We start from the raw sequence: 53,597 nt of genomic DNA, 5'->3' as shown, positions 1-53,597 counted from the left end.
ATCTTGACCTATGACTATGGTTGGTTACAGGAAGAGTTTGCCGGCGCAGAAGTGATTATCGGTGGCGATCCGCGCCACGAAGGAAGAACCGAAGTTGGAAAGCAATATTTGCTGATCTATTGACGCGCAGCCACAATCGGCTGGCTAGGAGGCGGGATGGAGAAGAGAACGGCACCATGGCCCGATTATGAAGGCACTCCAACCCGCGAGGGCGACAGGATTTGCCATCCCTGTGGGGATCAGGGAGACGTTTTTCGGTTGGATAACGTCGAAGATCCGAACGACGCATGGCGTGTTAAATACAATGACGGGACGGTGCTGAGACTATGCCTGCAAATCGGATGGAAAGGGATGGCAGTAGTTGTGCCCGATTGATGCACTACTTGCATAGGCTGGATAGATAATCCCCTCATTAGGGATGATAGTGCTTGGAAGAGGGATTATGGAGAAAATATATGTGCAAAAAAGAAACAAGAATTTTTACTTTAGATGAAATAAAAATTGCTTTTTGGGGATATTTTCACGGGCGAGGAGATGTATTTTTTAAACCAAATTGTTATGGAGATGAGGAAGTAGAAAGTCAACAAAGTACTCAATCTCATTGGGAAAATTTTATTGATGATCTTAATGGCGCGCAGCACAAGGCTGACTAGGAGATGGGAATGTTTGACTGGCCCAGAAAAAGCATGCATGCGGCTTCTGTGAAAGCATTATATGCGGCGCGTCAAGAATGGCTAAACGAATTTGATCCTAATTGTGACATGTGCGCGGCCAAAAATAATCTTGAGCCGAGTAATCCAGTCCATCGCTGTCCATGGCATATGACTTGCATGGCCGGGCTGATTGGAGATCCATTATTCGGATTTGATTTTGAGAAATATAGAGATGCGCAGCAGAACGCTGGCGAGAGAGGGGTGTGATACAACTCGCTGCCCGTATCAATATGACACAAACGACAAGCTGTAATCAGGGAGAAGCTTTTGGTCAACTACGTGCGCCTGCTAGAACAACTTCTAGGCCCACAAAACGAAAAATGGCCATGGCCACGCACGCTGACCGAGGATGAAATCGAATATTTCCGTGTACAAGCTCGTGCACCTGAGATAACAGGAGGCGTGATTATTCGCGGAAACGTGATTCTGGTCAGCAATGGCGTGGCCACGGCTTTTACGATTAACTGGCGTGTGATTTAGGCAAGAGCTGCAATTACTCGGCTGATTGCATGATCCTTAACGTTCGGAATCGGCATTGAAGGCTTGCCGATGTGCGTCAGCAAACCGGCGTGCTATTATATTCAACGAGATATTGACTACTGTATTTATAAACAGTATATTGATGGCGGAGCATCAAAGCGTTGGCGCGCTGAGATGCCCCTGACCACGCAAGACCGATCCTCAGGAGATCCGGCATCCGGCATGGCTTTCGCCATCATACCTTATACGACGCCCGTTCGCGAGATTCCCTCCTGAGTCCCCAACCTTCATTCGGGACTAAACAATTGAAGAAGATTGAACCAGTTGGATTTTCCACAGGAAACGATAAGTACTGCGAAGGTGTTCCGATTTACGAATGCCATCATTGCCGCACACCAAAACCTATCACCGATTTCTATGTTCGTAAAGATAAGATTATGCGGCCGTGCAAAGCTTGTTGCTGCTTAAAGGCCAAGTCTTGGCGAGAATCAAACGCAGCGACTTTACGCGAAACCGGTAAAATGAAGAGACGGGTTAAGGCGTCAAAAGTGCTGCTGCATGGTCGGGAGGCTCTTCTCACCATAGATCGTCTAAAGGCCGTCCTTCATTACGATCCCGAGACGGGAAAGTTTACCCGCCTGATATCGTCTGGCGGGGCTCAGCCAGGAAGCGAGCCGGGCCATTACAACCATAATGGATACCGCATCATTTCGGTTGATTCGGTGAAGTACCGTGCACATAGATTGGCATGGTTCTACATGACGGGCGAGTGGCCAAAAGAGGACATCGATCATGAAAATCTTATCCCAAGCGACAATCGCTGGAAGAATCTCCGCGAAGCCACAGACGCACAGAATCTGCAAAACATCGGCACGCCCAAGCACAACACCTCCGGCCTGAAAGGTGCAAGCTGGCGAGAGGATAAGCAGAAGTGGCGTGCCACCATATGTAGTCGAGGGAAATGGCGACATCTTGGCTACTTCTCCTCCAAGGAGGAGGCACACGCCGCATACTGTGCTGCGGCGCTTGAATTGAATGGCGAGTTCGCCAACTTCGGTTAAACGTCCACAAACGCGCTCAGAATCAGGAGCAAGCTATCCGGGTCGATCTTATTGGGCGGCTCGGATAGCTCCTTGAGCCAGCCGCATTGTTGCAGTGCCGCCGTGTTCAGTTCGGAACAGAACCAAGCGTTACGGTCATTCCAGTTCGTGCCAGCAGCGAATGCGACAATGGCCCTATTGTCGTAGGGCTTCCCGACCTGACTCAGCACGAATGCATAGTAGGCATCCTGCTGCGCTTGGGTGCATGGGATTACAACTTTCTTGGTCGTATAACCCTTCTGATAGTCTGCGCCTCGGATTTGCACGCCAGCCGGATATCCTGCCATGACGTCATTGCGTGCGCCCAGCAATGTGCCGTCAGGCATGATTGTATCGACATGCGCGAATTGGCCATGCCCAAACCATTGGATAATTCGCGAGGTCAACGATTGCGACCCCGCAAATTGCATGACAATGGCACTCATTGCGACACTGCCGCAGGAACGCTCGCAGCGGGGGCCGGGGCGGCCGTCGTCAGGATTTGATCGATGAGCGCTTGAACCATCGGCCCGAACGTCTGGAGGCCCAGAAGAACCGCCTGTTGGTCAGGCAATGCGGGCACCGCTTGAACAATCGTGATTGCGGCCGGCAGCAGCGTATCGTGAAACGCCTTCAGGTCGGTGACGTTCAGCTGCGCACCTGCTTTACAGATAGCTTGATTTGCCGGCAGGATCGTTTTCGAGATCGTGGCTTGCTGATCTGCATTCAGCAGCGGCGACGTGGCGAGAATGGTCAGATCGCCGTTGACGATCGTGCAGCCGGTCTGGAATTGTTGCTGGGCAGTCGGCAAAGAATTGCAGCCAACGATTGCGACAGACGCAAGAACGCCAGCCGCGAGAAGCAGCTTTTTCATTTGATACTCCGGGAATTTGCCGCGCGCGCGGTCGGGATTACTGCGCTGTAGTAGAAGGTGCTACGTTCGTAGCTGATTTGACTGCATTGCGAGACATCACGTAGTTATATGCCGCGTGACCCCCCGTGATCAGAAATGCAGAAATCTGAAGTTGTGCTTCCATTGGGATGGTGATATGAAGGGATTGCGCAATCCAATCGATAATCGGCACAAGTGATGCGGCAGTGAGGGTGATCGCACCCGTTTGGATGCTGGAGGTTTGATTCATATCGATTCCTATGTTGCGTGATGGATAACTTCGACCGCCGAAAACTTGTAACCTTCTTTGGCGTACTTCTGAGCGATCCAGAGCGGAAATGGCATTGTGTGAATGCCTTCGTCCTTGGCAATATGATGGGTTTTACAAAGCAACATTCCGTTCACCGTCATATCGTCGACAAACTGAACCCAATCGGTAAAGTTGGCCCAATCAAATTCCTGGATGTGTTTGCCCCAATAGCCAGCCTGAGCGTCAAACTTGAACCGCTCCCAATCGATCATTTCTGCGAGCGAGCGCTCGATGGGGTGATGGTGCGCTTCGAGTGGATGTCCCGACTCTTCAGCGGTCGCATTACAGATGAAACACCGCCCATCGCGCGCAATCAATTCCTTGCGTGTTCGCGTGAACAGAGCAGTCGTCTTGCGTTCTTCATGCGATGGAATGTTGACGTCAACGGTAAGTGTCTCGTGTTCGATGTGTGCTTGAGTAGTTTCGGTCATGCGATGCCAAGCGCCTTGCGCGCTGCCGTGTAGAGAACTTGGCGATCAGCCAAGCCATTGAGGCCGCCATTGATACGCTCTGTAAGCGTAGTGAACTGTCCCGCGATCGCCAGCCCGCTGAGCTTATTATTCCACCAGTACCAGCCTGCCGACATCGCTGCATGCTCAGGTTGCTCAAGCAGTTCAGGATGGTTTAGGAGATCCAAGTCGAGCCCGAGCGCCGCGAGCGTATAGTTCCGACGCCCCGTAATCTGAATCAAGCCACGGCCCTTATATCGCTCGCCATCTCCGGACTGCGTATTTCCAAGAGATCTAGCTTTTTGCGACGGCGGCTCATAAAGCTTCTGAGTGGCTGTTGGCCCCCAGATTTCTGCAAGCCACACAAGACCGCCGGATTCGTGACCTGTCTGCGCCAAGAAGGCAGCAATATCCCGAGCGTCAAGAATGTGGAACGTGTCGCATGCAGACTGGATGAATGGAGTAAAGAGTGTGGCTCGATCCAGTGTTGCGCCAGTCCCGGCGGCGACGATTTGAGGCGTGAGAGCCATTTCATTTCCCGAAAAAATGGTGCCCCAGTGCACCAAGCACCGCACCCACCGCAGCGCCGATACTCGTTAGCGTGAACAAGGCCCCTTTGCCGCGGTTGGCAAGGGCAAGCAGCGCTTGGATCTCTGCCCGCATGGAGGCGATCTCAGATCGCATTTCCGTGCTTTGTTGGTCTTGTTGGTCGAGGCGCGCAAGAACGCGACCAAATTCGATGGGATCGATGGACATGGAAAAATCTTGAAATGAAAAGAACGCCTCGCGGGCAACTTGATTTGTGTTGGTTGAAGATCCCGCGCTCTTAGCGGCATGGAGTAGAATTCACGACTTATCTTCTGAACGAACCCATACGTCCCATGAGACACATAAAAGGGCTTGATGGCCTGAGAGGAATTGCAGCGCTGATGGTCGTCCTGTTTCATATGGACGTGTTCTTTGGCGTCCTTTTCTCGCCCGATGGACGCTATACGCATGCGCCGATTGCATGGCAGATCTATCGTCGCCTCATTGATGGAAACTTCTCGGTCGCCGTCTTCTTTGTGCTAAGCGGCTACGTATTAATGGTGGGATATGAGCGTTCTTGCAATGCAACATATCTCACGGCTGGAGCCATCAAGCGCTATTTCAGGCTGACCCCGATAGTGCTTGCTTCATGCGTCTCGGCATATCTTCTGCAAGCCACGCTCGGATTCCATAACGTTGAGGCGGCGACTGCCATTGGCGGCCACGCTTGGATGGAGTCCGCTTATCGCATCCCCCTTACCTTTTTTGGCGCGATACAAAATGGTTTGATTGGCGCGTACGAGGGAAATATCACCTATAACGGACCATTGTGGACTATCCGCCTTGAACTGTTGGGCTCCTTCATGCTTTTCGGGTTTGCGGCATTGTTCTATAACACGCGACTTTTCCCCGCGTATGTGGCAGTAGCTGCTTGCTTCGCGTCCATGCTCTGGGGCGATGATGGCCTCTACCTTTCCCTGTTCCTTCTGGGGGCAGTTCTGGTTAAATATCAGCACATCCGGCTTTCATTGGTTTGGATGCTCCCAGCACTCTTTCTCGCTACGGAAAATCAATGGACACCTGAAGTCATGCTCATATCGTCTGTGCTCAAGTTTCCAGTGAGCATCAATGCCATATGCCATGCAGCGTCTGCTTTTCTCACGCTAGCCGTAGTTTTAAAGTCAGACTGGCTGCAAAGGGTGCTATCCATCGCGCCTATTGCACTCCTTGGGCGTATATCGTTCGCACTCTATGCGTTCCATGTTCCAATCATGATGAGCATCGGCACGTGGGTGTTTATGCATAGCGGAACCGGAATACTTGGTGCAGCTCTGGCAGTCGCCGCGACCTTGATCACATCATTGATTGTTGCCCTCTATGCCAGCATAACAATCGACCAATGGTCGCAACGGATCTCTGGATATATCGCAAAGAAGCTTCTAAAGGATGATGGCCGCATATCGATAAAACATTCCGCAGCGGCTAATCATTGACCATCGCAACTGTAGTCGATGAACGTTCCGTTCAAATTCGTACCGGTGAAGGTCAGCGCCGTCAAGGTATATGAGTACGCTGCCGCCGCTAACGAGTCTCCCGACCAGAAGCTAACCCTGCAAAAATTGTAGGTGGAAAACGCATGCGCAAATGTCAAGGTGCATGACGTTACTGTCCCACTCCCGGCGGTTACGCGCCCGCTATTGTCGGTAGAATGTGAGGCTATCGACGGAGAGGTTCCGCATGACGAGATCGTCGGTGCCGTCCCCGAATGAGATACACGCCCGTACTGATCCACGCGCATCGTCTCAGAACCGGCCGTGATTACGCTCAGCGCATTTGAAGATGGATTGCCAATGCCCGTGCCACCGTCTCCCCAGAATCCATAGATCGGTGTCGTCGAGGTGAAGCCATTGGTAACCTGGATTTGCGCACCGCCACCACTTGATCCCGTGTACCAGGCACCAATATACGTACCTGCAGTGCTGTTCGAAATGGAAAGGGGATAGACCGGCGCGCGACCCGACGTATACCATGCTGATGGCGGGGTATAACCAAAGCCCGACCCAATACCAAGATAGCCATTTTGCAAGTACGCGTTCGAATGGCTATCGAGTAGCAACGCAAGCGACTGATTCGCACTCGGAACAGGCCCAATCATACCGCCGCCGGTCCCGTTAGCAACCCATACCTGAAAGTTGGTCGGGATATTGCTTGTTGCAATCGTACCGTCTACGGAATAGTTGAGAGTGCCAACGTCTACGAAATTCGTACCGTCACTGGCGTTTGCGCTCAGTTCGAAAAGACCGTCTCCGGGCTGTACCGCCCCTTGGCAACCCTTTGACGAAGTGCATCGACTTTTCATGAACGCCAAATAGGCGCTTGAGTTGTCGTTGGAGTTTTCAATCAATGCCCCGTTGCCGCCTAACAGCCCCGTTGCAGACGTTCCGTAATTTTGGAAATCGGCATACAGCAAATTCCCGTTAGTTCCGCATGCGCCGCCAATCGCAACGCATCCTGCCGTTGTACCGCTTACGCCTACCGACAAGCCGGAGAATGCCGCGCTATTCGGCGTTGTCCCACCAATAGCAGGAGGCGACGCAAAATAATTCGAGAAGCCAGTCCCAGAGACGGTAGACGAAGCCGATAGGGCCGTGAATGCGCCTGTTGAAGCCGTCGTCGCGCCGACGCTTGCGTTATTGATCGTCCCGCCCGTAATCGTTGGACTCGCGATCGTCGGAGACGTTGCTAGGACTGGCGAGCCGGAACCAGTCACGGCATTTGAAAGAGCTGTTGCTACACCGGTGCCAAGGCCAGACACACCAGTTGAGATAGGCAATCCAACGCCATTTGTCAGTGCGACGGCAGAAGGTGTTCCAAGATTCGGCGTATTAAGTGAAGGTGAATTCGACAACACAACCGATCCAGTACCAGTTGATGTCGTTGTCCCCGTTCCCCCATTGGGTGCCGTAAGTGGATTTTGAAGAGTAAGACCGCTGAATGTAGGCGCGGGAAATGTTTGCGCAAATGCAAACGTCGGCACCAAAAGCGCAGCAACTAGAAGTTTTTCATTTGTCATGCGATAGTTACATCAGATGATGGCAACGCCGAACTTTGTCCCAACATACACATCGTCACACTTGCTACATAGGCAGAAAATACTGAAGCAAATTCTTTGAATTGCGCGATCGTGAATGTATGCTCAGTTCCCGATGCATCTTGCCATACGGCAGTATCAGATCCATTAGCAAAAGTCCCATTCAACAGAATGGAAGTGACTTCAGCCATAACGCGTTGCTGCGCAATATTATTTACGCTGAATGTACCGCTGAGAGATGGCGTGCTAGAACTTGTTACCGTCAATCCGGCAGAAAAAGCATTCTGTGCCTGTTGCTGAATCGTAAGTGGAGCAACCGGGGCGGTATATGCTTCAAGCATTCCATTTACATAAGCTACATTCGGGCCACATTGTTTGAAAACCGAATCAGAAACCTCAATTGAACCAAGTGGTGGGGGACGAATTTCATCGTCATACATGCCCGTAATTGCGCCAGTCGAGCTAATGGTGATGTATTTCGCCATGTCAAAGCACCGCGATCAGGTTGATGTTCGTGTTATACGAATTTGGATTGAAGATTGTCGCTGATGTTATGCCGACTCCGGTTAGCCACATTGCCTCTGTAATTGGATTAGATGGCCCCAGCGTGGTATAAAATACTTGCGGAGCTGAAACGAACGAAAGCGGAAATGTCCAGGTCGCCGATCCGTTTGCTGGCGCAATGAGCTGGAATCGGCAAAGCTGAGCACCTCCCGGCAACACCCAATATGCCCCGTTTCCATTTGAACCGTAAATGAATTGACCCAATGCAACTGCATCAGGCGCAGAAACTGCATTGGCAACACTAACTGGTTGCGTAAAAGCATTGGCACCAGTCCAGGAATTGTTTGTGCTTAATTGGCCAAAACTTCCTTGCTGTCCGGCAGTTGGTCCACTAAAAGCATAGTCGCCAATCAACCATGAAAGCGCGGAAGTACCTTCCTGCGCTCGCATAACCGTGAGCGTTGCGCCAGAAATTGAAGTCGCATACAGAACTTCATAGTTGTTCTGAGTGGCCGCATCATTCAACGTGATGACGAGTACGTATCCAGCCGGAATGGACGACGGCAAATTCGCCGTACTAGCAAGTGTGATCGTAGTGGAAGTATTGGAGATCGCACTCGCCAACGTCGTATCGATGTTGTTGGCAAAGATGAAATTAGTCATATTATGCCGAGATGCAAATCACCCCGTCGTTATTCCACAATTGATTCAGATTGTTTGGATTTGATGTTGGCAATCCGCCTCCACCCAATGACAGAAGACCTGCCGCAGTGATTGAACCAAAATAAACCGGCGCGCCGCTTCCTGAACCACCTGGCACGACCGAAACAGTGCCTCCGTTATACCAAACATCTCCAATCGTCAGTCCACTTGGACTAGTCGGATAAAACAAAGGAGAGGTCATCCACAGGACGCCACCGTCATTGAAAAAACTGACGGCGTTATAAGCGAATTGGTATTGAAATGGCGTGGCCAGCGCACCATTTTGGATGCACTCTTGCAGTGCGGTAAAAATAGAATCTGCGAAAGATGTGATCGTGAATGTCGTACCGGACACCGTAATAGATGGCGGGGTATTCAATACCGGCCAATCAGATCCATTTGATCCGTTAAGAAATCTATTGATGCGATTCTTTAGCCAACCGATAGTGAATACCTGTCCGTCGCCACGGTACAAATTCCATGTCAACACCCGCTTGTAGATATCATCAGATGCAAGAACGGCAGACCCCGAAGAAATTTTTTTTAATGTATTGTATGGGTTCTCGTTGTATGCAAATCTGTTATACCCAGCTTTTATTGTAGTTTGCTGTGTTGATAAAACAGGGCGAGCGATTCCATAAATACCATTGCCAATCCAATCAAGAAGAGATCCAGTGATAGATGGCGATGTGTAAAGCCCAAGCGGAGTATTGTTGAACCAATCTAAATATCCTTGAGTGATTGAGTTGTATGCAGAAACGAATGATTGCAGATCTTCATCGTCTGAATACTGCAAATACAAATAACTCGGTATTGTCTGTTGCAGTGGTTCTATCGAAAATGACTCAATCTGCATTATTATCCCTGTGTTACAGTAATTCCCGTAGCGCTGGCATAGAAATATGATTCAGGATCAGATGCAATGATGCTTGTTCCAGCGCTTGGACTGACCGATTGTCCATTGATCGTGACAGCAAATTGAAGAGTTGTGATATTTGGTGCTGCAATCACTGTAGAAACAGCATTCTGGAATACCGCCGTCATTTCCAACTCATTGATAGGCTGACCTACATAGACACTGTTGATATAATTTTGAATCGCGGGAGCTACTAGTTGATTTACAGACAATCCACCGGTAAAACTTGGAAGGGTGGTGTTCCATGTCACGGCCACGGTCACAATTTGCTGAGGTGGGTTGACAAATGTGATTGAATAAGTATCGGGATTTTGAAACAGAGAAACGGAAACATTCCGCGGATTGGTTGAAAACTTGGCGCCGCCCACATAGCTACCAAATCCACTGCCATTCACGTTCGTTGTGATCGTATCTCCCGTGATAGACCTTGTGATTGACGCAACCATATAGGTCGTATTGAACCCACTCGGCGTCGCTCCGGAGACCGTGAACGTTCCGCCCACTTGAAATCCTGTAGTAAGATTCGTCGTCACTACTACGGGATTGGCATTCGTCATCCCCGTAATGCCAAGTTGTGAGCCCTGAAGTACGGCAATGTCAGGGACGCTTTGCAGGATGGCAGTAGCCACCGAGTAGGCATCGCCGCCCCCACATACAATTTGCCAACCGCCTGACAATTGGTTGATCGACACAAGCTGTTGCTGAACACCTGTAACCTTTTCCAGCAACGTTTTCACGTAGGCCGGCGTTCCAATAGATGCAACCTGCCCAGCTTGGAGCACCCTGATGCGATAATCTTGAACGCTTTCCGCAATAGTCGCTGGGGTGCCAGCCTCCGGATTTGTGACGGTGACAGTATATGCACCAGGAATCGAGGTAACGATCTGGGTAACGGTATTGGCCGGAATCGGAAATGTTCCACTGTTTGTGGCGACGGCATACAAAAGCGGGCTTGTGCCGCCTGTTTGGATTACTCCGCCATCTTGCAGGGCATATTGATTCGTCCCGTCGCCTACCAAGAAACCTGGTTGGAATACATATCCAGAAGGCCCAGAGAATTGCACATAGATGCGTGCATTCGCACTTGTTCCTTGAGCCACACCAAACTGAGCGCCCAACTGAGCCAAAATATAAGCATTGGCCCCGTATGGCGTGACGGAATTTATAGCATCAACGCGCGCTTGGTCGATCGCCACCATCGCGCCAACGTCGGTTCCAGCAATGTCATCAATTAACGATCCCGGCAAATTCGCCGTATAGCCGGGATTTTGGCTGGCTACATAATTTATGAGAGTGCTGTACAACGTTGATACAGGTGTTGCCATCGGCCCCGCACTTGTCATGATGAGCGGGACATTTGTTGGACTGATTGTATTGCTCATTGATTAGACAGTAGAAGGCCACATTGCATTAACCATGGCAATGATGGAAAAGTCCGTAGATCTTTGGGGAAAGCCGCGCGAGGTAGATCGTAATCAATAGATATTGCTAGTGAGTTACCCAAGAAGAACCAGTGCAAAATACAGGAGTAACAACTGAGCCACCGCCAGTAAGAGTAGCCCCATATGTAGGGCTAGTGGCATCTGTCACGGTCATCGTGTAACCCTTGGTCGCGGAGTTACATGTCGGCAATGTCGACGTGATACGAAGTCCGCTTGAGTAACCGGTACGCGGCAGGGAAATGACCTGATTGTAACCGTCCGAGTTATTGGTGAATGTATTCTGCTGATCTCCAAGAATGGTCAATTGCTGCCATCCATTTGTGCCATTGTTGATGGTGAGCGTATTGTTTTGGAAATTACCCATCATCGTCAATTTATCGCTGCGAATCGTTCCGCCAGGAGTAATTGTCGTATTTGGCATATAGTTGCCAAAAAACGTAACGTTATTCAGTCCCGTGGTTCCAGTTCCAGTAGGGGCTAGCGTTGCAGCACCGGTCGCAAAATAATTGTGGATGAAGTTCCAATTGGCGAGCTGAGTCGCGGCATTGAGGCCAGAAAATAAGTCAGATGGGCCGGTGTCCTGTGAGATATAGCTGTTCTCCATCCGAAGACCTTGAATAAGCGAAACTGTACCGTCTGAACAGAACACTGATGATCCGGATGGAAGCGGCTCTTTGTAGACATTCACAAAGTTGTACGCGATTTCCGCACCCGGCGCGTACGTGTATTGCCCCCACCGGAAAGCGCAAGTCGTGTTGTCATTCTCAAACTTGTAGTTCACGAAGTCGATGCTGTTGGGGCCTGTACCGCCACCGCCGGGAGAGATAGTCGACGTAAAATAAACGTTGTCTGTCGCAGTGTTGTAGTTCCCCGATCCGTTCGCTCCCGAGCGCCCCCCAACCTGACTAAATTCCGGCCATGTATTAAAAACCCAATAGTGAGTGGCGCATGACTGGAGGTAGTTGTTGACGCCTTGGCCGCTAATACCGCGTTGGAATTCAACGCACGTGTCGAAGTTTGCAATCGCCACGTTTTCCATGCGAACGTTATAGCCACCAGCCCATACAAGTCCTTTCTGTCCACTCGTCGGCGTGCCGGCCGCACGCGCGATGGTGATGTTCTTAACAACCCCGCTCTTCAGGGTTCCCTGCGTGCCCCACGTTACGCATGCGCCCGAGAGCGACGCAGAACATGTCAGCCAAGAAAATCCGGGGTAGGTAAATGTCGATGAAGTGTTCTCACCACTACTTACCGTGCCGATGAGAGAATCACCGGCCGGAATGGCAATTGCGGTTCCGATGAGAAACCCGGATGTTGAAGGGGGGATCAGGCAAATAGACGTGACCGCAAAACAGGCATTGACTGCCGGTCCCGCATCGGTTGATCCGTTGGCAACAGCGCCCCAAATGCGAATGTCCGCGCCGAACGGCGACAGCACGGCGAGCCAGCATTTCCCATCAGCCGATTTTACTTGCGAGCCATTGTCTCCGTTGCCGCTATTCAGAGAGCATGCGGATCCGCTTGAAACATAGGTTGTGCCTCCACCATCACCCGTTGACGTGTAGCCGTCTCGATAATAGGTCGACGAATTTGCGGTAGACATCCCCTGCAACGCCGCGAGATTGGCCACATGCGGAACGAGTGCAGAATTTGTTGCGAGCACCGTTCCACCAACAGTGCCGCCCGTAATCGTTGCTCCAGAACTCGACAAATTATTAAGCGTTGCGGCGCCGCTGGCATTCAATGTCGTGAACGACCCAGTACTACCGGAAACAGGTGTCCCGCTGATCGAGCCGCCCGTGATCGTCGCACTTCCAGTCGACAGGCTATTCAGGTTCGCCATACCAGACGAACTGAGCGTAGTGGCTGCGACACTACTTGGAGTAGTCGATCCAATCGATCCAGGCGAGGCAAAAGTGGCACCCCCTAGCGTCGAGGCATTGATTGCGGAATTACATCCGAACCCCGAGGATGACGTGTACTGAAGAGCATTGGAGGACGAATTGCATCCAGGCACCGCAATTGCTGAGGGTGTTGCGCTTGAGGCCGTCGCATTGCCAAGAATCGTATTGGATACTTGCGGCGACAAGCTTCCCGGCGTAATCGTACCGGCTGGGAACGTTGCAGATCCGGAAACTACGAGATTGGTGAAATTCCCACCAATACTAGTCAGCGTGGGAGCCGTCAGTGGGCCCGATAGCGTAGCCCCAGTTAGCGGAACAACGGCTGCAAATGCGTTGTTCAGTTGCTGTGCTGTCAGAATTTGACCGGGCGTGAACTGAGCATTGGCCCATGCACTAACGAATAGAAGGAGAAGGGCTAAGCGTCGCATTATCCGAGCATTGATTCGTTAAGAATGAACGTGTTATTGAGCTGAGGCGCTACGATCGATGAATCAACGTAAGGTGTGAGGATCGCGCCGTTATGGCATACCGCCGTAACGTTGTAGACTGGCGGCGATGTGTTCTGTACTCGATTAATGGTCAATGACGCAAAATACGGAGCAAATTGAGTTTGTATTTGCATCGCGTAGTAATCCGGGAACACCTGAGTCATTATTGTTTGATACTGGGGTATTCCATAGTTACTGAAGAATGGCGATTCTCCGAGATTGAGCTTGAGGCATTGAGCAAGGGTTGTAAGCCAAACGGAATCATTGAACCCCGCGGAATCTGTTGTCACTTCCACCCAAGTTTTGCTACCATCCTCGTTAGCAATTCTCCCGTACGTCCTCATTTCTCTCTCTTACGCATGATTTATCAGGAGAACGCGATGTCCTCTGCAACTGAAGATGCCAAAAAGACTTTCTTAGCGTTTTGTGCGACGATTGCAGTAATTTCGGCTCTATTTTTGCTCCTGGCAATCGCAACGGGCGGTCTTTAACCCGTCATCCCGCCAGTATTGCCGGTGCCAGTCTGCACGCCGCCATGGTAGTGGCCGTTCACTGACCCATTTGGAACGATGACGTCAGGTGTGGTGATGGGAACAGGGAAATTGACGCCAGAAGCACCCCAAGTGAATGTTTCGGAACCAATTTTTATGGTGATGCCTGACTCGTTCAAAGTCAGCGCCACATTCCCGTCTGCTGTTTGAAGAATCACGCCTGAAGGCCCTTGGATTTGGGCCATGTTTTGATTGATTGGTGCGCTATTCGAATTGCTGACCGGAACAAAAACGAGCGCGGTGAGATTGCCCGTGCGCGTCATATTGGCAGTGCCGCCACCAAGACCCGAAATGCCGCCTAGGTACACATCGCCAGGCATCGTGATACCCTTGTCGCCCACCTGCGTAGGCATCCTGACCCAAGGCGACTCAGCCTTTGGAATCGTCACATTCGGCAATGTTTGTGGCGACGCATTGACATCAAACGCAACCGTGACTATGGCGCCATTAACGGCCACAACATGGCATGGCAATGCCCTGCCGGTATTTTGAATCGCCTGTTGTGCTCGATTGATGGCAAGTTGATTGGCACTGCCCTGTATCCAGAGCTTTCCGTAGTTCTCAGCCATTTGGAATCAGCAGGCAGTTGACGATAGTTGACCACTGGCTTGCATCGTTGGAGCGAAAGTTTCCGATCTGTCGGATTTCATTCACGATGAAGTTGTTCTGGAACGCCGTTTGATATTTGACAGTGGAGGGCGATGAATTAGCTGTCGTCGTAACAAGTCCAGGAAGGTTTTGATATCCCTGCGGCATCCGAACCATCGCGCCGACCTGAAGATCGGCCCGCGCCACCATTTTCATCTGCATGGTGTTGACTGCAAGCCATGTCGGTTGTCCGACAAAATCAGCAATCGCGAGTTGGATAGGAGAGGGTGAGTATGAATCATCCCATACGACAACTTTCCCGCCCTGAATTGCGATATTCACTCGGTTGTCGAACACTCCTTCCGTTACATCGCCGATCATTTGCGCCAGTTGATCCAGCGTGCCGCAAACATGCACCTCGTCGTAACTCAGCACGAGATCCGACGAAATGTTGATCGAGATCGCCGTGTTCGGATAGGCGATGGAAAGAGTTTGTTGGAGCGCGGCGGATAACGGCGTGCCGGCTCGCCAATGCAACACGAAATTACCCGGATTGTCGATCGTATAGATGCCAGGAATGACAACAAAATCCAGCGTTTGTTCGATGCCCTCCCAGTTACCAAAGGTCTGGAAAACGGTTCCTTTGAGAATCGTTCCGGCTTGCGAAGGATTGACGAGCGGCAATCCTGCCTTCATGCCCGCCTTCAGCTCAAGCGTCATCCCAGCATATTGCTGGGGCTGCGTCAGGTCTTGAAGGGCGATTCCCTGTACAGTAATAGTGGACGCTCCATTGGGTGTGCCATATGGCCCCACCAGAGCGTCATATTCTATGTTCTGAGCTGCCGCGTTATAGATCCCGCCGGGATGTGATGTCCATGTCTTGACTGGCGTTGAGCTACCAGAAGGCGTTAGCGTCAATTCGTAATAGCGAGCCATTCAAGGATTTACTTCGATATTTCCGGAATCTTCTCTGTACAAAATCGTAGAGGCGCTAAAAATTCCCGGAGCAAGGAAAATATCGCCCCCGTCAGGCGATCCAATCATGGCACCACTCCACACGACATTGCTATTCGTGTCCATGATCGTCATATACCACCTTTGACCATAGACATTCCATGTCACGTTGCCGATGTAACTCGCGCCGTCTAAAGTCAACGTTGTTGAAAATGGCGGGTTTGACGTATTTGATGGCGTGAAAGGAATGAGAGTGGTCATTACAGGGGGCTACTCAAAAACTGATTGACGACGCCTGCAAATTGCTGAATATTCTGGAGCGCCCCTTGAGCTGCTGATCCAACCGCAACTGCGGCATTCGACCAGATCGATGTTCCGGCCGCTGGCGTTGCGCCTGATACTTGCGCGCCGCTGCTCAGTTTGCTCATCAGAGAGTTGTAGGCGGATGTCGCTTGTTGCTGGGTAATCAATGGTTGAACAAAATCAAGCTGATATTCGATTTGCTGTTGCTTCGTGTCGCCGCCAGTGACATCCGTCATTTGTGTAAGTAGGCAGTTTGTGTAGATATACGATGGTGTCGCAATCGTATATGTGCCGCCTGCTGCATTGTGCGCAACTAGCGAGTTCTGGAGCGATGTCCAGATCGCGAGTTTCGTCAGATAGCCTGCCTGATCCTTGACCGGAGCGATCATTCGCAGCGAGATCGACAGCGGCTGTTGGATCGTCGCGTTTGCTGCGACAGTTTGGTTAGCAAACGGGTACATCGCCACTTGTTGACTAACAAGTGTTGATCCGGGAATAGGGATGAAACGCGCAAAGAAATCAGACGTGCTTAGGCCGCCTGTCGTCAGAAATCCTTGCGCTAGTCCCGCTAGTTGCCCAGTCAAGCCAATAATTGGCAACATGCCGCCCAGAGTATTCGCCGCGATCCCGTTCACAAGGATAATCGGTGACACCTGAAACGCGATGTCATAGACGGACGAAAATACTGGTTGTGACATATCAGTGGGAGGCCGCGTTCATAGAAACCGCGACGCGGCTCGGTGTCGAATTTGTGATATTGATATTCACGTTCTGTCCATTTTTGGCCAGCATGGACGCAATCTTGCTGATATATGCCTGCGTTTCTTTTGGAGCGAACTTCTCCCACTGCGCACCGTGCTTAGAGATATCCTTGTCGAGATTTCCCATCCCCCAGTTGTACGCAGCCAGCGCCTTACGTACGTCTCCACCATATCGTTTCAGCAGAAACGTGTCATATCGAGCCGCGGCATTCATGGAGTCTTGCAAATTATTTACATTCCCGCCGCCGCCCCATTCAGACCACGTGTCCTTCATGAACTGCATTGGGCCCATTGCCCCTTTGGGGGAAAGAAGATGCTTTCCGCCGTCAGATTCAACTTGATATTGACTTTGTAGAAGAGATGAAAGTGGCGCAGAAACATTACCTGCCACACTTTGTTGTGCTGTTGGAGAGGATGCACCAACTGGCATTCCCAGTTGTTGGCGGAGCCAATTCCCCATTGTGCGAAGGCCAGAAGTAACGCGACCTTCATTGGGCTGAACTTGACCTGGATGTTCAATAGCCCACAATAAGCTTTTCGCCTCTGGCCCAGCGATCTTCAGTAAGTTGACGGCTGCTGCCGCAGCAGCATCTCCCATTGTCTTCAGTTCCGGAGACGCAGCAGCCAATTGCTCATTGAATGTGTTGAGCACTGTAGCCCAATCGGATTTCAATGCGGCCTTAACATCGGAGGCTTGATCGGCGGTAGTTTGATCGACAGAAGCGCGCTGAGCAGCAATTAGCTCACGCTGCTGGGCCTCCATCCAATCCTTATCCGTATAGCTTGCACCGGTTCTAAGCTGCTGAAGCGACAGGAAATCAGTGAAGCCATACGCTTGAGCCATCGAGCCAGCCGGAAGGCCAGCTTTCTGCCATTGACGATATTTCCCGCTCGCGGCCCGAGCGAAGTCATACGTCAGTTGTTCTGCATCTTCGTTTTGAATCTGTTGGGGCGTCAGACCGGCAGCAATAAGCGCGCGCCATTTTGAGACATCGCCTTGCGCGCCGGCCATTGCGCTGAGATCCGATGCCCCAAGGCCGAATTTCTCGAAATTCGCTTCGAATGCTTGCGTTTGCCCGATCTTCAGACCAAGACCACGTGCTTGCAGGTTTTGACCAGCGAGCATATTGGTGGCGCCATAGACAGCCCCAATGGCAGAACCGATCCCGCTGACACCGACTGTTCCAAGCTTGAGCAAAATCTTGCTCATGCTCAAGATGGATTTGTGCATCGAAGTAGATGCTTTCTCCATCTTCATCATTTGAATGGCGCCGTCCTTTGCCTTGACATTAAACTTGTCCTGGACGCCAACCGCCTTTTGCATCGCTTGAGAGATCGCTTCTGCCTGAATGGCCGCGATCATCAGGAATTCTTTCGACGACTTGGACGACTTCGAAAAACCGCCCATGCCACTTCCGGCATCGTCGATGACATCAACAACCTTCTTCCAATCTTCCGGCATTTCCTCCAGTTGCTTCTGATACTTTTGGAAAAGTTTGTAGAAATCCTGGAATTTTGAATCGTCGATGTCGACAGTAACGATACTTTTCGCTGCCATTATCGCTTAAGTGCTTCAGTTAGATAGCGCTGCCGGTATTCCAACGCGGATCGATATGGCGTCTCGTATCGCTCAAAGGTCTGAACAAATCCCTCACCGGAAATCCATCTCAGGATGGAATCGAGGATTGTGTCCTTTTCGTATGCTCGTGATGCATCGAGGTCTGTAAGGAAGCGGCGAACTCCATAGGTGCGGAGGATGTAATCAACGCACCAATCAGGGAAGCCGTTCCCTTCGCCATCATCTCGCGATCGGCTTTTCTCGCCATCGCATAGAGACATGTAAAAAAAACGATGCTCGCAAGCGCTTCCTCCCAGTCCTCGGAGTCGATTCGACCTTGCTGGATAGCTGCGTCTACGGGCAGAAGATCCCATCCATGTTGGCCAGGACAAAGAATCATCGTCAGGCGCTTGAATTCGCCGAGGAGAGCAGCGGTATCATCGTCCTTGACAATGCCGTCCTTATCGAACGATCCTCGGGCCGCCGCATCCTTTTTGCCTTCGTCTCGGAGCGTAAGTGCTGCGATGCGCGGGCCAGAGGATGAGAGGTAGTGAGAACCTTTCCCGGCAAGGGCTGATTTCGTGGCGGCCAGAACTCGGAAGTTGGCGTCAAACACTTCGCGACTGATCGGTGTGTGATACGCCCAAACGCGCACAACCTCTTCAGTCTCGTCGATCAGTTCTTCTTTCCCGTCAATTTCCTTCGGGACTTTTCTCGTGACCAATTCAGTCACGACTGGAAGCGCAATATTGCGCTGTTCGTTGATCTTCATCTGATTCCCTACAATCAGCCCATGTAAAAAGGCTGCGGCAACTAGCAGGGGGACTAGCTTTCGGGGATGACCCTAGCCGCAGCACAACCGGTTACGTCAGATTCCAGAGATTCGAGTTCAGATTGAACACGCCACGGATAACGAGTCGCACGATCGGATCAGTACCATCCCATGCACCTGGATCGATGCTGCGGATGGCGGCCTGGCTAATCGCGACCGGACTAAACGCGGTAGTGTCTGGATAGCCCGTCACGTCGCCCAGAATGCCAGTCGTTTGAGCCTGCGCCATCCAACTCTGCGCGAGAGCTTGAGAACGCAACAGACCAACCGTGATCGTCGCCATCACATACGGTTCCGGCGAGTTCACAACACTCGTGCCGGTTTCGATCTGATGAACGAAGTCACCCTCAAACTCGACCCGGGCAAAGGATTTGCCCATATACGGAGCCGTGACGTTCAGCGTCGGGAAAGATGACACCACAATCGATGTCAAGATCCGATTTAATGGGCCGGGAGCAATAAGCGGAGGATTTGCCATTTCTTATTTTCCTTAGCCCACAAACTGAACAGCGTCGAGTTGGAACGTGATCGTGAGGAAGCCATTCTGACCAACCAACATCGCTGAGAATCCGTTATAGATCCCGTTGTTATAATCGTTCGGATTTGTTTGCGTGTATGTGAAAAACGGAACTGCGGACACAACGCAACTCAAAGCACAACCGAATTTGACGGCGGAATTTCCAACACTCTGCGCGACAGCTTGCAGCGCGTTAATGCCTGCTTGGTTGTAAAGAAGGGGAGGATTGCTGTTTGATCCGTTGATGACAGCGTTTGCGAGGGCCTGCTTAACTTGAATGCGAAACCAGTCAACGCCATACCACCACGAAGCCTGCTCCCCATCCATCGTTGTGCCTTTGAACTGACACGCCGTGGAAACTCCGCCTTCAGCACCGGTGAGAATCAGATTCCCGTAATTAGTCAGAACGGTGTTGATGTTGGTTTGATTTCCAATTTGCGACCAAGGCGTGACACCATAGACATATCGAAATGCCATAGGCGCCAACTGATTAGCCGGGCCCGGATTGTTCACCAACCATTGATAAAACGAGGTAGATGCCTGATGCTCAGTGCTAGCTTGTGTCGGGCTTGGAACAACGGCGAATACAGCTTTGTTGTTCGCATACGTTGGAAGATTCGTTACAGTCGTTATGACAAAGAAATACGTTTGGCCGCTTGGGCTTTCATAGTTCGCCGTCATCGTGTTCAACGCAGCAGCAGACGAATAGTCCCACGACCCTGGAAGCAGATAGGCGTAGAAAATTTGCGGGGTACTATTGCCGGTAATCCAAGTCTGAAGTGCCGTGATTGCCGCAGCAGCCGTAGTCTGTGTGCCAAGTTCCAGCACATAGACACCAACCGAAGTCCCTTGCGCGAAGAACGTTGTGGCCGCATTGGTAATGAAGCCGGAATTCGCTGGCGCATAATTGCCGGGAACGGTTTCTAAGCCAGGATTCGTAGCCAGAGCATACGTGAACGTATTGGTACCAGTAACGGTCGCCGTGAACGTTCCGTTATAGCCCGCAGGTGTCGCACCGGAGATAGTCGTGGTGAACGTTTGGCCGGTAGAAAGACTAAGCGCCGCAGAGGTCGTAGCCGTAACCGTTCCGGTCGACCACGTTAGACTTGTGAGTGCAGCAGGCGCAACAAGAATCGAGGTTACTTGCGAAAGGGTGCCGCAGTATTGGTATGTACCAGCCGAAAGAGTAGTGCCGCCCGTTGAGACGATTGCACCACTTTGTTGGAGCTGCGATACAGTCGGCGCCCGCGTAATCGTCGTATTGACGGTTACGATAGTCGGGGTGATTGTCGTCGCCATGGGGCGGACTCCTGGCGATTAGATGTAATTTACAGAGACAGTGCCGCCAGTACCCGGATCAACAACAATCCCCGTGGCGCAAGGCCAATCAAGAGGAATGATCGTGCCGACAACAGAAGTTGTCGGGCCTGCGTAGATAAGATTCGCCGCAGCTGCACCACCAGTTGTCGCAACGTCATAGACCTTTACGGCGGTAGACGATGCGACGTTCACCACGACCTTCACGACGCGACCAGGAGAAGTCTTGACGGCCGTAATTGAGGTAATGTTGTATTGGCCGGTCTTACCCGATGCGATAAATTCGTTACCAGTCGAATCGACTTGGCCCATTACGAACTTGCCAGCCGGGTTGACGTTTGTTGCTGCTGCGAGAGGGCTTTGGGGCATGTCACGCTCCAGAAAAAGAAAAGCCCGCATTGCGCGGGCCTCATGGATAGACGAAGAGGATCGTCAGGGGGTAATTGAAGAGAAACCGGCCTCAAGAATGAGGCGTTGAGCAACTGCATTGGCAGTGCTCTGGAAATACCAGCAAGCGATATCGATCGTCTTTTTCATGGCGATCGTGGATAAATCAACTTGAGTTCGCTTCCCATCCTTGATGGCTGGGGAATTTCCAAAACCAAAGTTATTGGTATTTTGAGAGTACGAAATCAGCGAAGCGAGGAACTGGATTGCTTGTTGATTGGTGAACCCATACAGCGTTAGGCGCACGTTATCTTTTGCAAGCTGCGTGCTCGACATTTCTTGCAACGCCGTTGGAGGCGTAGGATTTCCTGGCCAGTTATAGATCGGAAAGGAAGGGACTTCCGTCAGGTCTGGTTCGATGTGAGCCACGATGTACGGTGGCGCGATGTTATTGGGAACAAGAAATGATGGGTAGACCGTCGCCATGCTGTTTTGAGCCAACCAAATCGGCAGGCTGTTGGTCACGATTGGCTCGGTAGGAAGGTCGGCCGAGCTATTGACCAACTGCGTCTGCATCACTGAATAGACCGCATGGCCCATGTAGTGATACAGATTTGCTTGCTGGTAAAAATTCTCCCTCTTACGGAAAGAGAACTGTTGTCCAGCAAACTCCCCGACATAAATCATGTTGGGGTTGACATCGTTGAAGATGTCGATATCTGAAAGCGCAGTGAAAACGATATGATCGATATCGATCGTTGCGTCTTCATGCTGGTCTCGATCTACTGCATAATGGATCGAACCCTGAACCGTTTGTGTTGTACCTGTTGCGATGTAGAACACATATCCATCAAGCGGCAACACTGTTCGCTGGTATTGCGTGAACGTAACAGTTTGATTCTGCGATAAGGTATTTACGCCAGCCGCAAGCGTATCAGCCAGTTGCGACTGGTTGTTCAGCGACTCGGCGATCGACGGCATTACTCAATCCAGACGGTGGCACTCTGTTGGTAGAGCGAGGTATCAATGAAGGAGGGCCGACGAGGATTGCCCTTCGCATATGGGTGTTTCAATCGATGGTTCACGCCATCAAGGGCAGCTTGTGTAGGCGTTCCTTCGATCCCGACATGCTCAACTTCTCCGGTGCCCAAAAAATCCTTAAACATCTGCGAGACTTTGCTTTCCGCAGATGCAAAAGGATTGGCGGGCGGACGACCTCCCATCATCACTGTCTCAAGCGCCCCAGCAAGCGATTCCTCCAACGATTCCGCGATCTTTGAAAGCTTCACATCCACGAACGCCTGCATGACGCCGTACTTGTCTTCGAGGATTTCAGCTATGTCGCCGGTAGTCTTGGTGGCCGCTTCGTTCTTTGGTTTGATTGGCTTGTTCGCCTTACCTTTTTTGGCTTGCGGCACCTTCTCAGGTTGTTCTGCGTTCGAGTATGGGATATCAATCACCCCAATGTGCATCACCAGGTGCTTTGACGGGGAAGTGATGAATGACGACGCAGATTCTGTGCTTGTAGCGGTGTCTGTCCCGGCCATTACTTACCTCAATTCAGGCGGCAACAGACAATCCTAGCTTCTGCCGCCATTCTTCATCTGTCATGGCCCATTTAGAAAGGTTGCAGGAGGCGCAAAGCCACTGCAAATTTTCCCGCCCATTGGAACCGCCTCGCACCAATGGAACCTTATGATCCAAATGTCGTTTTGTTACACGCAAATCAGCGGCACACAAAGTGTTCGCGCATTTATACTGCTGCGCCGCGAGAATTTCTAACGCATCGTCCGCCGTATGCGAACCCTCTGCGGCCACCAGCATCGCCCTTCGGCGATTATTGTACTCACGAATCTTGTCTAAATTGGCGCGCTTCCATTCGGAGTGACGCCTTCTTATCAAATCCCCTTTGAGCGCATATCGCATTGATCCTTGGCGCAGGGCCGTGTCTCTATTCTCCAAGTAATAATTCCGAGAATATTCTTGAATCTTTTCCTTGTTGAGCTTTATATACTTTTCTCGACTCTCCCGAACACGATCGGCATTCTTGGTGCGCCATTCTTTTGCTTGGATGGCCACCCTATTTTTGTTTCTAAGATAATGTTCGTGCCGACCCTGCACAACCTTTTCAGGGTTTGCTTCCCTCCACATGCGATTTGCGGAGTCTATGCGCTCTTTATTTTCAAGATAGTATGCTTGATTCTTTTCTTTGATTGCGTCCGCATTCTTCGTGCAATAATCTTTATAGTACGCACTGATCCGCTCCCGGTTTTCATGAGCGTACTTTCTCACACAGGCGATGCATATGGCGCGCACGCCAAACTTACCAAGCTTCTGCTTGTGGAATTCCGTCAAAGCTTTTTCAATACCACATTTCGTGCAGGTTTTCATGGGCATAATTAAGCAATACGAACGGCAATATTATACCGCATTTACTATGCCAAACTACGAAACACCCCATATATTTCCTAGTGGTTGTTGCATTCCCAGCCACTGCCTGCCATATGGATCTTTTAATTGCTGAAGGTTGCTTAACTGGAGACCATTCAAAAATTCTGGCACATTAAGCGATTCCGATGTGCTCACGTCTGCCGATGACGCCACCGTTCCGCCAATGAACCCAGTGATATCCCACGTCTTGCGCAGATCAGCGAAATACGTTTGATTGGTTTGATCTGGACACCAATTGATGAGAAATGACGTCGCCAAACAGTAGACCGCGAAGCAATAGTAGTCTTGCCCCACTGCATACAGCACGAGCAGCGTCATTTCCTCCGCATAGCTCAATGCCCACGGTAGATATACGCTGTTCGAAGGCAGCGCAGCCGTAGGAACACCGGCGACTGTCGTCAGAAACGTGTACAGATCCGTTACGTTGGGTTGCGTCGAGGTTTGCCAAGGAGCAAGCACTCCCATGCCGGGGAGCGGAGGAAAGCAGGGAGTGCACATGGATTAGCTCTTGCGGGGACGGCCGCGGCGACGGGGTTGATTGTCATCTTCGCCAATCTTGATGACTTCATGGATTTGAGGCTCGACGCCTTTTTGCTCCACTTCCTTGATCTCTACTTCGATGTTCCCGACATTCCAGTCCGTCTCCTGAGCTGCCCTGCGAACCAGATCATCGGTGGATGCCATCGCTTCTTTACGACGTTCAAGCGCCTGTTCATAGAGCACATCGTCATTGCGCTCCATCGTCGTGAAGAGACGATCATGCGTAATCGGCGTATCGAACTGGTAGCATTGGCCAATGAATTCCTTGCTCCGATCGATCTCGGAAACAGGGATCAGGCCGTACATCTTGTGCTGCTCAACGATGCGGATGTGATCCTCTCGGGTGCCTTGCGGGTAAACATTCTCCTGTCCGCCTGGACGGATCTTGGTTACCACGGGCTTCTTTGAGTTTTCGACCCAGTAGTGCAGTTCGTAATTGAACTTCGAGCAGTTCGCAATATAGAGGGGCATGACGTAGTTTTCCCTGTGAAGATCCCTGTGATAGATGCCTACGCCAACCCGCACAGGGAACGGGCTTTCGGCTGCGCAGCCTAGGCGTAGGACAAACAAAAAGCCCCGCTCGGGGCGGGGCTGAGTTGATCATATTTGGTCAGGCCATCGACAAGCCTTACCTATAGACACCAACCAATCTATTGGGTCTTTTGCGTTTTTCCTGACATTGCACGTCTTGCATAACCATTGGAGATTTTCCAAATAGTTGGACCCACCCAATGTCAGCGGCATCCAATGGTCGAGATTTTTGGGCGAGACTCTCAAATCGTCTTCGCAATTGGCGCAACGGAAGTTTTGCCTCTCCAAAAGCAAAGATGCCTGAGCTTTCGTATGGCTACCTTCTGCGCCTTTTTTTCGCGCTCTGCGGCGCCTCTCATTGATTCTGAACGATTCTGGATCGTCGGCCCTGAGAATGGCTCTCCGCTCATTCTCCCGAAGTCTGTTCGCCTGTTGCCACGCCGTTGCTGCGGCATCCTTGCGCGCTTTATTTTTCTTATAGTAAGCGGCATTCGCGGCAGAAATTCTTTCTTTGTTTCTTGCGGCATATTCTGCATATGCTCGCGCTTGGCATTGCCTGCATTCAGGTCTTAAACCATCCTTTGTACTGCGTTTTTTGGCGAAGTCCTGGACCCGCCTTTCGCTCTTGCAACTAGTGCATGTCTTGAACTGCTGTACAATGGCGTCAGCCATGGCCGTGATCCTCGCTTGATCAGGTTGTGGTTAGAGGCCCCGGACGATTCGCAGTCGCTCGGGGCCTCGCTCATTCTACTTCTGAATCACTGATATTGCACAGACAGAAGCGTGATCGCTTCCGGACGGATCGACCAACCCGACGTCGATCGCAGTTCCGACACGACGTCCACGGCACCCTTCGGAAGCGGGGCCGTGATTTCGGTCGGGGCTGCACGGTCGACGAGCTGCAACGCACAAGCCTGAAGGCCCGGCGTGAGCTCTGCGAACGCGTTGGTATTGATCTTGCCGCCCTTCGGCTTCTTCACTTCCGGCATGGAAATGACGATCATGTCCGTGCCGCCGGCGCCCTTGCCGATGAGGGTATCGTCCGCTCCCCACGTGATATCGTCTTCGTTCCATTCGAGCACGTCATCGACGAGACCGCGAGCCGACTTCGAGCCGGCGCCTTGACGCTGGTAGGTCGTGAGCTGCACGACGTCGTAACTGATCGATTCGAGAACGCGCTGCGGCATCGTGACGGCGAACTTCACACCCATGCCCATCTGATTTGTACGAACCTTGATCGCACCGAGCGTCTGTGCCAGGAAGAGTGCAAGCTGACCGTTGTCGTACGTGACAATGGTCGTGTTACCGCCTGAATCGGGCGGGAGGCTGACAGCCGTTGCTCCATTCGTATTCAACAAGCCTTCGCCATTAAGCGGATTCGCGCCATACAGAAGCAGATTCCGTTGCTGCTGGAATGTGCCTTGACGCATCGCCAGACGATGTGCTTCCGGCGTAGCAACACCCACACGGCCAAGAGCGGCCGTGTCGTGATGGTCATATTCAGCGCGCGTTTGGATGAGATACGTCGGCGTGCTGATTTCGTTGTAGACCACCGTGCAGCTCGGAAGCTGGTTCGGTGCGAACTGGCTGGTCGCGACTTCCGTGCGGACATCTAGACGCTTCGCATAAACCGCGAGATCGTCTTCGCCGAGACGAACGAGCGGATCGCCCGTTGCGATCAGGTCGAACGCACCCGATGCCTGTTGGTATTGCAGGATCAGTTCGGGAATCAGGTAATGCGGGCTGACCCGAATCTGTGCCGGTACGATATTGGCCATGTTTTCTCCTTAGATCTGGATAAGGGCCGCGTAACCTTGACGATTCCAGGTAGCTGCGCCGGTGAGGGAGTTGTACGAGACAGTCATGCTGTTGCCAGCGTTGATGTCGAGAATCTTGACGGGGAGTGCGCCGGTGCCGTAGTTCAGGACGATCGTGCCCGTCAGCGCGCCCGTCGCGATCGCACCCGAAGCGGCGGTGATCTGAATCGAGAAGTGCTGGTTATCGGTGAATGCCGAGACGGTTTGGTTGCCATTGACGAGCGCAGCGCCCGTACCCGTCACGCCGCTGATGTTGATCAGGTCACCCACCCCAGCAACCGGCGAGGCCGCAGCCATCACGATTGCAATGGTGTAGACGCCGCTCGAATACGATGATGTTGCCGATGTCACCGAGTAGGTAGCAGTTGATGCGTCGTACGGTTGCAGAACCTGGTTGTTGAAGTCCCATGACACGTTTTGCGTGATGAGACCGCCATTCAGCGACACGAGCGACGGATCCATTGCGACGGCGATGCGCGCACCCGAGCCCATACGGAAAAACGCTACCGATGCGCCGGGGTTGCCCGTAAGCGGAACCGGACTGGAGGGCGAGCCAACGAGGCTATATGCCTGATTGAATACCGTAAAACCAGTCGTGTTTGCTACCGAAGTTGCCTGCAAGATCGTGCCGCCCAGCGTGCGGTCATAGCCCGTGGACGGGGCGACGCTTTCCGAAATCGCCATACCACCCCACAGCGGGGAAGTGGCGCTTTGTGATACCGTGCCGGTCGCGAGTTCATTGCGGATTGCGGGGTCGTCCATAAATACACCTTGGACATACCCAGCGCTCTGTACGGAAAACGAGCCTTGAGCGTTCGTCGTCGCATACGGATTGAAGGGGACATTGAATGCCATTTTTACCTTCCAAAAATTGAAAAGCCCGCTCAGTGGCGGGCTTCAGAGTGGCGACGATGAGCTTTAATGGCTCTTCTGCATGTTGATTCGACCTTTCGCGCGAGGTGCCCGGAAGTCATCCATCCAGTCGCTCGGCTTACCATAAAACGTCGTCACGCGATGACCAGTACCGATGTCCTTCGTGACGGCACGCAGGCCGCCTTCTGCCGAGTTCACCGGATTGACGGCAGCGCCCATTGCGTCCGCGTAAATTGCGGCTTCGGCGATTTCGAACACGGCGGCATCAAGCTTCGACAGGTCAACGTCCTTCCATGCAGTGCTGTGCGATTTCATCGGTGCGGCTAGGCGTTTGCGGTACGACAGGAGGTCTTCACCATTCAGCGGGCGGTGTGCCGATTTGCCGAACGCGCTGTATACGCTGTCCGCCTTCGCTTGCGCATCAGCCATCGAGGCATAGTCGGCGTCATTCAGGGGCTTGGGTGTAAGCTGCGCTGTTTGCACAAGCAGCCGTTCTAGTTGCGCCACACGATCGAGCAGGGCGCTCTCGCGTTTTTCCGCGTCAGCCTTCGCTTCCTCTTCCTTGGCTTCAGCCTTCATCTTTTCGGCTTCGGCTTCTTTTTCTTTGGCCTTTTCATCTTCCGAATCGGCTTTCTTATCGGCAACTTTCATTTCTTCGACCGGCATTGCATCGGCTTTCTTGTCGTTCTTCTCGTTGTCGTACGAGTCCATGCGTTTGCACAGCGAATCGACAGCCGACATCAGCTTGTCCCAACGCTCGGCGTCCGCCTTGGCCTTTTCTTCTTCGGCATCGGCTTTCGCTTTTTCCTCGGCGTCGGCCTTGGCTTTCGCTTCGAGTTGTTCCTTCGCCTCGGCGTCCGCCTTGGCCTTACGCTCTTCTTCAGTCATCTCAGGTTCCTGAACGTTAGTGGTAGATACGCCAGTAGGCGGACCGCCCTTGTCCCACACGCCAACTTCGCAGATCGCGATGTGGTCGAGCAGTTTTGGGTTTCCCTCTATGAGACCCTTCTCGCCGTTGTCGAGGGTTACAACGGTGTTTTCCAACTTCGGATTTCGGAATACGACATTAGGCGACGTGGATAACTGCTCTTGCGACATGAGTGTCGCGGTCGCTTTGTCGTAGATTCGGACGATGGCCCATACTTCGTCGCCCTTGATGTATGGCAACATGACCGAGCCGACAGAACGCTTTTTGAACTCTTCCGAATTAAGATTCGAGTTCTCCGGATGGTCGACGATGACCGGCAGACCATTGCACCGCGCCAGGAATTCTTCGTTGAGATATTCCTCCGGCGGCCGGTAGACGTATTCCTCATCCTTCGATCGGTATGAGGTTCCCGTTCCCGTGATACGGATATCGAACAACCACATATTCACGAAGAATTGAGGCGACGAATATTCGCATGCGACCATCGCTCGCGCGAGATCCGTCTCCGTCATGTGCGCTTTGCGGATTGCCTTGAACGCTTCCGACTCAAGTACGAAGCGGCATCCAGGATGCAAAGGTTCTGGCCACAAGCCAAGCGGCGACCACAGAAACTCCGTGCTCTCATTACTCAGAGCGACATCGAACGGCCGGGATTCGTTGTAAAACGTCGTGAACTCGACCGAGCCATCATCAGACGTTCCCAATTCGACTAGCTTGTGCGGCTCGTAGCCGGTTTCTTCCTGCGTTTCTCGACGGGCGGCTTCTTCTGGCGTTTCACCGTCTTCAATGTGACCGCCTGCAAATGCCCATTCTCCGGAATGATCGCCGCCGTTGCCGCGACGCAAAAACAGGACATTGCCATCAGCGATAATCAGCGTTCCGGCTGCGTGAATCTTCTCGGAATCGGCTTTACTTTTTCCCGCAACGTTATAAGCAATGGCAGCAGCTTGGTCGGGATCTTTTCCGGCTCGGATTTCGGTGGCTATATTTGCGCTGATCGCCTCACGAGATGATCCTTGTTCGAGGGGCATGCGATGTACCAAAAGAAAAAGCCACCCGAAGGTGGCTTTGTGTGGATCGGCGAGATTTTATTTTTCTCGCGATTTATGAGCATTTTGATATTGTGTCGGAAGGCATGCCCTAGCTTTCATAAGGGCTTGCATGGATGGGGCTTGGGGCTTTCCGTTCTCGTCCATGCACTCGCCAATGAATATATCAAAATGTTTTGTTAGTATGCGTAATGCGTGCTCAGTAATATCAGACATGACCTTCTCCATAGTCGGGAAGGATCATGATACTCCCATCACTTTCTCATTGCTTGGATTTTGGCTCGCGCTTCGGCGAGAGATTCGCGACCCTTGATGGTCAGCATGTCGTCCGGCAATTCCCGGAGAGAGTAGAGATAGACGGCCGAGCACGAGCAATACACTTCCTCGGCTGGCTTGGTGATGTCGTCGTAATATCCAGCGGGTCCAGCCTTCATCAAGCCCTTCTGGAGAGCCCAGTTGCCGCGGATCACGTACACCTTCATATCACGTTCTTTGTGGTCGGGACGGAAGTGGTATCCCGGCCTGCGCCATTGCGAATGCCATTGCGCTGCAATCGCCCCGCCGTCTGTCGCGATGATCTCGTTCAGGCTGGAAACGAACTTCGCGCCCTGATCAATCATCACTCGCCGCTCAGTGAACGGCATCGACGTAAGCGGCTTTCGGATGTTCTCTTTGACGTCCTTGATGTCGATGGCTCGACTACCGCCAGCGGGAATGCTCGACGCCCACCCGGAGAATCGGCGCTCGACCTGATCCATCATCTGCTCGCGATTGAGCTTGATGAGGCTACGCGAGACCATCATGCGTCGATCAAGTTCGGTGCGCAGTTTCGGCTTGAGACGATCGACGGTGAAGCGTGCAATGCCTGGATGCTTCTTGATGATCTGGCCATCGTCGATCATCCGCTTGTAGACGCCGCTGAGAACGCGACGCAGTTCGTCATCTAATTTTGCTTCTGGGACGAGCGTGGCGGCAGCGGCTTTTCTTAGACGATCAATCCAGATTTGTAGATCTTCGACTGAGGTAAAGCCATTTACCTCAAAGTGGCGGATCGCTTCAGTGATCGTCTCGAAGAAAGTGGCCACTATTTACCTTTGCGTTTTACCTGCGCCTCAAGTTCTACGATTCGCTTGTGCCGCCCCTCAATCGCGCGGATGATGTACTCGGCATCACGCCCAAGGATCGGTCGATAGTGTGCGATTGCGCCGGTGATGAGGCTTGTCGGGATGCGATGGCCCGGCATTGTCGTCAACTCTTGAGTGACGCGCTCCATAGGGTCTGCGCTTAGACTCATTTTGATTCCCGGCGCTTTTCATCGATCCATGCGGCAAATTTGAATTCAAATGAGCTATGATCGGCACATTTTTCCTCAAAGCCATCTGAAAAGAATCGATTGCCCGGAGTCAATTCTTCGGCTACTGGGAACTCTTCTGGAAATTTCTCCAAAAGCATTCGCACAAAATCTGCCCCCAACACCAAAAGAACTGGATCCTTGTTCCCGAAGAAATCGCTTTGATCTACAGATCTTTCGGCATTTTGAATGCTAGTGGCACGAAGTTCGGAAATGGGTGAATATTGCTTTCTCGGATCGTACGAATTCATCTCTACCCCCTGTGATAGAAAGTTGCTCAAATGTTGTGCGGCCGCGGCTCACTTGGTTCTGGATCGGGTTGCGGTGGCTCATAATTCTCAAGATCCTCATAATCTAGAACAAGAGGATTGGGAAATAACCGCTTGGATTCGTTCATATTGTCCGCGAACCACTCGATGAGACGAGACTTATTCTTCGGATCAAGATCTGGCTTCACCACTTCTACTGCGGCGGTCATCGCTTCAAACTTTATTTTTTCGACCTTCACAAGCTCACTTTCTGGCTCTTCCATCAATGATGGCCAAGTTGCTTCATAGGCGTTCTTCCACTGATAGAATGCCGTCTCAAATTCGACATCTTTATATTCAGGAACCGTTGCCCTGATTGTCTCGAAGAATTCTGGCGTCCAGGCGAGACGCATGACGATATTGTCGAAGAATTGATAGAGCGGCTGAACAACTTCGCGTTCATGCTTGATGTAGCGAATCAGATCTTTCGCATCTTCTGTGCCTTCTCCGAATCCTTCGGCGTACGACTCGGAGTTGAGCAACTTGGCCGGCTGCGGAACCGCTGCGGCTACGTTCTCGAGGATATTCTTCCGCGCCGTCTTCAGTGCGCCATCAGCATTCAGCAGATTCAACGTTTCAATTGCTTCTTCCGGCGTAATGTTGATGACGTTGTTGGTCTGCGCTTCCTTCACAACATTGCGCTTGATGCCTTGCAGAACGGCCATCGCGCGATCTGCGATAGATCCGGCAGGTTTCATCTTCGCGACGATCACACCGACCTTGCGAGCGACCATATCGTCGGCAATCATCGTCTGCACGAACGACTTCAGCGGAAAGAGTGCCCGCTGGTAGGCCGATCGACCGGTGTAGCCATACGCCGAATTGGTGAACTCGATATACAGCGGCGCTTCGTTGAAGAACACAAGTGAGCGAGAAGGGTGATATGTCTGGCCGGCAGCGGTAATAACGGTTGGTTTTTGGAAGTCAGGCGCGTTCGGATCTTGATTGAGAACCAAGGAGCCCGCCGTGTTCAGCGGATCGAGCGCATTGAAGTACAGCTCCAGCTTTGCCAGATCTTCCGGTTTGATCGGCTTGTCTGTATCGACACCCTCAGCGCCAAACACAATAGCCGCAGCGCCGTAGATCTTGCTCAGCCGCCAAGTGTTGGCGATATAAGTGTCTGCGTTAATTTCTGCCCATTTTCGCTCAAAAGCCTCGCGAATTCGCTCTTCTGGACTATTCGGGATCGAGATTTTTCGCTTTTGCGACATCGCGATCTTGATCGGTTGGTCAACGATCTTGCCGCCAAGAGGATGGAAGGCGTATATCGTTTTGCACAACTGATACGATGGTTCTGCTCCCGGCAAGATATCATCGGCCATGAGCAGATCAGTCAAGGCCGACGACAGCGTTGAACCTTGGATTGTGATTTCTGCCATATGGGAAGATGTCGTCAGTTATAGGCCGTCGCTATCTCCGAGGCCAATTGCAATGCCATAGACGCCGGTGTCGTATAGGTCGTCTGCTTGATTTGGAATGCCTAACCGGTATCCAAAAAACTGGCTTAGGAAATGGTTTTGAGATCGCCCCTTGTATTCAACGATCTTGTTGTAAGCGTTCTCGCAAATCTTGACATCACCATGATGTACAAAATCGGATACGCCAGTTCCGCGGGCATCCTTGCTCATCGACGTCAATTTGCTGTCGATCGCCTCTGCTGGCCAGCCATTGCGAGTTGCGCGCTGGAGAAGCGTAATGCCGCTACCTTTGTCCTCCACGAAACACCCGGCGCTTCCCATCCGCGCACCAGTTAAGCTCGCTAGCTCCATAAGTCGAGACATGACAGATGGGAACCATTCGGCGATCAGGTCACTATCGATTTGCGTTATGTCCCAATCGAGAATGATTAATTTTTGGCCATAAAACTTATTGCGTGCGAAATAAGTGATAGCCGTGCCATCATTCTTATCTCCAGCCTTCAGAGCACTATCGAGCACCGCATACACATAATCACATTGGCGCGGCATCGAAACTGGTTGACCATCAACCAGCATGCTCTCGATCTTAAACAACGTGCCATCGAGCGGGCGAGGTAACTGCTGATATAGGGATGTCCAAGTACGGACATTCGCCTGAAATTGCGCCCAGTGCTTTTCCGTGAACCATTGCGGCCACAGGTATTCACCGATCTTTCGGCCGAGCGGATCGTTCTGGACTTCACAGCGTGCCTGCAAGCAGACAACCTCCCAGACGTTTCCGTCGCGGCACATGATCGGGCCGCTTTCACCTTTCCAGTCTTCGGGAAGAATGCGGCCAGCGAGATCATCTTCATGCCAGCGCGTCTGGATGATGACAACCCAACCGCCCGGAATCAGGCGCGTCTTCAGGTCGTCGTTATACGCGTCCCAAGTTTTGTCGCGGATCGTCGGCGAGTCAGCTTGTTCGCGACCCTTTACCGGGTCATCGATAATGATGCCGTTCGCACGGTTGCCAGTAACGCCGCCAAGAATCCCGGTTGCGATGTACTCGCTGCCATTCGTTAGCGAAAATTCTTGAGCTGCCGACGATTCGGTCGTCAACTCACAACCGTAAATTCCCTTGAACCGCTTCTGCTTGATGATCGAGCGGGTACGGCGCCCCATCTTGCGGGCGAGGTCATCGCCATAGCTGGCGAGAATGACCTTGCGATTCTTCTCCGCACCGAGATAGCGCGAGGGAAACACGACCGATGCGTAGGTCGACTTCGCGCTACCGGGCGGCATGAAGAACATGGCCCGACCGTGCGGCGTCTTGCTGACCCGCTCCATCGTCTCAAGAATGAGGCGGTGGTGCTGCGCCATCGTCGATTCGATGGGTTCGAAGAACTCCGTGTCTGGATCTTCGCCGGCGGGCTTGCCGGGGATCTCGATAGCTTGGGCGTAGGAGAGGACATCCTCTCTAGCTCTGCGGCGAATCCATAGTTCTTGCGCCGCTTGCTCCAATGTAGGCGGCGAGTTCGTCATCCGTCATTTCCTGGGCGGTTCGTGTTTCAATCGGGCCGCCATTTTTGCCCGTCACCTCAAGTTTCTGGGCAGCAACCAACCCATAAGCTTCGCGCTGCAGCCCAACCAATGTCTTGAGTGTGTCGGCTAACTTCTTCATGCTATCGATGCGACCAGCACTGGAAATGACCTTTTGGTAAATATCATTGCGTTTGTCTTGACCGCGATCATCTTCGCTGCGCAGAATCTCGCCCAATTCCTCGAACAACTCAAAATTATCGGTTTCATGCTCCAGTTCGGCCAGCAAGGACATGGCGAGAGTCCGGGCACGACCAATATCTTTACGCTGCCCAATCTCAATGGCGGCTACGGCTTCGCCATTCGCTGCAACGATCTCTTTCTCTGAGTACGCATCACTTCCAGTGCGTACCGCGCTGCGTACCAGCTCTCTGCGTACCAGCTCGTCAGCCTTAGCTCTGACTTTCCCAGCTAGATCGCGAGCCCAATCATCACGCTTTGCCCGCTTGCGGATTGCGCCTTCGGTTACACCCTGCGAGGCAGCGATTTCCCGGAGTGACAGAACGCCAGCTCGGTAATCTGCTTCAATGCGCTCCCAGTCTGGAGGAGCTTTCTTTTCTTGGGACATACCCTGTTGGGCGTCGGCCCTTTTCTAATTTACAAAATAGTTACAGGATCGGCGTCAATCCATAGTTGACCGCGACCCGAATGCTTCCGCCTGACAAGGCGTTATTGACCGACACTGATAGAATGCTTCCGGCAGTCGTGCTGCGAACTAGGAAGCCGGAACCAGTCTCTTGCGGAGTGGCAACTGTTGGAACCGTAGGTGCCGTAAAAGTAGCGGGAAGATATACGGGCAATTGTCCCAGCGTTCCCAATACGGAATCGGAAAACGTAACATTGACCATTCCGCCGCTCGTCATTGTTGCATTCGGCAATACTTCTACTAGAAGGCGGGTGATGTAATACCCCGGCGCTCCTGTGATTAGAATAATTGGCGTCGTTCCCTGGGCGGAATTAATTGTTGCCGAAGCGTATGCGTCACCAACCCACCGAGGCAAAATTACCCCATTCGATCCTATGACTTGATCGGTAACGTAGGGCGATCCATCCGTTGCCTGTGGCGGAGGTAATGGAACAGTCATGCGTTTACTCTATAGAATAAGTGCCGGTTTCCCGGCGTGCAGCGTTGCGCTGCGTGCGCCCCATGACGCCTGAGCAGGCGGGGCGGCGGTGATCTATTCAGTCTTTACGTGAATTTCAGCGTTTGCTGAAAGGCGATGTGGCTGTGAATTTTGCGGAGAAGCGGCTAGTTATCTCCGCATCCCTTGCGTCGATTTCCCGCCAGATTACGAAAACTTAGTCCGCTTGAACTTCAGATAATCTGCGCCTTCTTCGGCGTCCCAAAAGACCTTTATTAGGTCGGGATGAGTCGCCGGTAGATCGGGGTCGATGATTGTCACCGCACACGGCGATAGATGCTGATCACGTAATCCTTTCTCGCGAGCATATCGGTCATGGATTTTGTAGCTGGCGATCTGAATTGCATGCATCGTAATGCCGCTATCCGGATCTTTCAGAACCCCATAACCCGACGTGTGTTTGTGGCCACAAATCGCCACATGGTCGCGAACACCGAAGTGCAGGGCTTTCGTCGCGCCATGCACTGGGTTGTAGATGGAATGTCCTGAGAAATCGTGGCGCGCGTTGATGCGCACGCTCGCCTTATTCGGGAAGGAGAGTGCAAGACGTACCTCGCTATCCTGATACAGCGATCCGGCTTGCCCGACAATCCAGCGGATCGGATCACCAGTTCCGCTCCACGCGTCGTGATTTCCCCCAATCAGGTAGAGCCATGGCGTGTTTGTCAAGAACCATTCGGCAAGCTGCCATGCCTCAGCGGCGCTTGTGCTTTGCTCGCCATACAAACGGCCAAGGCGTCCAATCCAGTTGTTCGTAGTGTCGCCAATGTTGGCGCCATACAATCCTTCTACGGAACGGCACAACTCCATGTGGCGTTCGAGCAGCGCCAGATCGGTGCCATCATCATCGACGTGCGGATCGCCGAAATGAAGGATGCCAATCGGCCCAAGCACCTTGATCCTGACAGGGATCAGTTGGCGAGATTGTTCATGCCGAACTTTCTGCGCGTATTGCTGTTTGCGGCGCGCAAGCAATTCATCAACCGGGAGTAACGCAGGTTCAGGTTGCTCGATCGAAAAATCGGTTCCCTTCAAGCGCGAGCGCAGGGTACTCTCCGGAATACCCAATGCTCGCGCGGCAGGTCGAATGCCGCCATGAGCGGCTACGGCGTCAATAAGATCGGTCATAGTCACTCATGAGTTAAGTTTCGCGGCCCACTCTCCGCAGAATTCTTCGAGACCAATCAGCGGGAAGGCGCTGAAGTGGCCGCCGTCTTGCATATCAAGCACGATTTTGAGCGGATACCGACGGCACTCTTGGTAATCGTGCTTAGCGAAGCGATGCCGACAGGATTCGCATGTCTGCACGCGGTCCTCAACGATTGGAATCGTCTTTGCCTTGCGCGTAGCCATGGGGATTCCTGCGAATGGTTGCGGGAGCGAGAATCGAACTCGCTTGAAAGGCTTATGAGACCTTTGGGCTACCAATACCCCATACCCGCATTTGATCTGGAGCGAGCACTCGGATTTGAACCGAGGACCGACAGCTTGGAAGGCTGCGACTCTACCAACTGAGTTATGCTCGCGTATTACTCGTCAGCGAGAAGTTTCGATGCCTCGATAGCTGCACGTGCGATCAGTTTACCGATAATGACGGCACGATCCTTTTCCACACCCGCAGATACGCGATCAACGATGCTGGTCGTACCGAAAGGTCGTTCAAGCAGTTCCTTTGCAGCGGTTCGAGCCGCCTCAAGAATAATTTCTTGCTTGGTCTCGCAATTGATTTTCATCGCTATTCCCTGTTAAAGAAGGCTACCGCTCTCAACCCGCATGGCGCAGTGGCCCGCAATCGCGGCGCGCGGTTGACTCTGCATCACCTTCAGGTAAGCCGACCGCCCGTTGCCTGCGTCTGTCAGGCTGCGATGATCCCGGCGGCTAGGCGTTGCGCATAACAGACGCGGCACAATCCTTTGGCACCGGCTTACATGAAGAGGCTGCTTACGGCAGCCAATCGTTCCCTTTGCTTGCCGACTCTATTTAAGACCCGGGGCTCTTATCCCAAGAGAAGAGGGAGATTCGTAAACTGGCTTCGCACCAGCTCGCCGGCTTGCGTACCGGAGCTTTCCAAGGTGAGGGCGCTAAATCGGCCATTTCGCTATGATGGCAACGTGCTATATCCCGGCCTCTAGACTCTTCGGTTCAGGGTAATCGATTGAATCCACCCTCTAGACTACGCTCGCCATCGATGAGGCCCAGTGATGCATGGCAGGGCTCGCAAGCGCAGTCTGGAGGACCGATAGCCAAACAGACAGGGACACCGCCCATGCATCTGCCGCCATCCGACTTGGTAATTGGAGCGCCTCTCAGCGCGTCCATTCCCGCCCAGTGAGTCGACGGGCACTCCCACTTCAGCCGCTCCAATGCTTTCGCAAAGCTAACGGGGTCTCACATCGTAGAGAGCGGCCGGTGCTGATCTCCGGCATACAGGGCTCCGCGTCGCAGGTCATCGTCTACGGAATCGAACCGTCAAACACCCCGTCAGCCGACCACCACACCCGGCTGGCTCTCGCTGGACACGTTGGCGCATCAGCCTGCGCATTCGCTCTCACAACGAGGCGCTGTCTTTGCCAATCTTGCCGCTCCGGAGCGCTGCTAGATAGGTGCAGGATCCAAGGTGTACGGCCTTGGAGTAGTTCCCAGCGGTTTCCTCGTTGTGAGAGGCCTCGTTTCGTGAGGCAGACGGCTGCATGCAACAACTCAGTTCATGCAACACCCGTGCGGGGCTACCATGCAGCGCATGGCCGTGACTGACAGGAACAAACTTTCGAGCCCCACTAGCGGCGTTCCATGTCGCGTCATTCAAGACTCGACGCTTCCTCTTCACCTGGCCTCTGCTTCCGGTATGTTTGGTGCTTCCGGCACGGACTCGAACCCACAACCCGCTCCTTACAGGGGAGCCGCTCTACCTATTGATCTACGGAAGCGAAATGACTTGACTTATTAGAAAAGTCAAAATTTACATGTCCTCTGTCCATGGACAATGGATTGATGCGCGTGACGGGTTCGCGCGCTGGCCCTATCTTTGCCAGCCGGTTTCTTCCTGCGATGTCGGAATTATCCGAGATGGCAGGGCACTTCGTTCATTGTGGCGAGACTGATTGACCATTCCTTACAGCCCAGCGGCTGAACGGTTGGTTGGTCGTTATTGTCATCACTGCCGCTTGAATCAAGCTGATTGATCGCCTTTTCCAGCCGCGTAAGATCCGCATCCAAGCGCACGGAAAGCGCATGTTCCACTTGGAATGCGCCACGTACCACAAAAATCAGAGAAGCAAACGATGCGACCAGATAGGTAATCAGCGCGATCCAGAAAACTCGTTTCATTCCGACCATACCTCCGCCGCGCTATCGAGCCACCGTGACCAGAGCCAAGCCGCCCGAGCGGCCTCGTTCAGCCAAAGCGAAATAAGCTGATTCATGTTCACTTTTTCTGCCTGTATATAAACCGCTCATTCCAGCATATTCCGCCAGAATATTAGTCTTTTCGCGGTTGATTTAGCAGAATACTGCGGGTGTGTGGCGGCCCGAACCGAATCGAATCGAACGGTCACCGCGAATACCTTTCCGGGCTGCGCATCACCCATCGTCGGACTCCGCAGGCTGCCAAGGGGCCATGTTCATTTTTTGGCGATGTTCATTTCCCGTGAACGCTCAATGTCGAGTGAACAACGTCCGCGCTGCGATCTCTGGCGGAATGCCACTCGCATACAGCGTCAGCAGCCAATCAACCTCGGTATCCGCCCAGCGATACGGCAGTTCGATCATCCCGGATGCGTTCGCGTAGATCGCACACTCCAGCGCCCAGTCACTTACGGCTTCGGCGTTCACGGCGCAGCAATCCTTTTGCAATCACGCAGCAGCAGAACACAACCAGCATCGCGATCCCGATCAATACCTTACTGGATGGATGCATGGCGCCTCCGCTAATCTTGCTCAGGCTGGTCAAATAGCGCTTCTGCGGCCTTACGGGCGTCGCTCCAGGTCTCCGCCTCGCCGCGATCCATTCGGACGCGCTTGGCGGCCTCGCGGCGCTCTCGCGATTGCTTCGCCTCAAGGATCGCGAGGGGATCGCGATACATGTGGGAAGGCAGGGCGGTGGAGCGCATGGCGATTTGCAATGAAAAAGCCCCGCGCTTGGCGGGGCTTGTTTTGTCTGGGCGACGAATTCCAGACTTTCATAAATCATAGCAAATCTACGAAAAACTTCCGGTATTAAAGTATCCGGTTTTTACCGGACACCGTCCGAGTTCGGAAGCAATTCCATTGCCCAATCCCAGCATGCTGCCATTACATCTCCGAAGCGTTGGATGTCGCTTCTGCTACATCCATGTAGCATGACCCTGTCCTGCTCATCGAAATGCCAGTTGCTGCATCCATCCCATTTGACTTCGCCATGCAAATAGATTTCAGCCTCTTCTAGGTTTTGAACATCGTCACCGCCACCAGTTGATCCAGCCCTAACCCATAGAGGCCGCTCGTGATGTCCATTGTCGTCCCACCATTCCCAAGACATCACATGGTAAATTTTGAAGTCAACGCGATAGCTATGAACCTCAGCGACTGCCGTAAAATCCAATTCTGTGAAGTTCTTAACATGGCGGCCTAGTACTGTATCGATGATCATCATGTCTGTCCTTCACTGACAAAGCATTCGTTGGTAAGCGCGGTAGGTATCCTTGCGAAACTTCTTCACCATATCGTAGAACTGCGACTTTTCCATTTCCAACGCATCCATGATCAGTTTGGCAGGGCGGACTTGATGGAAGTAGAGTAGATAGAACGCCTGTTTCGGCTTACCTTCGGGCATCGCCAAGAGGGCAAGGTTGAAGTAGGACGCCGCCGCGCTCAACTCCGCATCCGGGCCACCATTCCCGTGATCTCGTCCTGGCGGCTCTCCGATTCTCGCAAGAATGCTCTGCGGAACCGGGGGAGCAAAGAGCTTGCGCGATCGATGCCAACCAACCCACTTGTAGACGAGTTCCTTGATGTGATCGTCCTCAGACTGAGCGATCCGCTTGCCGTCGTTCACAACATTCATGATTGCTCCGCAGAATAGCGTGAGCCCCGATCAACTAGCGATCTCGCGTCGCTTAGCACTGCATATTATAACTGATAAATCAATCGGTTGCGAATGTTCGCTTTTCCTGACGAGCCGCATCAATGGCGGCATTTATTTGATCTGCTGTCGGATGTTCCCATTGGGGATGCCTCCACCCGAATTCGACCCAACAAAAGTAACCGCCGTTGTAGCCAGACGGCTGATATGTGAAGTCGAAATTATGAGTGGATGGACCATAGTTTTCCGTGATCCACTTCACGAGCGTTCTCCAACGTTCCCCGTCCGCCCTCTCCGCCCGAAACATCTCCCCATTGGCGTGAGCAAGTAGCTTGGCGGCTTGGAGGTCTTCGCGAAGTTGGCGCGTCTCAGCGCAGAGTTCGGCAATCCATGCATCCGGGATCTTGTCATAACCGATAAGATTTTCGATTCGATCAATGTCGATCATTCCATCTCCCGTTTCAGTTCTTCGATGTCGATCGTCATTTCCACACCTTGCATTTAGGGCATTGCTGCGGGCCAATCCTGATTGGATTGAAAAACGTGCATCGGCAGCGCCAGTATTTTGATAGCCAGTAGTTCATGACTTTTCTCCATTGGGGGCGGTCTTCGTCTGGCGAATCGCTTCTGCGCAGGTCAACGCACCTTGCATTGCCGCACCCACTACGCGATTCCGTTTCTTCCCGGTATCAATCGATGCCGACCATGCTTCGCACACCTTCGCGCATTCCTCGATGATCGAATCCCTGTCGGGAGTGGTGCGACGGCCAGCAAGCCAAAGATCGTAGAGATCGTGCATCTCATCGTCCCGGATCATGTCCAACCCCCAGCCTGAAAGGCATTCACACACAGCCGATCCGAAATCGCCATCGTTCTTCCAAACGTCGTGGTTTCTCTCAGTCATGATCGCTTCCCTCCATCAGTTCTCGAAGCCCATCAATTTCCTCTGCGGTCAGCGGCAATAGTCCATCCGTCTTCTGCCGCGCCTCGATCTCGCCGTTTGCGCCATCCGCGAACGCGTCAAGAAATCGCACTGGCGCGTTCACGGTTCCGGCCAGTTGGTAGGCTGCGGCACACAGCGCCTGGTAACGCTCACGCTCGGCGCGAAGTAGAGCAAGGCGGCCGGATAGTTGGCGGATTGTGTTGGCTAGGGCGCTCATTTCGACCTCTTCGGAACACACCATGTGTGCGCTTTCTCATCAGCATCATTAGATACAGCCCGCGCCGCTTTGGCTGCGTATTCGCAAGCTATTTGATCCTCGAACTCAAACATATTCACCACCGAGCCGGCGCAGACATGCGTCGCGACAATCAAAACCCAGACTGCTGAAGTTACTGCCATCATTTCGTCTCCACAAACACAGCCTTGAACCCTGCGTCACCGCCCATGCTTGAGCAGTAGCCGCAGAGCCAAACAGCTTGATATCGCCATCCTCTAGCATGCAGAAGAACCAGCGCCTGCGGCCAAAGCGGCGGAATTCGATGGTGTTGGTCATGATGCCTCACGTTTGATCACCTTGCCGCAGCGTGTGCAGACGTCGCACACATAGATGCGCTTGGTACGTGCCTCAATTTCAGAGTTCAGCATCATGCCGTCAGCAAGCAAATCACCAGTCCGCTGTGGTGGAATGCGATCATATCGAGGTATAAAATTGCAGTGACCGATCCAGCGGCCGGCGCGTGGGCAATCGTTAGTCATAGTGGCTCCATAGGTTCTTTTATTCCATTGGCATTTCCCAGAGCATCATTAGCGCGTTTCAGTTTATCTCTCGCGCGCTCAACCTTTCTTTCGAATTCGACAACAAGTGCAGATTTCGCCTCATCGAATGTATCGAACCATCCATGGCCATCACTAGTTTTGTTTTCTCGACTTATCCGATCACGCCCGTGTCTCCATGGATTGTATGAAACCGTAAGTTTGGTTTCCTTTTCAACTTCAAATTCCTCAATTCTTGGGGCATATTTCCAAGACGCTCGATATTTTTTCACACTTCCTCCAATTCAGTTTTTTCCAGTCCCATCTTGCGAGCGCGCACCGGTTCCCATGCTTCATAAGCCACATCCCATACTGCGAACTTCTCGGCTCGCAGACCCGGGCCTTGATCCAGAAGTCGATGGCAATTCGCACAACCCGGCACCGTGAATTCGTGGTACGCCTTGATTCCCATGCCTTTGCCATGTTTCGCTTGATTCGAGTGGCAAGGAACGACTGCTTCTCCGCCGCCAAGGCAGCCAAACATGCGTAAATAGCATCGCTCACCGCGGCATGCCGTCAGATACTTCGATCCTTCCGCCACGGTCGGTCGTTTCACTCGCGCCTTGATCGCCGTCTTGCGCTCTGGCTTGGTGCCTTCGGGCAGGGGTGAGCTTTTGCGGGACCAACTACCGCGCTTGAGCGGAGTCTTGCGCGTCAGCGAAGAACGCTTCATTCCCCTCTCCATGCATAAGCCCATGAAACGATCAATGTGATTGGGCAGATCCATTGCAGCGCCTCTTGATTAACGTGCGGCGCTGCGACAATTATTGCGCATAGGGATAAAAACTGACTCTTCTTCATTTCGCCATCCACCCAAGAAAGAACCCGACCATAGGAGCCGCCCAAAGCGCGAGGAACTTCCAGCCGCGCGAATGGTGTTGAAGCCAGCTCGGATAAAGTAGCGCGATGCTGATGAACGAGAAAATGCAGATGCCGTCATGCATTATTCCATCCCCTTATCGCTTCAGCGATCGCATTTGAGATGACAAGTATTGAGGCCATAATCCAATATTCCTTGCTTTCCAACGGGACGCCATGGAAATCCATATAAATTGCAATAGGCGTGAATTGTATGAATGAAGCGATAAATCCCCTCACTTCCATCCCCTCTGTTGACAGTACTTTTGCCATGGGCCGCGAATGATGCGGTGGAATGCTTCTGCTGCCGCTTCGTTGTGATCGAGTTCAGCGCGACTTCTGATTTCGCATTGACACCGCATCCAGATAGCGCATTGATCGGGATGAGAAATCTTGTCTCCGTATGTATCGCTTACAAATTCCCAGAACCGTTCGTCCGCGCACAAGCGACCAGCCAGCACGGCAAGTGCGCCACCCTTGGACGCGTTATTTCCCGTGGCTGTGGTATCGCGCTGCACCGGCTGTTCGTCATCCCCGATCTCGACGAGCACTGCCGCGACGCGATGCCCTGCGATCTTTCCGCTCTTACACTTGAGATGGCGGAATGCCTCCAGATCCTCTGGAGTGATCCAGAACTTGACCCATGCGCCATTGGCAGAGGACTCGCCCCAATTCATGAGTTGCATCTCGCCGTTAAAGATGGTTGGAACGTTGCTCATTGCGCCTCCCCGTAATATCCATCTTCGCCCCATCTCCACATCTGGTAGACAAATTTGGGCGATATCCCAGAGACGGTTGGAGCTTCGCCTCGATAGCCGATCTGCCAAGAGCCGTTGACGAATTGAATGTGAGGCTTCGCGACGATCCCGAATCGGGCTTGCTGCAAGCGCCATTCAATCGGATTTCCGGTGCGGCAGTTGCAACGATCGGGGCCGCAATAGACCAAGCAATGCTTGTCTTCGATATGGCGCGGAAAATGACAAAGGCTCATACCTTGCGCCCCACACACTCAGCCAGCGCGAGTTCTTCCAGCTTCTCGGCCATGTGTTTAAGCTCGGTTGTCATTTCGGCAGCCTTGGGATTATCGAAAAATCCTTTCGCGGAAGCCTCAGCAATGGCGTGCGTCATGTTGCTGATGCGGACGATCAGTTCGGCGGTGTTGCTCATTTTTTCTCCTGAGGTTCAGCATCGTGAATGCAGACGAATTTCGCTTGTTGAACCGTGGGCCCAGAAAGACGTTGAAGTTCTTGGCCAGCAGCTTGACAGGCATTCTGGTTATAGAAACGCGCCGTGGTGACTGAAACATCATCGTTATGCGACAACATTCCGGCATGCAAAAATATCAAAAGAATCCAATTCATCCCTTCCTCCGTTCCCTAAAGTTCGCGAAGAACCTGCGTACACTGTATGAGCGAGCAAAGGAAATCGCGGTGTAGATAGCCGTCAGCGCAACGTTGTCGACGAGACTTACGCGCATGCCGTAATGGGGCAGGACAACATAGTTCGTCACCATGTTGATGAGGCAGCCGATCGCTGTGCTGGTAGCTGCCTCACAAATGGATGCGCGACGGGACTGCATTGCTAGACTGCCTCCGCATTGCTTTTTGCGATCAGGCGTGCGTCGTCCTCGCGGGAGGTGTGTTCGGCGAGGCCCGTATCAGCAATGGTGTAGTGATGAGGGTTGCGGTCGGCATACCGTTCGCGAATCTTCGGCATCAGCGTTTCAAAGTCGGCGCGCACTTTTGCGAACTCGCCATGCAGGCTCGGCGGCCGGTCATCAATCAGCTTCCCTGAATGCTTGGCGTCGATCAGAATGCCGATGCAGGCGAGGGCATTCGCCAAGTGCGGCGTTCCGTCAGCCGAATCCAATTCCTCGCCTTCCCACCATGCGTCCATATGGCGATCAAACGCAGCGCGATATACCGATGCGCGAGCGCCAGCGGCCCGATAGTTCCACGCGCCATATTTCACGTTGCCGAGATAATGGGCGATGGCTTGGTATGCCTTGACGATCGGCGATACCAGATGGCTCGGCAGTTTGTTTGTCGCGATGGCATCCTTGGGATTTGTTGGTTTATCGGATAGAAGGGCACAGCGCAATTCATTGCGGCGAAGACGACAGTTCTCTCCGTCAATGTTGACGTACACGTAATCTGCTGTTGCTCCAGTCACGATCCCTTTCTCCATCGTTGATTGAACGACGACAATCATTCCCGGCACATCTACTGAAAGCTCACTCATGCCGCCACCTTTTCCACGATATCCGCCGCATGCAGCACGACAAGCCCATATTTCCGCGCCGTGATGTATTCCATCTGCGCGCCGTTCGAAAAGATCCAGCCAGGAAGCAGGGCGATTGCATGGCACGACTTGACCGCAGGCAGGTCAATCAGCATGCAATCCATCCAGTCTGCGTCCTCGGCCGGGTTCAGTTCCCACGGATTCACCACGTCATAGCCAAGGGATCGCAGGCGTGCCGTTTCAGATTCGAACAGCGGACGATTCCCGTGCGGGATATCGGTGATCGGGCCGGACAGGTACACCTTCATGCTTCCTCCAGTTCTTCATGCTGGTGAATGGTCGTGTCTTGCCTGATTACACGACCAGAATGGCCCTGAACCGGCTTTACTGCACCAGCGGCAACCAAAAATGGATTGGGTCGAGCTTTTGAATAAGTGCTGAGAGTCTTGGCGCATAAATCCGCAGGCGCATCCTCACCAGCCCCGAGCGCGATGATCCACGTGTGCATACCCCTGCGGGGAATGCGATCAGCGATATGCCAGTCAGAACGATGAAGCCGCATGCATTCCGAAACAGATGGCTTCGAGACACCGAGAGTATCGGCAATCTGCTGCATCGTCAGTTGCTTGTCCGCGAGAAGAGCTTTGATGCGTTCCCACCCGGGATAGCGACGATTCCGATGTGGTGGGCGCCTGAGCTTGAGATGGGTTTGCGCATAGACCATGATCGACTGACGAGTGTGACGCGGAAGCAGCGCTTGGATATCGTTGATCGACATGCTAGTTGGGTATACATCCTTCAAAATTCTTACCTCAGGAAGCGTCCATTCGTTGCGAGTGCGTTTGGCGGTCATGCTGCCTCCAACTGGCATTGTTCAGCGGCATACATGTGCCCTTCATTGGCCCGTTTGACGATCGTTTTGAGTGCCTTTTTAATCTCGCCGCGATTGGCGAGCGCGCACTGCTGATCGTGCAGCTCGATGGCGATACGCATGTGCTGGATGCCGGCACCGTCAAAAGCCCACTGGCTTGTGCGATCAGCTCGATATTTCACGGCCATCAACGATTCCATGGCGCGCTTGATTTCAGGGATGAATTCTTCGCCGTAGCCCTGTTCCGCGAGCACCAAGGCAACGTTCATGGCGCTCGCCAGCACATACCAATCTTCTTCGTTGCCACGCTTGAGCATGTTCTCGAAAGAGATGTGGTAGCAGAGGGCTAGGTCGCGTTGCTGGCCGTCTTTTAACGGATTGGCGTCTTGGCGTTGCTCGGCATATGAGACGGTGCGTGCGAGCCAACGGCCGGCGTCGTATCGCTTAGCTCCCTTGCGCTTTTTCGAAGCACCCATGTCACTTCTCCTCAAAATTCCTCGACAGCCCAACCACCACCGAGCTTCTTTGCCTTCGCTGTGACGGCGATGAAGCGGAACGGATACTGATCCGCAGCGATCTTGATCTTGGCTCGGGCATCGTCCTGCCAGAACCCCTTGACTTCGTGGCATTCCATCGCGCCATCGACAAGCATCACGGCGAAGTCCGGCGTATAGAACGTGTTGTCGGCCAGACGCAGCTTGATCCCCTCGAAGCGATACCAAGCGACCTCACCAGCATGTTTGCGGTCGGCAAGCGCCTTGTCATACGCAGCCTCTGTCTTGTTCATTGCGCCGACCTTGAGGCGTCCAAGAGCTTGCATGCGCTTAGTACTACTATTTGACTTCATCGCTATAGATCCCATCGATCCGTCTCCTTACTTCGCCGCCCACCTATCGCAGCTATAGTTCCCTTTGCAGAACCACCAGACCGGCCGCAGCGCACAATTCCTCAAGCCGATCCGGTAGTGAGATTCGTTGCCCGGATCTTTGGTCGCGTGTCGACAGGTGCGACATTGGCGAACAGCGCTCACGCTTCTTTACCTGTTGCATTGAAGATCGCCTGTCGCGCGATGGTCAATTTGTTGAACGGAACTTTCCCGGTCTTTTTTTCCTCTTCAACAATGCTCAGCGCCCAACCGATGTTGGCGCCACCTGGAGCGCGTTTGAATGCCGCCGATGCCCCAAGCTCTTGCAGCCTTTGCGCACCATACTCGCGTGTCGATACTGCTGCACCCGGTGCGGCCAAGGCTGCCACACGCTCAGGCACCGGTAGTACAGTGCCTTCTAGCACTACCTTCAGCGCCGCTTCAAACCGTGGCTTGATGCTCGAAAACGTCTGGCTAATCATGTCGAATTCGCCAACCTTGACAGCCGCCCAGTAGATCGCCGGATTGCTCCATGCGTCTTTGCCATGCTGCCGTTTGCGCATCTGCTCGATAGCCTCGTAGATCGCGACATCGACATTGATCTGCGGCTTGCATGCCTTTAGGAATTCGGTGAGGGAAGGCGGCCAATCATACGATTTGCGGCAGACCTTCAGCCCTTCGGAAATCATCTGAGGCATCAGACCTTCTTCATCAAATGCCTCAGACCATGCATCGCGCCAGTTCGCCACCGCTTGCTCATTAGCAAATGAAGCTCGCCAACGATTCGGATACGCGCCATCGAAGCGGTTGAACAAATGGTCCATGAGCGAGATTCCTAGTTTCGGATGCTGCTCAAGCCAGAGGCTTTGCTTAAACGTCGATGTAGTCGTCGGGGCGTTCATGATCGGTTACTCGATCTTTGTTCACGTATGCAACGGGGTCGAATTTTTTCCCACCCGAGGCTTTCACAAAATCACCCCTCAACGGGAATAAGCCAGTCCAGCCCCGCATGATTGACTGCTCGATAACAGCCTGCGGTTCATTTCCTTCGCCGCGGAGCTTTTCAAGGGCCTTGACGGCCAACTTGATCGCGGCTTCACCCATTGGCTTTCGCATCTGCTTTCGCATGGCAACAAAATCGCTCCATGCGACTTCAGGAATCCAGTCGGGCAGGGCAAAAGGTGCCGCAGGCGCCTTTTTGCCTTTATCTAAACCGTTAGGTTTAGATATATGGTTACTGGTTACTGGATTCGCTTTTTTTTGGGTTTGCCTCTGGGTATCCGAAACGGAACCCTCTGGGTTACCCACTGGGTTTTCGTCGGCCTTGCGAGGACGCCCCCCCTTACCACCATTCAGCCTATTTTTCTCTGCCTCCTCGTTGTAAGAGAGGATCTGCTCTTCGATCTTTTCGTGGAACAGTTGACCGTCTACCTTCTCGAAGAACTGCTTGGAAACCTTGTCCACAGCGGCTCTTTCCTGTTCCGAGAATGCGCCGGCAATGCGGCACAACGCGTCCAAATCAGCCGGTAGCGGCTTTTCGGAGGAGTAGTAGTAGTCCATCAGCTCGTTGTAAGCACCCCGCTCCGTAAGGTTAAGGAGACGCGTCGCGGTGGCGAAATCGCCGATGTGCTTGCTGTAATACTTCATCTGGCTTTGGCCTTCGGTTTCGTCTCGCATACCCAGAAATAACCCAATGGGCTTCTATCTCGTTGCCCCGACATAACGAATCTTTTGCTTCTTCGCCTGCTTCCAAATCTTGTTCGGCGACAGGTCGGCGACGTGTGTCAGGCGCTTCATGCACTCGTTGACGCCTCCGACCGGGTAGTACTCGCGCAAAACACGAAGCTCGCCAGTCGTCCTGTGGTGATAGGGGCGTGTCATACAAACACCCATGCGCCGCCGAATACGAAAGAAACCGTGGCGATTACCCACAAATCAATCAGCAGACCCATCGCACCCTCCTAATGTTTGCTGTCCTGCCACGATTCGATGAGCAAATGCCCAACCAAGGCAAAGGCGACCATCAAATTTGCGTCACCATCCGCCATGCGCTGCACCTCATCAATCAACGCGTCTCGCTCCGTTCCCACACGTCTAATGGCATCCCCTATGGCCGTACGGCCAATTTGAAGCGCCTCTTCTTCGGTCATCTCACATACCTCGTTGGGCCGTAATCACTTCTTCCATGAGCGTCAACATCGCCATGCGGGCCAAATATTGCGATACCGCACGGTTTCCAACTTCGCGTTCGAACTCTGCGATGTAGCGGGCCGGAAGATCCTGGCGTGGCTTCCCGTGCCGATCGACTGCTTCGCGATTGAGCATGTTCGACATGTGCGAACCCTTCACGTCCAGCTTTTCAGCCAGCGTTCTTTGCGTCATGCCGCGGATTGCCCGGTGTTCCCACGCGAGGCAAACGGCATCACGGAAAGATGCGCAGGCGTTGATGAGGTCGCCCGAAAGAAAGCGGGCAGAAATTGGCGCCGGTCGGGGCGCATGTTGCTCGATCCCTTGCTGGGCTTGGTGTTGTTGGAATTGTTGGGACTGCATTTATTCTTTCTCCTGTTGGTACTGTTCAAACGCTTTCTTGTACGCCTCGATGGATTCCTCTTTTGTCTGGAAGTCACCGAGGAATTTCCCCTTGAACGTGGCGCGATACATCATGCCTCGGCCACCCCTGTCAATCAGACACCAACCCTTTCCGGTACCAATCTTTCCGGCCGACCCCATGACATCCGGTCGATTGATTGCGGCGTCACTAACGTTTTGCGCGTTCGTGCAGATAAAGACGTTCTCCACCGAATACGGCCCCTTATCACCGATTCGAGCCATCACATACGTCCCGGCGCCCCTACCACGCAAATGCATCTTTCCTGAGTCAATCCAGATCTTTAACCATTCCTCGAACGTAAGATCCCAAGCGATGCCGCGATTCTTTGCGCGGCCGCGCTGACTTTTGAATTTTTTCCATCCATCAGGCCGCTCAATTCGTCTCATATAGAGAAATTCAATGGTTTTACAACTGGAATTACGACTCAGATCCAGGCTCAAATTAAGGCGTCACAAGGACGCCTAATTTCATGAACTACCTACGCAACCCGCTCAACGCGAGCCGCCGTATAAAAAAGGACGATGCGAACATCGCCCAAACCAGTACACGTCGGGGTCACGCGTACGGGGATCACCGTTTTGCCGAAGAACTATGTTTCGACCGAATCCTTGCTGGTCCGGATATCTGCAACCATCGCCTGAATGGCAGTGACCAGAGCATAGGAAGGTCGAACCTTTCCGATGTTTCCGGTCAAGATGTTGGAGATGGTTGGCTGGCTGCATCCGACGCGCCGAGCAATCTGGCGCTGAGACCAACCAGCTCCGACGAGTGTCCTAACCATGCTTTGAAGATCAATATCCATGACCCAATGATAGTCACGACTATCACACAAGTCAATAGGAATTTCGGTCGCCCGATAGATAAGAATTCCTATATGGATAAGCCCTACGATTTGATGACTGTTGGCGGCCGGGTGAGGTATGCCCGAGAGAAGCTCGCCCAACCCAAACGACTATCCCAGCGAGCGCTCGCTAAGATGGCCGGCATGTCTCAGCCGACGCTATGGGCGTTGGAAAATGGGGAAGGGGAAACTGCGCGCATCGTGGATCTCGCAGCCGCGTTGAATGTGAACCCTAGATGGCTGGCTAGAGGTGAGGGGAAGCCACAAGATGATATAGATCAATCTTTCGACGATAAGACGTTAGAGAAATCCCCAATCACCAGCACAGAAAAGCCACCGAAAGAAAGTGATAAGATGCTTTCGCTGGATGGGATTTCCGATGAAATGCGAGTCATTATTGAAGAACTCGCTAGAATCGACCGCACCCAGGGGCGACGTCGGGGGATACTTTTAGCATCAATTGGGGCAATCATCGCGACGACCGAACCAAGCCAGGACGAAACGCCGGAGCCCCGCTCTCGGAAATGGAATGGCTAGGCCGGAATCCTCGGCGTTTTCATAAGATGGTCGGTCGCAAACCCGTTGCGATCCGATTTGGCACACACGGAGGTGCCATGGGAACACTCATAGAAGGCGTTGTATGGCCTATAAAGCGCCCTCAGAACCAAGCTGACGAGGAAGATAAATGCTCCACCTGCATCCTTAAATCAAGACTCGAACAAGCACACGTCTGTATCCGCGCTGCCGCAAAACTGCTTGATGTAACGCCCGCACCTGGGGAGCAATCGCTTCCCCATCAATAACATTCCCGCCTCTTCATGCAGACCCCGCCACGGCGGGGTTTTTGTTGCCTGTTACAAATTTCTTCGCGTGTGATCGAAATTCCTATTGACCGGAACGATAGGGACGCCTATTATTCATTCCAAGGCAGCACACAACGCACTGACCAACGGAATGAAGGGGAACGACGATGAACCGCCAGCAAGCCGAAACAATCATGCAGAACTGGAACGAGAACGGCGTGATTCCTGACGACGATGAGGAAGCCGCAGTGCTGGCTGCGCTCGCCGATCATGCGCCGGTCAAAACGGCCGAAGCGCTGACCGAAGCAAGTGATACGGAAAGCATCCCGGTCGGCATGGTCGAGGTCAGCGAAGCGAAGTTCTTCGCCGTCATGGGGCCGCGTGACGTGCATCCGCGTGCGAAGCCTGACCACAGCGTTTGGGAAACACCGAATCGAACGGTGCTCGGCCACTCGATGCCGGGATACCTGGCACCGACTGGAAAGCCGAAGCGCTTCTTTCTGACGGCCAGTCTTGCCTAACCCGCTCCCGCTACAGGAGAAAGACCGTGAAACGACTCGCCAAACGCGCTCTGGCAGTACTCGATGCAATGTGGATCTCAGGGCAGATCCGGTATGCCGAGCGCAACGCTCGAAAAGATCGAATCGCGGCACGTTTCGGCGCCTGATCAACCGCGCCCACTGGGGCGGGCACAAGATCGAAACGCCTAGAGGAAGCAGCAACACACGGCTAGGTATCTGCGGATTATGTCCGCACTGACGAGATCGTAATAGCGCCAATGGGCGCGCCGTTCCGGTGACAGCGGACGAGTTCTTTAACAATGTGTTTGGTTAGTGCGATCAGTGCTTGCGCTGGTGTCAGCAACGATGAAAGCAGCCGCAGGCATGCGGTTAGTGAGGCCATTCGAGCGGGTGGGCCCGTGCCAAGTAGTCGCCAAGTGACGTACACCACGTCGGTTCCGGGCCGGAAGAATGCCGCGAATGAATGGCGTCGCGGGCCGGCGCAAGCACTGAGAGCATTAGCCAACATAACGCATAGCCGGGACCGCGCAAGCGAAGCAACCGGCCGGGGCGATCTGCCTCGTGAATCAGGACAGATGAATCGCGCCAGACTGCATGATTGGGTTGCCGACCAGAAATCTGAATGAGCCTGATGCAAGACAGCCGAACACGTGACCGATGGCTAAAAATCGGCACAAACCGCAGGGTAGTTGGAGCCGGCGTAGCCGGGAGTAGTCAGCGCCCTGCGGGATAGCAGTTCTTCTGAGAAGGCGCTGAACTCCCTACGCGACCGAGTAATCGCGAAGCCGATCCACCTTAATGCCCATCCCCTCGTGGCGGGTTGGTGCAGTAGGTTAGCCGAAGGTCCCTGTATAGCAACAGCGCCTTCTCAGAAGCATTGCAAGCAGTTTGAGTGGATGGATTGGCGAAATTGGTAAACGCAGGCGGCTAAGGTGGACTCGCAAATCGTTGGTAAACGAGGCACCAGAACTCGGAACCGTAAAACCCGACACTGCCGGCATTTCTCGGTTCAAGCCCGAGATCCATCCACTGAAGCTGTTCCGAAAGTGCACCCAGGTAGAAGGGCAGCAATCCCCTTCGGTGTGTGCGACTCGCTGGCAGACGAGTGATAAAGACGTTGCCTCCGCGCCTTAGAAATTTGGGCTTGGCAAGCTGCGGATAAGGCCCATGGACGGTCTGCGCCAACAGACGCCGGACTACGAACCGGCACCCACAAAGGCACCCCACACAAGCACCTCGAACCTCGGATTGCTTGGCTGGGCTGCTTTTTCTGTCACTAATTTAGGACTCCATATGTTATGGAAGATCGTTGTGGCCCTCGCGATCGCATTGGGGCTTTTCATTTGGGCGGTCTACCACGGCGTGAAATACGGCTTTGAGCGCATCGAGGAAGACGAACACTGGTATCACGATTGAACATTAAATCACCATCGGGGGAACCCATGAGCGAAGAAATCAAGAAGATCGTTTCGTACAAGGGCTTCGACGCGGATATGAAGTGTCGAGGATTCCAGTATGCGGCCGGCGAGGAATATACGCACGAAGGAGATGTCGAGGCATGCGCGGCCGGCTTTCACGCCTGCGAATACCCGCTTGACGTGCTGCGCTACTACTCACCAAATACATCGCGTTTCTTCGTCGTTGAACAAAGCGGCACGCTTGCGCGGCATGGCGAAGATTCGAAGGTTGCAAGTTCGAAGATCAAAATTGGCGTCGAGTTGAATCTTGCGGGACTCATCAAAGCAGCCGTCGAATATACATTCAGCCGCGCGAAGCCGATCGATCCAAAGTCACCCGCTTATTCCACCGTTAAAAATGGATTGGCAACGGCCAGCGGCGATAGCGGTGCGGCAACGGCCAGCGGCGATAGCGGTGCGGCAACGGCCAGCGGCGATAGCGGTGCGGCAACGGCCAGC

Annotated in this window: 72 protein-coding genes, 3 tRNA genes and 1 pseudogene (1 of these 76 running past the window's edge); 10 read left to right on the top strand and 66 right to left on the bottom strand. The window is 53.0% G+C overall.

All coding sequences use genetic code 11. The features are described 5' to 3' along the window. The 5 genes from HWX36_RS15200 to HWX36_RS15180 form a co-directional block, all read left to right on the top strand. A protein-coding gene (locus HWX36_RS15200) for a hypothetical protein (protein ID WP_175952899.1) crosses the window boundary here: on the top strand, positions 1 to 123 show its 3' portion. 54 nt of this gene lie to the left of the window's left edge; only the last 123 of its 177 coding nucleotides appear in the window; the start codon falls outside the window, past its left edge; the stop codon is at positions 121 to 123. A 332-nt stretch (positions 124 to 455) separates the two neighbouring features. Beyond that, positions 456 to 653, top strand: a complete 198-nt coding sequence (locus HWX36_RS15195) for a hypothetical protein (RefSeq protein ID WP_175952898.1) — start codon at positions 456 to 458, stop codon at positions 651 to 653. A 9-nt stretch (positions 654 to 662) separates the two neighbouring features. Further along, positions 663 to 920, top strand: a complete 258-nt coding sequence (locus HWX36_RS15190; RefSeq protein WP_175952897.1) for a hypothetical protein — start codon at positions 663 to 665, stop codon at positions 918 to 920. Positions 921 to 980: 60 nt separating this feature from the next. Beyond that, positions 981 to 1,193: a hypothetical protein gene (locus HWX36_RS15185; protein WP_175952896.1), complete on the top strand. Its 213-nt coding sequence runs from the start codon at positions 981 to 983 to the stop codon at positions 1,191 to 1,193. A 305-nt stretch (positions 1,194 to 1,498) separates the two neighbouring features. Further along, the gene (locus HWX36_RS15180; RefSeq protein WP_175952895.1) at positions 1,499 to 2,254 is read left to right on the top strand and encodes an HNH endonuclease signature motif containing protein; all 756 of its coding nucleotides are present in this window, start codon (positions 1,499 to 1,501) and stop codon (positions 2,252 to 2,254) included. Here HWX36_RS15180 and HWX36_RS15175 read toward each other — a convergent pair. From HWX36_RS15175 to HWX36_RS15150, 6 genes are read right to left on the bottom strand one after another with little or no spacing between them, the layout of a single operon-like run. Continuing rightward, positions 2,251 to 2,718: a hypothetical protein gene (locus tag HWX36_RS15175; RefSeq protein WP_175952894.1), complete on the bottom strand. Its 468-nt coding sequence runs from the start codon at positions 2,716 to 2,718 to the stop codon at positions 2,251 to 2,253. The two genes, HWX36_RS15180 and HWX36_RS15175, sit on opposite strands and share 4 nt — an antisense overlap. Next, on the bottom strand, positions 2,715 to 3,146 hold the full coding sequence (locus tag HWX36_RS15170; protein WP_175952893.1) for a hypothetical protein: 432 nt from the start codon (positions 3,144 to 3,146) through the stop codon (positions 2,715 to 2,717). The genes HWX36_RS15175 and HWX36_RS15170 overlap by 4 nt, the downstream gene beginning before the upstream one ends. A 37-nt stretch (positions 3,147 to 3,183) precedes the next feature. Then, positions 3,184 to 3,414, bottom strand: coding sequence for a hypothetical protein (locus tag HWX36_RS15165; RefSeq protein WP_175952892.1), 231 nt, complete (start codon positions 3,412 to 3,414; stop codon positions 3,184 to 3,186). An 8-nt stretch (positions 3,415 to 3,422) separates the two neighbouring features. Beyond that, positions 3,423 to 3,905 (bottom strand): hypothetical protein, encoded by a 483-nt coding sequence (locus HWX36_RS15160; RefSeq protein ID WP_175952891.1) that lies wholly within the window; start codon positions 3,903 to 3,905, stop codon positions 3,423 to 3,425. Continuing rightward, positions 3,902 to 4,453, bottom strand: a complete 552-nt coding sequence (locus HWX36_RS15155; protein WP_175952890.1) for a glycoside hydrolase family 19 protein — start codon at positions 4,451 to 4,453, stop codon at positions 3,902 to 3,904. The genes HWX36_RS15160 and HWX36_RS15155 overlap by 4 nt, the downstream gene beginning before the upstream one ends. Before the next feature lies 1 nt (position 4,454). Beyond that, positions 4,455 to 4,679, bottom strand: coding sequence for a hypothetical protein (locus HWX36_RS15150; RefSeq protein ID WP_175952889.1), 225 nt, complete (start codon positions 4,677 to 4,679; stop codon positions 4,455 to 4,457). 125 nt (positions 4,680 to 4,804) lie between these two features. On the opposite strand from HWX36_RS15150, the gene HWX36_RS15145 reads away from it, so the two are divergent. Continuing rightward, a complete protein-coding gene (locus HWX36_RS15145) occupies positions 4,805 to 5,944 on the top strand; it encodes an acyltransferase (RefSeq protein WP_175952888.1) in 1,140 nt (379 codons plus the stop codon). Here HWX36_RS15145 and HWX36_RS15140 read toward each other — a convergent pair. From HWX36_RS15140 to HWX36_RS14845, 60 genes are all read right to left on the bottom strand, one after another. Then, positions 5,938 to 7,524: a hypothetical protein gene (locus tag HWX36_RS15140; RefSeq protein WP_175952887.1), complete on the bottom strand. Its 1,587-nt coding sequence runs from the start codon at positions 7,522 to 7,524 to the stop codon at positions 5,938 to 5,940. The genes HWX36_RS15145 and HWX36_RS15140 overlap by 7 nt on opposite strands. Then, positions 7,521 to 8,027 carry a hypothetical protein gene (locus HWX36_RS15135; protein ID WP_175952886.1) on the bottom strand — a complete coding sequence of 169 codons (507 nt, stop codon included), beginning with the start codon at positions 8,025 to 8,027 and terminating at the stop codon, positions 7,521 to 7,523. Before HWX36_RS15135 ends, HWX36_RS15140 begins: the two co-directional genes overlap by 4 nt. A 1-nt stretch (position 8,028) precedes the next feature. Further along, complete coding sequence (locus HWX36_RS15130) at positions 8,029 to 8,709, bottom strand: hypothetical protein (protein ID WP_175952885.1); 681 nt, start codon at positions 8,707 to 8,709, stop codon at positions 8,029 to 8,031. A gap of 1 nt (position 8,710) precedes the next feature. Beyond that, positions 8,711 to 9,604 carry a hypothetical protein gene (locus HWX36_RS15125; RefSeq protein ID WP_175952884.1) on the bottom strand — a complete coding sequence of 298 codons (894 nt, stop codon included), beginning with the start codon at positions 9,602 to 9,604 and terminating at the stop codon, positions 8,711 to 8,713. A gap of 2 nt (positions 9,605 to 9,606) precedes the next feature. Continuing rightward, positions 9,607 to 11,046 (bottom strand): baseplate J/gp47 family protein, encoded by a 1,440-nt coding sequence (locus tag HWX36_RS15120; RefSeq protein WP_244136429.1) that lies wholly within the window; start codon positions 11,044 to 11,046, stop codon positions 9,607 to 9,609. Between the two features lie 106 nt (positions 11,047 to 11,152). Beyond that, the gene (locus HWX36_RS15115) at positions 11,153 to 12,949 is read right to left on the bottom strand and encodes a hypothetical protein (RefSeq protein WP_175952883.1); all 1,797 of its coding nucleotides are present in this window, start codon (positions 12,947 to 12,949) and stop codon (positions 11,153 to 11,155) included. A 1,036-nt stretch (positions 12,950 to 13,985) separates the two neighbouring features. Continuing rightward, complete coding sequence (locus HWX36_RS15110) at positions 13,986 to 14,618, bottom strand: hypothetical protein (protein WP_175952882.1); 633 nt, start codon at positions 14,616 to 14,618, stop codon at positions 13,986 to 13,988. Continuing rightward, the gene (locus tag HWX36_RS15105) at positions 14,611 to 15,573 is read right to left on the bottom strand and encodes a hypothetical protein (RefSeq protein ID WP_244136428.1); all 963 of its coding nucleotides are present in this window, start codon (positions 15,571 to 15,573) and stop codon (positions 14,611 to 14,613) included. Before HWX36_RS15105 ends, HWX36_RS15110 begins: the two co-directional genes overlap by 8 nt. After that, positions 15,574 to 15,852 (bottom strand): hypothetical protein, encoded by a 279-nt coding sequence (locus HWX36_RS15100; protein WP_175952881.1) that lies wholly within the window; start codon positions 15,850 to 15,852, stop codon positions 15,574 to 15,576. Next, entirely contained in the window at positions 15,852 to 16,592 is a 741-nt protein-coding gene (locus HWX36_RS15095; protein WP_175952880.1) for a hypothetical protein, read from the bottom strand. Before HWX36_RS15095 ends, HWX36_RS15100 begins: the two co-directional genes overlap by 1 nt. A 1-nt stretch (position 16,593) precedes the next feature. Next, positions 16,594 to 18,213 (bottom strand): lytic transglycosylase domain-containing protein, encoded by a 1,620-nt coding sequence (locus HWX36_RS15090; protein WP_175952879.1) that lies wholly within the window; start codon positions 18,211 to 18,213, stop codon positions 16,594 to 16,596. A gap of 109 nt (positions 18,214 to 18,322) precedes the next feature. After that, positions 18,323 to 18,985: a hypothetical protein gene (locus HWX36_RS15085; RefSeq protein ID WP_244136427.1), complete on the bottom strand. Its 663-nt coding sequence runs from the start codon at positions 18,983 to 18,985 to the stop codon at positions 18,323 to 18,325. A gap of 91 nt (positions 18,986 to 19,076) precedes the next feature. Next, a complete protein-coding gene (locus HWX36_RS15080) occupies positions 19,077 to 19,523 on the bottom strand; it encodes a hypothetical protein (protein WP_175952878.1) in 447 nt (148 codons plus the stop codon). Positions 19,524 to 19,535: 12 nt separating this feature from the next. Beyond that, entirely contained in the window at positions 19,536 to 20,861 is a 1,326-nt protein-coding gene (locus HWX36_RS15075) for a hypothetical protein (protein ID WP_175952877.1), read from the bottom strand. Positions 20,862 to 20,879: 18 nt separating this feature from the next. Continuing rightward, the gene (locus HWX36_RS37160) at positions 20,880 to 21,248 is read right to left on the bottom strand and encodes a hypothetical protein (RefSeq protein WP_244136426.1); all 369 of its coding nucleotides are present in this window, start codon (positions 21,246 to 21,248) and stop codon (positions 20,880 to 20,882) included. A 63-nt stretch (positions 21,249 to 21,311) separates the two neighbouring features. After that, complete coding sequence (locus tag HWX36_RS15065) at positions 21,312 to 22,247, bottom strand: hypothetical protein (RefSeq protein ID WP_175952876.1); 936 nt, start codon at positions 22,245 to 22,247, stop codon at positions 21,312 to 21,314. Beyond that, positions 22,247 to 22,738 (bottom strand): hypothetical protein, encoded by a 492-nt coding sequence (locus tag HWX36_RS15060; RefSeq protein WP_175952875.1) that lies wholly within the window; start codon positions 22,736 to 22,738, stop codon positions 22,247 to 22,249. Before HWX36_RS15060 ends, HWX36_RS15065 begins: the two co-directional genes overlap by 1 nt. Before the next feature lie 88 nt (positions 22,739 to 22,826). Further along, a complete protein-coding gene (locus HWX36_RS15055; RefSeq protein WP_175952874.1) occupies positions 22,827 to 23,657 on the bottom strand; it encodes an HNH endonuclease signature motif containing protein in 831 nt (276 codons plus the stop codon). 54 nt (positions 23,658 to 23,711) lie between these two features. Further along, complete coding sequence (locus HWX36_RS15050) at positions 23,712 to 24,035, bottom strand: hypothetical protein (protein ID WP_175952873.1); 324 nt, start codon at positions 24,033 to 24,035, stop codon at positions 23,712 to 23,714. Between the two features lie 183 nt (positions 24,036 to 24,218). Further along, the gene (locus HWX36_RS15045) at positions 24,219 to 24,728 is read right to left on the bottom strand and encodes a hypothetical protein (protein WP_175952872.1); all 510 of its coding nucleotides are present in this window, start codon (positions 24,726 to 24,728) and stop codon (positions 24,219 to 24,221) included. 129 nt (positions 24,729 to 24,857) lie between these two features. Then, positions 24,858 to 25,460 (bottom strand): HNH endonuclease signature motif containing protein, encoded by a 603-nt coding sequence (locus HWX36_RS15040; RefSeq protein WP_175952871.1) that lies wholly within the window; start codon positions 25,458 to 25,460, stop codon positions 24,858 to 24,860. An 86-nt stretch (positions 25,461 to 25,546) separates the two neighbouring features. Continuing rightward, positions 25,547 to 26,566, bottom strand: coding sequence for a DUF2184 domain-containing protein (locus HWX36_RS15035; protein WP_175952870.1), 1,020 nt, complete (start codon positions 26,564 to 26,566; stop codon positions 25,547 to 25,549). A gap of 9 nt (positions 26,567 to 26,575) precedes the next feature. Next, on the bottom strand, positions 26,576 to 27,460 hold the full coding sequence (locus HWX36_RS15030) for a hypothetical protein (protein WP_175952869.1): 885 nt from the start codon (positions 27,458 to 27,460) through the stop codon (positions 26,576 to 26,578). A gap of 63 nt (positions 27,461 to 27,523) precedes the next feature. After that, positions 27,524 to 29,437 carry an NUDIX domain-containing protein gene (locus HWX36_RS15025; protein ID WP_175952868.1) on the bottom strand — a complete coding sequence of 638 codons (1,914 nt, stop codon included), beginning with the start codon at positions 29,435 to 29,437 and terminating at the stop codon, positions 27,524 to 27,526. A 272-nt stretch (positions 29,438 to 29,709) separates the two neighbouring features. Then, positions 29,710 to 30,540 carry a hypothetical protein gene (locus tag HWX36_RS15020; protein ID WP_175952867.1) on the bottom strand — a complete coding sequence of 277 codons (831 nt, stop codon included), beginning with the start codon at positions 30,538 to 30,540 and terminating at the stop codon, positions 29,710 to 29,712. Beyond that, positions 30,540 to 30,728, bottom strand: a complete 189-nt coding sequence (locus HWX36_RS15015; RefSeq protein WP_175952866.1) for a hypothetical protein — start codon at positions 30,726 to 30,728, stop codon at positions 30,540 to 30,542. Before HWX36_RS15015 ends, HWX36_RS15020 begins: the two co-directional genes overlap by 1 nt. Before the next feature lie 17 nt (positions 30,729 to 30,745). Continuing rightward, the gene (locus HWX36_RS15010) at positions 30,746 to 31,057 is read right to left on the bottom strand and encodes a hypothetical protein (protein WP_175952865.1); all 312 of its coding nucleotides are present in this window, start codon (positions 31,055 to 31,057) and stop codon (positions 30,746 to 30,748) included. A gap of 26 nt (positions 31,058 to 31,083) precedes the next feature. Next, positions 31,084 to 32,493, bottom strand: a complete 1,410-nt coding sequence (locus tag HWX36_RS15005; RefSeq protein ID WP_175952864.1) for a phage portal protein — start codon at positions 32,491 to 32,493, stop codon at positions 31,084 to 31,086. Positions 32,494 to 32,511: 18 nt separating this feature from the next. Beyond that, complete coding sequence (locus tag HWX36_RS15000) at positions 32,512 to 34,056, bottom strand: terminase family protein (RefSeq protein WP_175952863.1); 1,545 nt, start codon at positions 34,054 to 34,056, stop codon at positions 32,512 to 32,514. After that, entirely contained in the window at positions 33,992 to 34,681 is a 690-nt protein-coding gene (locus tag HWX36_RS14995; RefSeq protein WP_175952862.1) for a hypothetical protein, read from the bottom strand. Before HWX36_RS14995 ends, HWX36_RS15000 begins: the two co-directional genes overlap by 65 nt. 721 nt (positions 34,682 to 35,402) lie before the next feature. Continuing rightward, on the bottom strand, positions 35,403 to 36,383 hold the full coding sequence (locus HWX36_RS14990) for a hypothetical protein (RefSeq protein WP_175952861.1): 981 nt from the start codon (positions 36,381 to 36,383) through the stop codon (positions 35,403 to 35,405). A gap of 6 nt (positions 36,384 to 36,389) precedes the next feature. Then, positions 36,390 to 36,608, bottom strand: coding sequence for a hypothetical protein (locus tag HWX36_RS14985; RefSeq protein WP_175952860.1), 219 nt, complete (start codon positions 36,606 to 36,608; stop codon positions 36,390 to 36,392). A 15-nt stretch (positions 36,609 to 36,623) separates the two neighbouring features. Next, a tRNA-Met gene (locus HWX36_RS14980) sits at positions 36,624 to 36,698 on the bottom strand. Between the two features lie 7 nt (positions 36,699 to 36,705). After that, positions 36,706 to 36,781, bottom strand: a tRNA-Gly gene (locus HWX36_RS14975). A gap of 3 nt (positions 36,782 to 36,784) precedes the next feature. Continuing rightward, positions 36,785 to 36,988, bottom strand: coding sequence for a hypothetical protein (locus HWX36_RS14970; protein ID WP_175952859.1), 204 nt, complete (start codon positions 36,986 to 36,988; stop codon positions 36,785 to 36,787). Between the two features lie 1,117 nt (positions 36,989 to 38,105). Beyond that, a tRNA-Thr gene (locus HWX36_RS14965) sits at positions 38,106 to 38,182 on the bottom strand. A gap of 130 nt (positions 38,183 to 38,312) precedes the next feature. Then, complete coding sequence (locus tag HWX36_RS14960; protein WP_175952858.1) at positions 38,313 to 38,582, bottom strand: hypothetical protein; 270 nt, start codon at positions 38,580 to 38,582, stop codon at positions 38,313 to 38,315. Positions 38,583 to 38,909: 327 nt separating this feature from the next. Continuing rightward, entirely contained in the window at positions 38,910 to 39,086 is a 177-nt protein-coding gene (locus HWX36_RS14955; protein WP_175952857.1) for a hypothetical protein, read from the bottom strand. Between the two features lie 95 nt (positions 39,087 to 39,181). Further along, a complete protein-coding gene (locus HWX36_RS14950) occupies positions 39,182 to 39,364 on the bottom strand; it encodes a hypothetical protein (protein WP_175952833.1) in 183 nt (60 codons plus the stop codon). A 122-nt stretch (positions 39,365 to 39,486) separates the two neighbouring features. Further along, the gene (locus HWX36_RS14945; protein WP_175952856.1) at positions 39,487 to 39,885 is read right to left on the bottom strand and encodes a hypothetical protein; all 399 of its coding nucleotides are present in this window, start codon (positions 39,883 to 39,885) and stop codon (positions 39,487 to 39,489) included. Positions 39,886 to 39,894: 9 nt separating this feature from the next. Further along, positions 39,895 to 40,296 carry a hypothetical protein gene (locus tag HWX36_RS14940; protein WP_175952855.1) on the bottom strand — a complete coding sequence of 134 codons (402 nt, stop codon included), beginning with the start codon at positions 40,294 to 40,296 and terminating at the stop codon, positions 39,895 to 39,897. A gap of 79 nt (positions 40,297 to 40,375) precedes the next feature. Beyond that, positions 40,376 to 40,762: a hypothetical protein gene (locus HWX36_RS14935; RefSeq protein ID WP_175952854.1), complete on the bottom strand. Its 387-nt coding sequence runs from the start codon at positions 40,760 to 40,762 to the stop codon at positions 40,376 to 40,378. A gap of 132 nt (positions 40,763 to 40,894) precedes the next feature. Continuing rightward, positions 40,895 to 41,218 (bottom strand): hypothetical protein, encoded by a 324-nt coding sequence (locus HWX36_RS14930; RefSeq protein WP_175952832.1) that lies wholly within the window; start codon positions 41,216 to 41,218, stop codon positions 40,895 to 40,897. Continuing rightward, the gene (locus tag HWX36_RS14925) at positions 41,211 to 41,474 is read right to left on the bottom strand and encodes a hypothetical protein (RefSeq protein WP_208457803.1); all 264 of its coding nucleotides are present in this window, start codon (positions 41,472 to 41,474) and stop codon (positions 41,211 to 41,213) included. The genes HWX36_RS14930 and HWX36_RS14925 overlap by 8 nt, the downstream gene beginning before the upstream one ends. 105 nt (positions 41,475 to 41,579) lie before the next feature. Continuing rightward, positions 41,580 to 41,810 (bottom strand): hypothetical protein, encoded by a 231-nt coding sequence (locus tag HWX36_RS14920; protein WP_175952852.1) that lies wholly within the window; start codon positions 41,808 to 41,810, stop codon positions 41,580 to 41,582. A gap of 199 nt (positions 41,811 to 42,009) precedes the next feature. Beyond that, positions 42,010 to 42,303, bottom strand: a complete 294-nt coding sequence (locus HWX36_RS14915; protein ID WP_175952851.1) for a hypothetical protein — start codon at positions 42,301 to 42,303, stop codon at positions 42,010 to 42,012. Further along, positions 42,300 to 42,743 carry a hypothetical protein gene (locus HWX36_RS14910; protein WP_175953093.1) on the bottom strand — a complete coding sequence of 148 codons (444 nt, stop codon included), beginning with the start codon at positions 42,741 to 42,743 and terminating at the stop codon, positions 42,300 to 42,302. The genes HWX36_RS14915 and HWX36_RS14910 overlap by 4 nt, the downstream gene beginning before the upstream one ends. 421 nt (positions 42,744 to 43,164) lie before the next feature. Then, a complete protein-coding gene (locus tag HWX36_RS14905) occupies positions 43,165 to 43,647 on the bottom strand; it encodes a hypothetical protein (RefSeq protein WP_175952850.1) in 483 nt (160 codons plus the stop codon). 268 nt (positions 43,648 to 43,915) lie between these two features. Further along, positions 43,916 to 44,095: a hypothetical protein gene (locus tag HWX36_RS14900; protein WP_175952849.1), complete on the bottom strand. Its 180-nt coding sequence runs from the start codon at positions 44,093 to 44,095 to the stop codon at positions 43,916 to 43,918. After that, positions 44,092 to 44,289, bottom strand: a complete 198-nt coding sequence (locus HWX36_RS14895; RefSeq protein ID WP_175952848.1) for a hypothetical protein — start codon at positions 44,287 to 44,289, stop codon at positions 44,092 to 44,094. Before HWX36_RS14895 ends, HWX36_RS14900 begins: the two co-directional genes overlap by 4 nt. Positions 44,290 to 44,509: 220 nt before the next feature. Next, on the bottom strand, positions 44,510 to 45,169 hold the full coding sequence (locus tag HWX36_RS14890; protein ID WP_175952847.1) for a dATP/dGTP diphosphohydrolase domain-containing protein: 660 nt from the start codon (positions 45,167 to 45,169) through the stop codon (positions 44,510 to 44,512). Further along, the gene (locus HWX36_RS14885) at positions 45,166 to 45,477 is read right to left on the bottom strand and encodes a DUF4406 domain-containing protein (RefSeq protein WP_175952846.1); all 312 of its coding nucleotides are present in this window, start codon (positions 45,475 to 45,477) and stop codon (positions 45,166 to 45,168) included. Before HWX36_RS14885 ends, HWX36_RS14890 begins: the two co-directional genes overlap by 4 nt. After that, complete coding sequence (locus tag HWX36_RS14880; protein WP_175952845.1) at positions 45,474 to 46,022, bottom strand: hypothetical protein; 549 nt, start codon at positions 46,020 to 46,022, stop codon at positions 45,474 to 45,476. Before HWX36_RS14880 ends, HWX36_RS14885 begins: the two co-directional genes overlap by 4 nt. Continuing rightward, a complete protein-coding gene (locus HWX36_RS14875; RefSeq protein WP_175952844.1) occupies positions 46,019 to 46,516 on the bottom strand; it encodes a hypothetical protein in 498 nt (165 codons plus the stop codon). The genes HWX36_RS14880 and HWX36_RS14875 overlap by 4 nt, the downstream gene beginning before the upstream one ends. Positions 46,517 to 46,527: 11 nt before the next feature. After that, positions 46,528 to 46,827, bottom strand: coding sequence for a DUF1064 domain-containing protein (locus HWX36_RS14870; protein ID WP_244136425.1), 300 nt, complete (start codon positions 46,825 to 46,827; stop codon positions 46,528 to 46,530). Between the two features lie 239 nt (positions 46,828 to 47,066). Then, complete coding sequence (locus HWX36_RS14865; protein ID WP_175952842.1) at positions 47,067 to 47,729, bottom strand: replication protein P; 663 nt, start codon at positions 47,727 to 47,729, stop codon at positions 47,067 to 47,069. 46 nt (positions 47,730 to 47,775) lie between these two features. Continuing rightward, positions 47,776 to 48,552, bottom strand: a complete 777-nt coding sequence (locus tag HWX36_RS14860; RefSeq protein WP_175952841.1) for a YdaU family protein — start codon at positions 48,550 to 48,552, stop codon at positions 47,776 to 47,778. A gap of 314 nt (positions 48,553 to 48,866) precedes the next feature. Further along, positions 48,867 to 49,055 carry a hypothetical protein gene (locus HWX36_RS14855; protein ID WP_175952840.1) on the bottom strand — a complete coding sequence of 63 codons (189 nt, stop codon included), beginning with the start codon at positions 49,053 to 49,055 and terminating at the stop codon, positions 48,867 to 48,869. Between the two features lies 1 nt (position 49,056). After that, the gene (locus HWX36_RS14850) at positions 49,057 to 49,455 is read right to left on the bottom strand and encodes an XRE family transcriptional regulator (RefSeq protein WP_175952839.1); all 399 of its coding nucleotides are present in this window, start codon (positions 49,453 to 49,455) and stop codon (positions 49,057 to 49,059) included. Then, positions 49,456 to 49,902, bottom strand: coding sequence for a hypothetical protein (locus tag HWX36_RS14845; protein WP_175952838.1), 447 nt, complete (start codon positions 49,900 to 49,902; stop codon positions 49,456 to 49,458). It abuts the gene before it with no gap. 83 nt (positions 49,903 to 49,985) lie between these two features. On the opposite strand from HWX36_RS14845, the gene HWX36_RS37155 reads away from it, so the two are divergent. The 4 genes and pseudogenes from HWX36_RS37155 to HWX36_RS14820 form a co-directional block, all read left to right on the top strand. Further along, a complete protein-coding gene (locus HWX36_RS37155; protein ID WP_244136424.1) occupies positions 49,986 to 50,894 on the top strand; it encodes a helix-turn-helix domain-containing protein in 909 nt (302 codons plus the stop codon). Between the two features lie 433 nt (positions 50,895 to 51,327). Then, positions 51,328 to 51,681: a hypothetical protein gene (locus HWX36_RS14830; RefSeq protein WP_175952835.1), complete on the top strand. Its 354-nt coding sequence runs from the start codon at positions 51,328 to 51,330 to the stop codon at positions 51,679 to 51,681. Between the two features lie 1,167 nt (positions 51,682 to 52,848). Beyond that, complete coding sequence (locus HWX36_RS14825; RefSeq protein ID WP_175952834.1) at positions 52,849 to 53,097, top strand: hypothetical protein; 249 nt, start codon at positions 52,849 to 52,851, stop codon at positions 53,095 to 53,097. A gap of 26 nt (positions 53,098 to 53,123) precedes the next feature. Then, positions 53,124 to 53,597 (top strand): annotated as a pseudogene (locus HWX36_RS14820) (hypothetical protein); the annotation flags it as partial.

Source organism: Burkholderia sp. BCC0405 (assembly GCF_902833075.1).
In the GTDB taxonomy this organism is placed as follows: domain Bacteria; phylum Pseudomonadota; class Gammaproteobacteria; order Burkholderiales; family Burkholderiaceae; genus Burkholderia.
This window is presented reverse-complemented; position numbering and strand designations above follow the sequence as displayed.

Bases quoted from the DNA above. Each gene is read 5' to 3' on its own strand.
- HWX36_RS15035 (WP_175952870.1), bottom strand. From the start codon at position 26,566: ATGGCCAATATCGTACCGGCACAGATTCGGGTCAGCCCGCATTACCTG.
- HWX36_RS14930 (WP_175952832.1), bottom strand. From the start codon at position 41,218: ATGACTGAGAGAAACCACGACGTTTGGAAGAACGATGGCGATTTCGGA.
- HWX36_RS14855 (WP_175952840.1), bottom strand. From the start codon at position 49,055: ATGACCGAAGAAGAGGCGCTTCAAATTGGCCGTACGGCCATAGGGGAT.
- HWX36_RS15175 (WP_175952894.1), bottom strand. From the start codon at position 2,718: ATGAGTGCCATTGTCATGCAATTTGCGGGGTCGCAATCGTTGACCTCG.
- HWX36_RS15100 (WP_175952881.1), bottom strand. From the start codon at position 15,852: ATGACCACTCTCATTCCTTTCACGCCATCAAATACGTCAAACCCGCCA.
- HWX36_RS15150 (WP_175952889.1), bottom strand. From the start codon at position 4,679: ATGTCCATCGATCCCATCGAATTTGGTCGCGTTCTTGCGCGCCTCGAC.
- HWX36_RS15110 (WP_175952882.1), bottom strand. From the start codon at position 14,618: ATGGCTGAGAACTACGGAAAGCTCTGGATACAGGGCAGTGCCAATCAA.
- HWX36_RS15165 (WP_175952892.1), bottom strand. From the start codon at position 3,414: ATGAATCAAACCTCCAGCATCCAAACGGGTGCGATCACCCTCACTGCC.
- HWX36_RS15130 (WP_175952885.1), bottom strand. From the start codon at position 8,709: ATGACTAATTTCATCTTTGCCAACAACATCGATACGACGTTGGCGAGT.
- HWX36_RS14860 (WP_175952841.1), bottom strand. From the start codon at position 48,552: ATGAAGTATTACAGCAAGCACATCGGCGATTTCGCCACCGCGACGCGT.
- HWX36_RS14970 (WP_175952859.1), bottom strand. From the start codon at position 36,988: ATGAAAATCAATTGCGAGACCAAGCAAGAAATTATTCTTGAGGCGGCT.
- HWX36_RS37160 (WP_244136426.1), bottom strand. From the start codon at position 21,248: ATGCCCCAAAGCCCTCTCGCAGCAGCAACAAACGTCAACCCGGCTGGC.
- HWX36_RS15045 (WP_175952872.1), bottom strand. From the start codon at position 24,728: ATGCCCCTCTATATTGCGAACTGCTCGAAGTTCAATTACGAACTGCAC.
- HWX36_RS15155 (WP_175952890.1), bottom strand. From the start codon at position 4,453: ATGGCTCTCACGCCTCAAATCGTCGCCGCCGGGACTGGCGCAACACTG.
- HWX36_RS15190 (WP_175952897.1), top strand. From the start codon at position 663: ATGTTTGACTGGCCCAGAAAAAGCATGCATGCGGCTTCTGTGAAAGCA.
- HWX36_RS15170 (WP_175952893.1), bottom strand. From the start codon at position 3,146: ATGAAAAAGCTGCTTCTCGCGGCTGGCGTTCTTGCGTCTGTCGCAATC.
- HWX36_RS14870 (WP_244136425.1), bottom strand. From the start codon at position 46,827: ATGAACAAGACAGAGGCTGCGTATGACAAGGCGCTTGCCGACCGCAAA.
- HWX36_RS14960 (WP_175952858.1), bottom strand. From the start codon at position 38,582: ATGAAACGAGTTTTCTGGATCGCGCTGATTACCTATCTGGTCGCATCG.
- HWX36_RS14920 (WP_175952852.1), bottom strand. From the start codon at position 41,810: ATGACCAACACCATCGAATTCCGCCGCTTTGGCCGCAGGCGCTGGTTC.
- HWX36_RS15010 (WP_175952865.1), bottom strand. From the start codon at position 31,057: ATGAATTCGTACGATCCGAGAAAGCAATATTCACCCATTTCCGAACTT.
- HWX36_RS15095 (WP_175952880.1), bottom strand. From the start codon at position 16,592: ATGTCACAACCAGTATTTTCGTCCGTCTATGACATCGCGTTTCAGGTG.
- HWX36_RS14825 (WP_175952834.1), top strand. From the start codon at position 52,849: ATGGACGGTCTGCGCCAACAGACGCCGGACTACGAACCGGCACCCACA.
- HWX36_RS15015 (WP_175952866.1), bottom strand. From the start codon at position 30,728: ATGGAGCGCGTCACTCAAGAGTTGACGACAATGCCGGGCCATCGCATC.
- HWX36_RS14945 (WP_175952856.1), bottom strand. From the start codon at position 39,885: ATGATGATCATCGATACAGTACTAGGCCGCCATGTTAAGAACTTCACA.
- HWX36_RS14925 (WP_208457803.1), bottom strand. From the start codon at position 41,474: ATGAGCGCCCTAGCCAACACAATCCGCCAACTATCCGGCCGCCTTGCT.
- HWX36_RS14885 (WP_175952846.1), bottom strand. From the start codon at position 45,477: ATGAAGGTGTACCTGTCCGGCCCGATCACCGATATCCCGCACGGGAAT.
- HWX36_RS14830 (WP_175952835.1), top strand. From the start codon at position 51,328: ATGAACCGCCAGCAAGCCGAAACAATCATGCAGAACTGGAACGAGAAC.
- HWX36_RS15055 (WP_175952874.1), bottom strand. From the start codon at position 23,657: ATGAAAACCTGCACGAAATGTGGTATTGAAAAAGCTTTGACGGAATTC.
- HWX36_RS15030 (WP_175952869.1), bottom strand. From the start codon at position 27,460: ATGGCATTCAATGTCCCCTTCAATCCGTATGCGACGACGAACGCTCAA.
- HWX36_RS14900 (WP_175952849.1), bottom strand. From the start codon at position 44,095: ATGAGCAACACCGCCGAACTGATCGTCCGCATCAGCAACATGACGCAC.
- HWX36_RS15140 (WP_175952887.1), bottom strand. From the start codon at position 7,524: ATGACAAATGAAAAACTTCTAGTTGCTGCGCTTTTGGTGCCGACGTTT.
- HWX36_RS15000 (WP_175952863.1), bottom strand. From the start codon at position 34,056: ATGACGAACTCGCCGCCTACATTGGAGCAAGCGGCGCAAGAACTATGG.
- HWX36_RS15105 (WP_244136428.1), bottom strand. From the start codon at position 15,573: ATGGCTCGCTATTACGAATTGACGCTAACGCCTTCTGGTAGCTCAACG.
- HWX36_RS15005 (WP_175952864.1), bottom strand. From the start codon at position 32,493: ATGGCAGAAATCACAATCCAAGGTTCAACGCTGTCGTCGGCCTTGACT.
- HWX36_RS15090 (WP_175952879.1), bottom strand. From the start codon at position 18,213: ATGGCAGCGAAAAGTATCGTTACTGTCGACATCGACGATTCAAAATTC.
- HWX36_RS15115 (WP_175952883.1), bottom strand. From the start codon at position 12,949: ATGGCGAACCTGAATAGCCTGTCGACTGGAAGTGCGACGATCACGGGC.
- HWX36_RS14935 (WP_175952854.1), bottom strand. From the start codon at position 40,762: ATGATCGACATTGATCGAATCGAAAATCTTATCGGTTATGACAAGATC.
- HWX36_RS15025 (WP_175952868.1), bottom strand. From the start codon at position 29,437: ATGCCCCTCGAACAAGGATCATCTCGTGAGGCGATCAGCGCAAATATA.
- HWX36_RS15135 (WP_175952886.1), bottom strand. From the start codon at position 8,027: ATGGCGAAATACATCACCATTAGCTCGACTGGCGCAATTACGGGCATG.
- HWX36_RS14950 (WP_175952833.1), bottom strand. From the start codon at position 39,364: ATGCGCTCCACCGCCCTGCCTTCCCACATGTATCGCGATCCCCTCGCG.
- HWX36_RS15125 (WP_175952884.1), bottom strand. From the start codon at position 9,604: ATGCAGATTGAGTCATTTTCGATAGAACCACTGCAACAGACAATACCG.
- HWX36_RS14905 (WP_175952850.1), bottom strand. From the start codon at position 43,647: ATGAGCAACGTTCCAACCATCTTTAACGGCGAGATGCAACTCATGAAT.
- HWX36_RS15120 (WP_244136429.1), bottom strand. From the start codon at position 11,046: ATGAGCAATACAATCAGTCCAACAAATGTCCCGCTCATCATGACAAGT.
- HWX36_RS14890 (WP_175952847.1), bottom strand. From the start codon at position 45,169: ATGAGTGAGCTTTCAGTAGATGTGCCGGGAATGATTGTCGTCGTTCAA.
- HWX36_RS15085 (WP_244136427.1), bottom strand. From the start codon at position 18,985: ATGAAGATCAACGAACAGCGCAATATTGCGCTTCCAGTCGTGACTGAA.
- HWX36_RS14995 (WP_175952862.1), bottom strand. From the start codon at position 34,681: ATGTCCCAAGAAAAGAAAGCTCCTCCAGACTGGGAGCGCATTGAAGCA.
- HWX36_RS15050 (WP_175952873.1), bottom strand. From the start codon at position 24,035: ATGACGCTGCTCGTGCTGTATGCAGTGGGGCAAGACTACTATTGCTTC.
- HWX36_RS15195 (WP_175952898.1), top strand. From the start codon at position 456: ATGTGCAAAAAAGAAACAAGAATTTTTACTTTAGATGAAATAAAAATT.
- HWX36_RS14850 (WP_175952839.1), bottom strand. From the start codon at position 49,455: ATGCAGTCCCAACAATTCCAACAACACCAAGCCCAGCAAGGGATCGAG.
- HWX36_RS15080 (WP_175952878.1), bottom strand. From the start codon at position 19,523: ATGGCAAATCCTCCGCTTATTGCTCCCGGCCCATTAAATCGGATCTTG.
- HWX36_RS14910 (WP_175953093.1), bottom strand. From the start codon at position 42,743: ATGAAGCGTTCTTCGCTGACGCGCAAGACTCCGCTCAAGCGCGGTAGT.
- HWX36_RS14985 (WP_175952860.1), bottom strand. From the start codon at position 36,608: ATGGCTACGCGCAAGGCAAAGACGATTCCAATCGTTGAGGACCGCGTG.
- HWX36_RS14865 (WP_175952842.1), bottom strand. From the start codon at position 47,729: ATGGACCATTTGTTCAACCGCTTCGATGGCGCGTATCCGAATCGTTGG.
- HWX36_RS14895 (WP_175952848.1), bottom strand. From the start codon at position 44,289: ATGAATTGGATTCTTTTGATATTTTTGCATGCCGGAATGTTGTCGCAT.
- HWX36_RS15065 (WP_175952876.1), bottom strand. From the start codon at position 22,247: ATGCCGTCGATCGCCGAGTCGCTGAACAACCAGTCGCAACTGGCTGAT.
- HWX36_RS15040 (WP_175952871.1), bottom strand. From the start codon at position 25,460: ATGGCTGACGCCATTGTACAGCAGTTCAAGACATGCACTAGTTGCAAG.
- HWX36_RS14940 (WP_175952855.1), bottom strand. From the start codon at position 40,296: ATGAATGTTGTGAACGACGGCAAGCGGATCGCTCAGTCTGAGGACGAT.
- HWX36_RS15060 (WP_175952875.1), bottom strand. From the start codon at position 22,738: ATGCACATTGGGGTGATTGATATCCCATACTCGAACGCAGAACAACCT.
- HWX36_RS15160 (WP_175952891.1), bottom strand. From the start codon at position 3,905: ATGACCGAAACTACTCAAGCACACATCGAACACGAGACACTTACCGTT.
- HWX36_RS15075 (WP_175952877.1), bottom strand. From the start codon at position 20,861: ATGGCGACGACAATCACCCCGACTATCGTAACCGTCAATACGACGATT.
- HWX36_RS37155 (WP_244136424.1), top strand. From the start codon at position 49,986: ATGAACTACCTACGCAACCCGCTCAACGCGAGCCGCCGTATAAAAAAG.
- HWX36_RS14880 (WP_175952845.1), bottom strand. From the start codon at position 46,022: ATGACCGCCAAACGCACTCGCAACGAATGGACGCTTCCTGAGGTAAGA.
- HWX36_RS15145 (WP_175952888.1), top strand. From the start codon at position 4,805: ATGAGACACATAAAAGGGCTTGATGGCCTGAGAGGAATTGCAGCGCTG.
- HWX36_RS14990 (WP_175952861.1), bottom strand. From the start codon at position 36,383: ATGACCGATCTTATTGACGCCGTAGCCGCTCATGGCGGCATTCGACCT.
- HWX36_RS14845 (WP_175952838.1), bottom strand. From the start codon at position 49,902: ATGAGACGAATTGAGCGGCCTGATGGATGGAAAAAATTCAAAAGTCAG.
- HWX36_RS14875 (WP_175952844.1), bottom strand. From the start codon at position 46,516: ATGGGTGCTTCGAAAAAGCGCAAGGGAGCTAAGCGATACGACGCCGGC.